We start from the raw sequence: 57,671 nt of genomic DNA, 5'->3' as shown, positions 1-57,671 counted from the left end.
TCTTCCTTTCTGTTATGCAACGCACTGAAAAGAATACCTTCACCCTTAAAAGCATAAAGATTACGCGGATGATCGTCTATCAGGTAATCCGAATGTATAATACTCTTATAGCCGCAGAAAACGATGTTTGTCCACGGAATAAACCTGAAGTGCCTGCCCAGCCAGTCAAACTTATCCTTAAACGAATTGGGAAACTCCATACAGGCTGTTGCAATATACAACTCATAAAAGCGGGACAACGCCGCTACTGTTTCGATCGCTCCCTCTTTTACTTCTATATCGGCAAAAAAGCCGGGCATATTCATAATCTTATTGAGCTTTCCTAACTGTTTTGGATGTAAAAGCTCTCTCAAAGGTGCCGCTTTAAGGTCTTGCTCCGTAAAATTGGTTGTGAAATCGTTCAGTACCACACTGACCAACTTTTCGTGCGTGTTGGCCAGCACGTCGTCCATATCCAGTGTGAGTCTAAGCATTTAAATCAACTTTCTGTGCGTATCAAAACCTTCAAGATAATCGTTCACACGTTTCAGAAACAAACCACCCAGTGAACCGTCTACAACCCTATGGTCGTAGGAATGAGATATAAACATCAGGCTTCTTATACCGAGCAAATCTCCCTGAGGTGTTTCAATCACAGCCGGCTTTTTCTTGATCGCCCCAAATGCCATAATTCCTACTTGTGGTTGCACAATAATAGGCGTCCCCATCAGATTGGCAAAAGCCCCAATGTTAGAAACAGTGTAAGTGCCTCCTGAAACATCATCTGCTTTAAGCTTATTCTCTCTTGCTTTTTTTGCAAGTTCATTAACCTTTCTCGCTAGTCCGGCCAAATCATACTGATCGGCATGGTGAATCACAGGGACGATCAGGTTACCGTCTGGCAAAGCCACGGCCATACCGATATTGATGTCTTTTTTCTTTACAATTTTATCGCCTTCTACGGATATGTTAATCAAGGGATAATCCCTGATCGCTTTTACAACCGCCTCAATCAGTATAGGTGTGAATGTAATGCTATCTCCCGACCTTTTGCGGTAATCATTTTTTACATCCTCACGCCATTTTACGATGGGGGTCATATCCGTTTCGATAAATGAAGTAACGTGTGCAGATATTTTTCTCGACTCGGTCATACGCTGAGAAATCATCTTGCGCATGCGATCCATTTCTACAATCTCATTTTCTCCACTTACTGAAACTGTTTTTATCGGAGCTGCAACGACATTACCCCGATTTTCCAGATAGCCAAGAATGTCATTTTTGGTTATTCTTCCCTCTACGCCTGTACCTTTAACCCCGGCAAGTTCATCCGATGAAATACCTTCTTCACGGGCTATACTAAGCACAAGCGGCGAATAGAATGTATTCCCTTCACCTACACTAGAAAGTACCGGCGCATTTCTGGTTTCCAGGGCATTGTCAAAATCCTTTTCCAGCGATGCTGCAACAGATTCTTCTGTTGGCTGTTCAGCATCCGCAGTCTTGGATACAGGCTCATCTGCCTTTCCTGGCTCTCCGGACGTTTCAATAAGTGCTACAGGACTACCAATGGGCACCACATCATCCTCTTTCACGAGCCATTGCTTCAAAACTCCGTCAATAGGGCATGGCACTTCCGTATCTACTTTATCAGTAGCAACTTCGAGTATGGAATCGTCCGCAGACACCTTATCACCTTCCTTTTTCAGGCGGTGTAGTACTGTACATTCCATGATACTCTCGCCCATTGGGGGCATCAGCATTTCAATTACTTTCATAAAATATGATCTGACCAAACGGACATAATCTTTGTCAGTTGGTGTAGTTAGTTTCGCAAATAAGAGATTTTAACTGAAATTTCCCTCGATATTTGTCTAAACAACCAATTGTCGTTAAATCTGCCCTGATTTTATTATAGCCTTTCTGAGCAAATTCAACGCATAGGTTGAGGTCATTTCTATATTGATACTCCTGATATTAGCAAGTTTCAATAGCTGAGTTACTGTCTCTGTCGGAGTGGCACATGCAATCCAGACCGTTCCAACCGGTTTTTCCGCGCTTCCACCATCAGGACCCGCAATGCCTGTTGTGGCAATGGCATAGGTTGTTCCCAAAGCTCGTCTGGCGCCTTCTGCCATTTCCTTTACAGTTTGTTCGCTCACTGCCCCATGCTCCGCTAATGTATCACCTGAAACGCCAAGGAGATTCATTTTCAACTCATTACTGTAGCTTACTACTGCTCCCTGAAAATAGGCAGAGGATCCCGGCAAACTTGTCAATCTGTGTGATACAAATCCACCTGTACAGCTTTCCGCAGTACCTACTGTAGCCTGCTGACTGATTAACAACGCAGCAATTACTGATTCCAGTTCATCCTGATCGTAACCAAAAATATACTCGTCGATAATGGGCCTTACCAAGTCTACCTGTTCAAGTAGTTGCGTGTTTAATACATCGGCATTGTCGCCGGTACCTGTCAACCGTAGTTTAACCTGTCCGAAATGAGGAAGATAGGCAAGCCTGATATGGTCTGGCAAGGCACTTTCCCAGGCAGCAATTTTCTCCGCCAGAAAAGATTCCCCGATACCAATTGTCCTTACAGACTTGTGTTGAATAACGTTAAGAACAAACCGCTGTTTGAGTCTGGGAAGTATCTCAAACTCCATCAGGCTCTTCATTTCATAAGGCACTCCGGGCAGTGAAACATAAACCACACCATCTTTCTCAAACCACATGCCAGGCGCTGTACCCCATTGGTTCGGGACATAAGTGCAATTATCCGGCAGAGCCGCCTGCTGAATATTCAGCTCGGTCATGGCACGACCTCTTTTCGCAAAAAATGCGGTAATAAGAGTTAATGCATCTTCATTGATTTTCAATGTACTTCCGAAATATTCGCAGAAGGCATATTTGGTAACATCGTCCTTGGTAGGTCCAAGTCCGCCCGTTACAATGACCACCTCAGCACGCTTGCCTGCGTCTGTAAACGCGGCAATAATATCCTTTTTATCGTCACCAACAGATGTCTTCCTAACTGTTCTGATTCCTATACCTGTAAGCTCAGAACCAATCCATTGTGTATTAGTATCTATAATTTGTCCGAAAAGTATTTCATCTCCGATTGTTAAGATCTCAGCCCTTATAATGGGATTCATAGAACAGAAACAGGTTGAAATTAGGCGTATATTTTCCCAAAAATAAGTAAAATTAATCGTTATTGATTACGTTTGAAAAGTGGATAGATATTAACAAACTTAAACAGGAATGATGCAAAAATGGATAATTCCCGCCATGTTACTGGTTTTCACAAGCTGCGCGTCGCAGGCTCAGTTCAAAACTAAACTTGGCAAAGTATTAGAAAAAGTACAATCGTCATCGGGTGTGCTAAGTGAAGGAGACATTGCCGCAGGCCTCAAAGAAGCTTTGAATCTGGGAGTAAGTAACGGATCTGCATCCGCCTCAAAGGTCGATGGTTTCTTTAAAAATGAACTCATTAAATTAGCCATTCCTCCCGAAGCTCAGAAAGTAGCAGAAACGCTCAGAAAAATGGGTCTTGGGAGTGAGGTCGATAAATTTACGCTATCCTTGAACCGGGCTGCTGAAGACGCAGCAAAAAAATCGAAACCCATATTTGTGAAGGCTGTCACCTCGATGACGATCACAGATGCTGTCAGTATTTTGAAAGGGCAGGACGATGCGGCTACCGTTTATCTCAAAAAGACAACCAATGACGAGTTGTTTAAAACTTTCTTCCCCGTTGTTGACAGTACTTTAAAAATTAACAAGGCAACACAATATTATTCCGATCTGGTGAATGTCTACAATCAGATTCCTTTGGTGAAGAAAGTGAATCCTAACCTGAAGGAATATGCTACTCAAAAAACCATTGATGGTTTGTACATTCTGATTGCTCAGGAGGAAAAGAAAATCAGAGAAGATCCTATGGCAAGGGTAAGTGATTTGCTCAAAAAGGTATTTAGTCAGGCCGGAAAATAGCCTCAATGAATGTCTGATGAACGTTTATTGCTTACTTTTGTGAAATTTTAAAATTCATATGAAAAATTCACAGATAAATTTCACCATAGAACTTGACGCACAGAGCATTCCTGAAAAGATTCACTGGGATGCTACTGACAATCCAAATGAAGGCATTAATGACACCCGCGCGATAGCTATTGCGGTTTGGGATCATTACCACAGAGGAACATTAAAAATCGACCTTTGGACCAAAGACATGGAAGTCTTTGAAATGAAAAGGTTCTATATCGAAATCATGAGTGGTATTGCAGACACTTTGCTTTCTGCTACGAATGACAGAGCAATGGGAGAAGCGATCGAAGGGCTTTGCGAAACGCTTAGCAAGAAGCTCGACGAGGAGATGAAGGCTGCTGCCAAATAAGACAAAACCCGGAACGCTAAATTCCGGGTTTCTTTTTTCTATTTCTTTAACTCTTCGAGCTCTTGCTTTTGTGCTTTGGTCAGAGACTTGACAACAAGGTCGTAAGAATCTTTCACCCACTCGAATAGCGAATCGCCGGGAATGCTGCCATTGATATACACAGTATTCCAATGTTTTTTGTTCATATGGAACCCCGGTCTTACATCGGGATATCTGGCGCGTAAATCTTCTGCCTTTTCAGGATCACATTTCACGTTCATTGTAAAATGCCCGCCGTCAAGTGGTGTCAGCAAAAATACTTTGCCCATTACCTTAAATACCAGCGTATCCGGACCAAACGGTAATTCCTCCGTAACACCGGGTAAAGTAAGACAGTAATCTCTGAGTGATTCCGGATTCATCTTGTAAAAGCCCTGATAATCATCACGATCAGACAGAAAAGAAACATCACTATTGAAATTCTGTTGATGCCGTGCATAACCCTCAGGTTAAACGAATTCGGAGCATTAGGATCAGGCTTCTTGAAAACCCTTATAAAGTAGCTGAATACGTCGCCCAACTGAAAATACTTTTTCATATTCTTTGTCTTTTAAAATCATTAATTCAAAACTTCCACCTCCGCAGGGTCTATCCACCTGCCATCTTCACGTATCAGTTCAATCAGCTCTTCAACGGCTTTAGACGAATGCACAGACCGCTTGATTACCTCCTGGCCACGGTACAACGCTATTTTATCCTTGCCCATACCCACATAGCCGTAGTCAGCATCAGCCATTTCGCCGGGACCATTCACAATACAGCCCATGATACCAATTTTAATACCTTTAAGGTGTTCTGTGTGTTTTCTGATCATTGCAGTGGTTTCCTGCAAATCAAATAACGTTCGGCCACAGGAAGGGCAGGAGATGTACTCCGTTTTTGACATACGGGTACGGGCCGCCTGGAGAATTCCGAAAGCCACGCTGTTGAATGTTGCAGCATATTTTAGCTTCTGTTCTTCACTTGATTCGAAAATGGGCGAAACAAGCACGCCATCACCGAATCCATCTACCAACAATCCACCTATATCTGTCGCCGCATAGAGTGTCAGTTCATCAGTCGAATAAGCCTGATAATTACGTTGAATCACCACGGGTATTTTGTAACCTTCCTCAGTCAGTCGGTAAAAGAACCTTCTCATTTCAGCCATAGCATGAGCGTTATCAGACGATAAAACCAACACAACGTTCCCCGCATCTTTTACGGAGCTGAGGAATGCTGAACTAAACTGATGTATATCTCCCTTTACAAAGTTCAGTTGGGCGGCATGTGTCAAAGTTTGATTCTCCTGCCAATCCGCTACTGAAAACAGGGGAAAACGATTAATCTTATCTTCCTGCTTATCCCAAACCTCCGCATCCAATATTTCTTTTAATCCATTGGGAAGCATAAATGGAATAGCTTTCTTACCGGAATAGAAAAAGTCTGCCCCCTGATCATTCATTGCCCATTTGTCAGGGACGGGCAGGAAGAAATGGCCGATACTTTTAAGATCGTCGTATTCTTTTACATCTATGTTGGAATAGTCCGCAATAACTCTTGGCACATTCAGGTGTCCCAGATTGTATACCTCGCTTGTATCTCTTCGGGAATACTGAAACGGATTAATCGGGCATTTTTCTAGCGGTTCAATATAAGCATGGGGACTCCTTTTGGTGTAACGGTCTATAAGCGCCCTGGCAACCGGAGCTTCCTTTTCCGGAGCTTCCGTTAATGAAACGCGCACAGTATCCCCTAATCCATCCTCCAACAATGTTCCGATGCCCACTGCTGATTTGATACGTCCGTCTTCTGCCTCGCCGGCTTCGGTAACACCCAGGTGCAGGGGATAAGGCTTTAATCCTTCCTGATCCAGACGCTGAACGAGCAAACGATACGCTTCCACCATCACCTGCGTATTGCTGGATTTCATGGATAAAGCAATATTATAGTAGTTCAGCTCTTCACAAATCCGGAGGAATTCAAGTGCAGATTCGACCATTCCCAGCGGTGTATCGCCGTAACGGCTCAGAATTCTATCTGAAAGCGAGCCATGGTTCGTTCCGATTCGCATCGCAGTTCCGTATTCCTTACAAATCTTAATTAAAGGAATAAACTTTTCACGAATACGTTCCAGCTCTGCAGCATAGGATGCATCCGTATAATCAATCACTTCAAAACGCTTCCGGTCGGCATAGTTGCCGGGATTAATCCTGACCTTCTCCACAATTCTGGCAGCCAGTTCCGCAGCATTAGGGGTGAAATGTATATCGGCTATAATAGGAACAGTTATGCCCACCTTACGCAATCCATTACGAATGTTTTCAAGATTTTGTGCTTCCTTCACACTCGGAGCCGTGATACGTACGTATTCGCAGCCTGAATCTACCATGCGTATCACTTCATCGATAGAACCTTGTGTATCCATGGTATCAACGGTGGTCATTGACTGCACCCTGATGGGGTAGTCCGATCCCATGGCAACATCACCAATGTTGATTGTGATGCTTTTCCGCCTTTTGTATTCCGTCAGTGACGGACAGTATAAATCTAGCTTTTCAGGAGCTGTAATTAATGTCATCTGCAGTGTTTATTCAATATTACTGTTGGGATTCTGACAAAGCCATCAACCGCCGTACAAAGTTGACAAATCTAAAACATAATACGAATTACAATGGTGCATTTCTTCTGTTTAATATTGATTTGAGTTTTAAAACACGACTTTCGCAATAACTGAGAAGCCTGAATGATTTTGTAAAAACATAAAAAAGCCTGAAATCCCACATGAATTTCAGGCTTTTTTGAGAGATAATGGAATTACCAGTTTCTTTTTTTATGACCTATTAGTCCGAAATAAAGAATAAACAGATACAATGGCAACATCAGCCAGTAGGCGTTCTGGGTGCTGCCTATGGAATCGGCAATACCTCCATAAACCAAAGGCATGATAGCTCCTCCCGAGATACCCATGATCAACAACGCTGAACCTATTTTTGTGAATTTACCCAAACCACTCAGAGCCAATGGCCAAAGTGCCGGCCAGATTACCGCATTCGCAAATCCAAGCACAGCGATGCATAATACTGATGTGAAACCTGTCGAGAAAATAGCTACCACAGTTACAACAACTCCGAGAATCGCAGAAAACATCAGATAAGCCTGCTGAGACACATATTTAGGGATCAGAATAATACCCAATACATAACCAAACATCATTCCTCCCAGCGTGTAAGTCCCGAATAACCTGGCTTCTTCTTCCGCGAACCCTAGCGAGACTCCGTAGTTGATGATGGTATCTCCTGCAATCACTTCAACACCTACATAGCAGAACAAGGCAAGTACTCCAAGTACAAGATTTGGAAATTGAAAAACACTTGTTTTCTCAACCACTACCGAGGCAGTCGCGGCAGGCGCTTCCTCTTCCTCGCTTACTTCAACCAATCCTTTTGAAAGGCGAATCAATAATGCCAGTCCAACCAAAACACCTGTCAAAACCAGATAGGGAACAACCACTTTATCCAGCTCATCTTTGGGATCTACACTACTGGCACCGGCAAGTAGCAAACTTCCTACAACCACCTGGCTGATAATGCCGGCAGTTTTGTTGGCAATTCCCATGATACTAATCCTTTGAGCTGCACTCTCGCGTGGGCCAAGTATGGTTACGTACGGATTGGATGCCGTTTGCAGAACCGTCAACCCTATGCCTATGGTAAACAGCCCGACTAAAAAGAGATTGTAGCTCGCCATTTCAGCAGCCGGGATAAAGATGAGCGTTCCTGCAGCCATCACAAGCAAACCTAACGACATCCCGTTTTTAAATCCGGTTTTTTTCAATACCATAGAAGAGGGTATTGCCATGAGTGTGTAGGAAATGAAGAAAGCAAAAGTTACCAGATAAGAACTCGTATTGTCAAGACTGAAAGCCTTTTTAAAGAAGGTAATGAGCGTTCCGTTTACCCACGTTACAAATCCCATTACAAAGAATAAAACACCGATAATAATAAGCGGAACCAAATAATTATTGTTCTTATTGCTCATTGACGCAGCAGTTAAAGGGTTATAGGTTTAAATGTTAGAAGAATTCAACGAACGCAATATACGCGAAATTCAAACATTTTTAATTTTTTTTATTAACTACCCAAAGATTTCGAACAAGGCTCTGTTTGGATAATTTTGGGTCGTTTTGAACATTTTTTATTTCTTTGACGTTGATACCGTGCAAGTAACTCCAAAGAGCATCCATCAGCGCTCGGCGGCTTTAAGTGTGTTGGACACATACTTTGTAACGACATTTAAGGCATTACTCATTTTAGTTGGAATAAATATGGCTCATAAAGCGGCGGTGTTCCGGAAGGAGCATTTTAATGCGGCGCATCGTCTTCATAACCCCACCTGGTCGGATGAGAAGAATGAAGCTGTATTTGGCAAGTGCAACAATCCTCACTTTCATGGTCACAACTATGAGCTGATCGTACAGGTAACAGGAGAAATTAATCCCGATACCGGCTATGTGGTTGATATGAAGGTGTTGAGCTCTCTCATCAAAGAGTTTGTACTGGATCGTTTCGATCATCGCAATCTGAATCTGGATGTTGAGGAGTTTTTCGAACTAAATCCCTCAGCTGAGAATATTGCAGTGGTTATTTACAATATCTTACGAAATAAAATTGATCAGGCGCTTGACCTGAAAATCAGACTATATGAAACAGAACGGAACTTTGTCGAATATCCCGTCAATTGATATGCTGGAAGCTGAGGAAGTGGGGGATAACCACCTGCTGACTTCCATAGAAACGCCTATGCGTCCTGATGCATTTGCGCTGGATGATGATACCAAAATCGAACTGATCGAAAAACATTTCCGCCACATCATGGAGATAATGGGGTTGGACCTAACAGATGATAGTCTGAAAGGTACTCCCAAAAGAGTGGCTAAAATGTATATCAAGGAGGTTTTCAGCGGACTGGATCCTAAAAATAAGCCTGCTGTAGCACTGTTTGAAAACAGATACAAGTACGACCAGATGCTGGTTGAAAAGGATATCACTGTTTTTTCAAATTGTGAGCACCACTTCGTACCCATTTATGGAAAGGCCCACGTTGCCTATATTTCAAGTGGCAAGGTGATCGGACTCTCCAAGCTAAACCGTATCGTGGAATATTACAGCAAAAGGCCACAGGTGCAGGAACGACTTACAGTTCAGATTGCCAACGAACTGAAAGAGGCTTTAAATACAGAAGACATTGCCGTTGTGATTGATGCCCGACATATGTGCGTACAATCACGCGGAGTAAGAGATTCCGGAAGTTCAACCGTCACTGCTTACTACGGCGGAAAATTTGAAGAAGAAACTACGAAGAAGGAGTTCCTTAGTTATTTGACTCTGGGGAGTTAACAGAGGAATTAAAAATGAAAAGTTAAGAATTAAGAGTTGCTTAATAAAAGAAAATGAGTCTGAAAGATCGAAGGGATCAATCAGACTCATTTTCTTTTACTCTTCATTTATAATTCTTAACTCTTCATTTTAGGTTAAACCGTCGGCCCAACTCTTTCTAACAGCGCTTTCGTTGCTTTGATACCGTCGTACTCAGAAAGTTTGCTTCCTTCGTACTCAATACCTGCAATACCACGGAATCCGCTTGTTTTTACAATTTTCAGGATTTTAGCATAATCTGTTTCGATGCAATTTCCTTTTTCATCAAAATCGTATGTTTTAGCACTTACACCTTTGGCAAAAGGCATCAACTCCTGAGTGCCCTGGTATCTGTCGTAAGACTCAGCACATCCTCCGTCCTTTCTGGTGATACAGAAGTTTCCAAAGTCTGGCAGGGTACCTACGTTTTTAAGATTTACCTGCTTCATCACTCCCGACAGCCATTGTCCGTTTGATGAAGAACCGCCATGATTTTCTACGATTACGTTTATTTTTGTTTTAGCTGCAAACTCACCCAACTTACCAAGACCTTCGATTGCCGCTTTCGCTACATCTTCGTTACTACCTCGACCAAAGGCATTCACACGTATGGTTTTACATCCGAGGTATTTTGCAGCTTCTACCCACTTATAATGGTTTTCTACAGCTTTATTACGGGCAGCCGCATCGGTATCTCCCAAGCCACCTTCTCCGTCAATCATGATCAAATGGTTAGATACACCATTATCTTTTGCCCTTTTAAGAAGTTCCGCCAGGTAGGTTTTGTCCTCAGCTTTGTCTTTGAAAAACTGGTTTACATATTCCACAATACTGATTCCAAACTCCTTTTTAGCCAGTTCCGGAAAATCAAGATTCGTTATTTTTTTGGCAAACAATTCCTTATGCAACGACCATTCAGCAAGAGAAATGTCGAACCATAATTTTTGGGGAGCAGCTGCTGCAAGTAAGTCAGTGATGGCAGTAGCTGCCAAAGCGGTAGCACCAGCTTTTTTCAGGAAATCCCTTCTAGAGAAATTCGTCATGGGTTAATAATTTAGAAATAATTGATACTCTTTTGAGTCGATTCTTGTGACGGCGTGAAGTTTCTCATTTTTTACCAATTTTGCAGCATTTCGTTCAAGATCTTTTGCTAAATCGTATATATAGCACAACAATCCACCATAAATACACGCGCAGTCAGAATAATCAATTATGACTATTCCTTATAGGTAGTTTTTTTTAACTACAACGCCATGGAATAAATCGCCTGCTCCGGCAAAAGATAGGGGTTAAGAGACGTTCCTAACGGTTATTTTTGGTTTCTTTGCAGTCTCCCGGGTAAGAGGAGATTGAGAAAACGGATGTTATGAATACAGAAAATAACTGGAAAACACTGACTACTAACACAGTATATGAAAACGCATGGCTGGAACTAAGTCATCGCGAAGTGATTACACCAGGCGGGTCAAATGGAATATATGGTCTGGTAAAATTCAAAAACCAGGCGATTGGAATACTTCCTATTGATAATGAAAACAATATATATCTGGTAGGCCAGTTTCGATATGCCATTGATGAATACTCCTGGGAAATACCGGAAGGAGGTGGAAAGCTTGATGGAGATCCTCTTGATGCAGCCAAACGGGAATTAAAAGAAGAAACCGGGCTCACTGCCGGTAAGTGGACCAAGCTTGCAAGAATACATACATCCAACTCTGCTACAAATGAGGAAGGATTTCTCTTTATAGCCGAAGATTTGGTGCAGGAAGATGCTGAACCAGAAGATACCGAAGTGTTGCAGGTTAAAAAAGTACCTCTTTCGGAGGCGGTAGAGATGGCTATGCGCTCAGAAATTACTGACTCCCTTTCAGTTTGTGCCATTTTAATGGCCGCCAGGCACAGAGGAATATAATTATGTTAGAAGCTTTATTGTATGGTATGGTCACGGGCGTCGCACTTTGCCTGACTTTCGGAACCGTCTTTTTTTCATTGGTTCAAAACAGCGTCGATAACGGTTTCAGAACGGGTGTAAAAATTGCATTCGGCGTTTTTATCAGCGATGTTATCTTCGTTTTCTGTGCCATTTTCGGAACTACATTCCTGCCGGATGTTTCCAATTTTAAGCAATGGATCGCAGGTGCCGGAATTATCTTTCTGCTTGTTCTAGGAATTAACAACTTTGTGAACGGGCAGCCTAATATTGCCTATCCGAAAACCAGGTTTGGTAATCTTCTTTATTATTTCACCACTGGCTTTCTGCTGAACGCACTCAACCCCGTCAATTTTATCACCTGGGTAACAATAGCCACGTATATCAGATCAAATCTGCATTTTCATATGGGACAGGTGGTGGCATTCTTTACTGCCAGTGTGATTGCCATATTTATTGTTGAATGCGCTATAGCTTTTTACGCCAACAAACTTAAGAGGCTATTTACCCCCAAAGTCGTTCTTATATTCAACAGGGTGACAGGCGCAGTGTTTATACTGATCGCCTGCCAGATTGCCTATCGAACGTTCTTTTAAGCAACCTAAAATAGTTGTTCCCCAAGCACAATCTTATCCCCTGAATCATCAATTCCGAAGATTTTGGGGATACGGATAAATTTCCCGTTGACACTTTTATGACTGTGCATAACTAGCAATAATTTTCCGTCCAGCGAACGGAACATCATTCCGTGTCCATGATTTGGAGGTGTAAAGGGAACCTTTTCCTGAATCCAGGGTCCATCCAGCGTCCCGCTTTTAGAGTAAGCCATGCCTTGGGTATATACATCATAAATCCAGCTTGTCCAGAGTATTCCCAATTTTCCTGTCTGCGTTTTGAATAGCCAGGGACCGTCGGTAACCTTGTTGGGAATATCCTTGTCATTTTTATCTTTTTCTTTGCTCCAGGGCGAATCACTGGCGAGAAACATTAGTTTCGGTTCTCCTTTTGTCCCGGAAAAATCGGGCAGGAGCTCTATCTTTTCAACTGTTCCGTCACCATTTTGCAGCCATTCGTGACAATATACCATGTAAGGTTTTCCATCCGTATCAGTCCATAAGGTAGCATCAAGTGTCAGCTTATTGGCTGGCAGATAGGTGGGTTGCTTCATCGGAACATAAGGGCCTTCGGGTTTATCGCTCACCAACACATGACAGGCTCTGCGTTCAAGATCTCCTTCCGCTTTAAGTTGCTTGTTGGTGAACGTAGCGAAGTAGTAATATTTACCCTTATACTCATGAATTTCGGCAGCCCAGATCATCGGTTTCGGGCCCATCCACGATTTTGGATCTGTTTGAGCGATGGATGACGGTCCGCTCCAGGTTTTCAGATCTTTACTTTTCCAGAGCATGCCTCCCGTTCCGGTCATGTAATAGGTGGCCGTCTTCTTATCAGTCAGAATAAAGGGATCGCTCAAACGAATGGAATCAATCGGGACGTTTGTCCGATAGGGCGGCGGTGTATTCTGAGCTCGGACTGCGCTCAGAAAAAAGAAAGACAGAACACCAAGTACAAAATGCTTTTTCATAAACAGAGTTAAGGGATTCATTAAAAAATAACATCTGCCATAAAACTAATCATGGCAGATATAAATAACCAATTGTTTATTTTGAACCTTAATGCTCTACTCCCGGCTTGTTCACAACTCCTTTCTTCTTACGGAATGCTGCAAACTGCATAGGGCTTCGCTGTGGACGAGCGTCACCAAGTAATACACCCCATTGCTTGAACATGTCGGTCCGATCGAAAATAACCTTCAATACTGCGATAATGGGCATAGAAAGGAACATACCCGATACGCCAGCCACGTTACCGCCAATAATCACTCCAAGAATCGCAAACAACGCATTGATTTTCACTTTTGAACCAACAATGCGCGGCATCAGTATGTTATTGTCGAGGAATTGCACGCCTGCAATCACCGCCAACACCGTAACGACGGGCCATAATTCGGTAGAGGAAGTGATCGTAATAAGTACACCGATAATGTTTCCCAGCAGTGCACCCACGTAAGGAATCAGATTCAGAAATGCGAAAATTACACCAATAAGTAGCGCATGTTTGATGCCAATGATCAGTAACGTACCTCCAAGTAGAACCGTCATGTAGGTAACCTGAATCAACAAACCGACAAGGTAACTTTTAATGATCACTTCCGACTCGTAAATAGCTTCTTTCACTTTGTCGTGGTGATCGGGCTGAAACCACATAAATATGAAGCGAAGTATGATGTCCTTGTAGAAAAGCATCAGGTAGATGTAGATCGGCAAGAGTCCTACAAAAACGAACAAGGAACTAAGCGTCACAGCAGCCCCACTTGCTCTCTTGCCGGCAAAACCGACCAGCTCATTGGTATTTTTATTAATAAAGTCGACCTGTTCCTTAGTAGAATAGTGGCTGATGGAAGAAACCCAGTCACTGAGAGCCATCAGGTGCGAATTTATATTGTTCTTGATCTGTGGAAAATCAGCTACGAGTAGGCTCACCTGGGATGAGAAAAACCAAACGATCCCAGCCAATATAATAGCCAAAAGTAAAATGGGCAGAACAATGGCCAGTACCTCCGGGAACTTGTGTTTTTTTAAGAAACGGAATACGGGCAGTAAAACGATGCTGATAAAAAAAGCCATGATAATTGGCATAATGATGTCATTTCCAATTACAAGTAAGGAGCCCAGCAGTACAAGTCCTAGCAGCTCAATAGAACGGCGGACGGTTAGCGGTAGATCTTTCATAGGTCAAAAATGTAAAAGTTGATATGGTTCAGATTGCTGTGGTATGAGTTGTACAAAAGTTAAAATGATGATACTTCATCTCACTGTAAGTCTATATACGCATATATCGTGCCAGCATCTGAAGCGTAGGAACGAAAGATATTTTGAAAAAAATATCAGTGTAATTATTTGCCGGCGGACTGCTCATTAACAATTACTTAATGTATCTGTTTGCCTGCAAAATATAGGAAAAAGTGTGTTGCGTATTCAAAAACCTTGATTGGAGTGTTGCAGGCGTTTAAATTTATTTTACTTTTGCATCAAGTTTGAGGAACGGCTCAGCTTTTAATGTCTATGGCCAGGTGGTGGAATTGGTAGACACGCTACTTTGAGGGGGTAGTGCCCTTACGGGTGTGGGAGTTCGAATCTCCTTTTGGTCACAAAAAAAGCGCGTTTAGATCGTCTAAACGTGCTTTTTTTATTTACGATTCTCCAAATAAGTCTCAGACTTCACGAATCTTCCGCAGTACCCTGACAGGAAAAACAAGGTTCCCCTTCACTGCATGTACAAATATCATTGGAAAAGCATCCTTTAGAGTACGGTAGAATTGTCGGCGTACAGAATAGTTTTCGATGACTTCAATACCACAAGATTCTGGAATCAAATACAACTGAAGGGTTTGACAGGCCGTTTCGTTCACTAAGTTATTGCAAATGTGCTGTGACAAAACTTTACCTTTACTTCGACTGGAAAACTATCAAAATTATGAGCACACTGAAAAATTTATACCGATCATCAACATTCAAAAGAGGCATTGTTCTGCCGAGTCTGGTCTTCATATTTTTGGTTACTTTCCTATCGAGCTTTCTTCCCGATATGACTAACAAGCTCCTCGATAGCGTCCAGAATTGGATTTTTGTCAATCTGAACTGGGTATATGTATGGTCGGTAACGCTATTTGTATTCTTTCTGATAGCGCTTGTTTTCAGCAAGTATGGCTCCATTGTGCTGGGTGACGATGATTCCGTTCCGGAACATTCTTTTTTCTCGTGGATATCAATGCTTTTTGCAGCAGGAATGGGTATAGGACTGATGTACTTTAGTGTATCGGAGCCCATATCGCATTTTTCAGATCCCGTTTTCAGTGAACTCAGTGAAACTCAAAGGGCAAAGAATGCCCAGCTTTTTACCTTCTTTCACTGGGGTGTGCACGCCTGGGCAATTTATGGTGTGGTTGGCCTTTCACTTGCCTATTTTACCTATCGATATAAACTTCCCCTTTCGCTTCGCAGTTGCTTTTATCCACTGCTTAAGAACAAAATAAATAGCCCGGCGGGAGATGCAATTGATGCATTTGCCTTATGCAGCACATTTTTCGGTATTACTACTACATTGGGTTTTGGTATCGTGCAGCTCAACGCTGGTCTTGTTAAAATAGGACTCTTTGACAGCAAGGAGTATGGTTATCAGGTTATGATAGTCTTCGTCATCATGACTATTTCTATCTTGTCAGCTTCATCGGGCGTAAACAAGGGAATAAAGTTTCTAAGTCAGCTCAACATTGTTGGTGCCGTTGTATTGATGCTGTTCATACTCATCATGGGACCCACCGTATTTTTACTGGGTTCATTCTCCGAAGGGATTGGCTATTACCTGAATGAGTTTTTCACGCTGACCTTCAATACACATGCTTACGAACCATCAACACAGCCGTGGTTTTACAACTGGACAATTCTATACTGGGCATGGTGGATTTCATGGTCACCGTATGTTGGATTATTTATTGCCAGCATTTCGAGAGGCAGAACAATCCGTGAGTTCGTATGTGCAGTGCTGCTCATCCCCACTGCGTTCAATTTCTTGTGGATGACTATTTTTGGAAACAGTGCCAGTTGGCTGGATAAGGGCATTGCTGCGGGTCAACTGAGCAGCATGATATCCAAAGCAGACGAACTGTTATTTACTTTTCTTGATTATTTTCCGATAGCAGGGATAAGCAGCGGACTTGCCATTTTCATTATTTTCATATTTTTTGTTACGTCTGCTGATTCAGGAATCTTGGTAATTAACAATATAGCGTCCAATAATGCAGAGAAATCACCTAAATGGCAATTGTCATTCTGGGGCATACTACTCGCATTGCTGGCTTTGGTACTATTGAATGCAGGAGGATTACAATCTCTTCAGACGATGACGCTGATTACTGCCCTTCCATTTGCAGTAATTATGGTTATGTTTTGTTACAGCCTGATCCAGGGGTTGATCGTTGACAACTATTATTACGCCAAAGGATTTTCGCCAGCTACACGTAACTGGTCAGGGGAACTTTGGAAAGAACGTCTCGGTAAGATACTTGCATCGAAAAATCAGGAGTATGTGGAACACTATATAAAGGATACCGTTAAACCGGCTTTGGAAGAACTGGCGATGGGATTTAATGACAGAGAGATACCTGCTATTGTGAGCAGCGAAGATAAACCCGTACAGGTTTCTCTAACAATCAAACATCAGTTAATCGAAGATTTCACCTATGGTGTCCGTAGCAAATCGAAAACAGTCTCTGACTTCCTTGTCGACGAAGGGAATATTCCCGGTGTGAAGAATAGTCAATCTTACATTCCAAAAACCTACTTTGGCGATAACCGGTTAGGCTATAACATAGAATATTTTACAAAAAACGAAATCATCGCCGATGTTTTGAAACAATACGAACGCTTTTTGGAATTATCTTCCGAGGTTAAAAACGAGATCTTTACAGACATTACCCTCAAACGAAAATAACAACGTCAACTGCACTTCCGGAAAAGTGAAACACTGATTTTCTCAACTAACAGCAAACCAATATGTATCACGTAAATTACCATCAGATCCTTGAAATGGAGAAATTCTTCAGGATTAATCTGATCAATAGCATAGTCGGATTTAAGTCTTTGAATCTGCTGGGCACAATCAGTGAAAATGGCGAGAGTAATCTCTGTCCTGTTAGCTCTGCTTTTCACCTGGGAGCCAATCCTCCGCTTATCGGAATTGTTATGCGCCCGGAAAGAGCTCACAATGATACTCTGAAAAACATAAAGTCTACCGGATTTTACACTTTGAATAACGTATTGCCCGATTGGTACAAAGCAGCTCACCAAGCGAGTGCCAGCTATCCTTCCGGTGTTTCGGAGTTTGCTGCTTGTGGTTTTAAAGAGCAATACTTAGATGAATTTCGAGCACCGTTCGTAAGTGAATCTACTGTTAAAATCGGGTTGGAAGTAGAGGAGTTGATGGATGTTAAATTAAACGGAACCACGATCGTGATCGGACGGGTAAGCCAGATAATAACTGAGGATACTTTGCTGGAAGATGACGGTACCATTAACCACACAAAAGCCAAAACAATGACCGTGGCAGGTTTGGACGCATACTTTCTACCTCAATTCCTGGAAAGATTACCTTATGCCAAACCATAGAAAGTCTATAGCCCGAACTGATAGAATGACTGTTCCAAGTACAATGACGAACAGCAGGTGTCCGATACCGAACAGCTGCTGTTCGGTAAGTTATTGAATAACAGCTCCACAGCCGGATGGCATGTAATTTGGATATGAAAGTATATTTCCGGCTCTAACATAACCGCCGGATCCTCTAAAACCAGCAATTGCATGCTTCACAACTACCTTAAAATAGCTTTTCGCAGCCTTTGGAAATACAAAACGAACTCTTTTGTCAGTATTGCCGGTCTGGCATTTGGAACCAGTTGCTTTTTGTTGCTTGCTACCTATATTATTCATGAATTTCGTTACGACAGTTTCTTTCAAAATAAAGACCGGATCGCACGAATTAACCTGTTCTACCAGTATGGCGAGGGTGAGGCTTCTCACATTGCGATGACGCCCACAGCGGTAGCTCCCACATTTACCCGTGAGTTCGAAGAAGTGGAGAAAGCGGCCCGTATCTATCCTTTCAGTGGAAATGGCTCTGTTGCTGTACGTTATGAAGAACAGACCTATAATGAAAACAAGGTCATTTTTGCAGACTCTACCTTCTTTCAGATATTCTCGTTTCCCTTTATTGAAGGTGATCCTGCATCGGCTTTGTCTCAGCCTAATTCAGTCGTAATTGATCAGACAACTGCCAAAAAGTACTTTAAAGATGGGAGGGCTGTAGGCAAAACGATCTCTATGGATGACCGCTACAACCTGCAGGTGACGGGTGTGATTGCCGATGTTCCTTCCTATTCACATATCAAATTTAACGTTGCAGGCAGTTACAGTACGCTGGCACGATCAAAGACTGAAGTTTTTAATTCTGCCAACGATTTTACATATGTTTTGTTACGACCTGCCGTTTCCCTGGCAAACTTTCAGGAGAAAGTAAATGCATTTGTAAAAAAGAACCTGAGCAATCCTTCTGATCCCGGCTCAAAGATAAGACTGGATGCAGAGAAGCTATCCGACATCCACCTGTACTCAACTGTGAGCAACCAAATGGAAGCTTCCGGTAATTACAAGTACATGTATATCCTTTCGGGGATTGCAGTACTTATCCTTATTATAGCATGTATCAATTTTGTTAATCTGGTAACCGCCCGCGCTGCTATCCGTGCCCGCGAAGTAGGCGTACGTAAAGTGATCGGAGCTGTAAGAGTACAGCTATTTATGCAACATCTCTTTGAAAGTTCTTTGGTTACAATTGCTTCAACTCTTCTCGCTTTAATTATCACTTTGCTCTGCCTTCCTGAATTAAGTGTACTAACGGGCAGTTCCTTAACTCTGTCGGTCTGGCCGGAGTTTACCTTTCCGTTGGGTTTGGTTTTGCTAGTCATTGTCATCACGTTGGTTTCAGGTATGTATCCAGCGGCTTTTTTATCGGGTTTTCAGCCTGCAAAAGTTCTGAAGGGAAATGCTTTTTCAGGCTCAGACAGGGGAAATTTGAGAAACATCCTGGTTGTGTTTCAATTTTCAATTTCAATGCTCTTTATTATAGCAACGCTGATTGCGAACCAACAGCTTGATTTTATTCAAAATAAAAATCTTGGTCTGAATCCAAAACAAATCATCGTTTTGGATATGAGCTCGGGCATTCCCCCAGCGAAGCTAGAGTCGATCAAAAGTGACCTTATGGGGCAATCCGGGGTGAAGTCAGTAAGTGCATCGTATAGCTCACCACTTGATATTCAAGGAGGGTACTCAATAAGTGCGCAAGATAAACCGAAGGATTTTTACATTGATATTACCGCAATTCCTGTTGAAAAGGATTTTGTACAGACTATGGACATGAAGCTTTTGCTTGGCGAAACTTTCAATAGCGTTGACATTGCACAAGCTACCCAGCAGAGCGAGGACTTAAGACGGTTTGCTTTTTTGCTCAATGAATCTGCTGTGAAAGCCCTCGGCTGGACATCTTCAGAAGCTATTGGCAAAGAGGTCAATATGAACGGAAGACAAGGTAGGGTGAAAGGCGTTTTGAAAGACTTTCATTTTCGCTCTATGCACGAGAAAATTGCACCTATCGCGATAATTCCTGAATATGATTATTTTGGAAAGATGTTAGTAAAAACCACTGGTGCAGATGCATCACAGGCCGTAACTATCCTTGAAAGAAGCTGGAAGAAAAATTTCCCGTTGCGACCATTTGAATATCATTTCCTTGATCAGGAGTTTGAACAAATGTACAGGGCTGAAAGCAGAATCACTCAGATTTTACGGGTATTTTCATTTGTCACAATTTTAATATCCTGCCTTGGTTTATTTGCACTCATTGCCTTCGTTTCACAACAGCGAACCAAAGAAATTGGTGTAAGAAAAGTATTGGGAGCATCCATCGGCAGCATTGTGATGTTACTTTCGAAAGATTTTGTCAAACTTATTCTTATTTCCGTTCTGATCGCATCGCCACTCGCCTGGTATGCCATGAAACACTGGCTGAACGACTTTGCCTACCACATTGAAATCGGTCCGTGGATTTTTGTCCTGGCGCTGATAATTGCCATTGTCATCACGTTCGCTACTATCAGTTTTCAGAGTATTAAGGCAGCATTAATGGATCCGGTAAAATCTTTAAAGATTGAGTAGTGAACAATTAATCAAAGTCAAAAGAACTCATCGTATGGACCGTTCCGGACTTTATTCGGGATTTTTTATTCGAAAACTGTAACAACTGAATCGTCTTTTGATTTGTGTTTCAAATTTCATCTATCAACTTCCTGTATTTGTCTACCTGACTTTCGAAGTTCCGGATACTTGTTTCGTAAATTAACTTGAGTGATTCCAGATCGTCAACATCCTTGTCGTAAGACGGGTCCGCTGGTGACTCAATATCCAATTCAGGCAACAGTTTCAATAACTTCTCCAATGATCTGGAATTTTCGACGGCGCGGTATTCATACCACTCCAGCATTTTTTTATAGCTGTTCTTCAATTTAGTATCTTTTCCCATGTCACATCAATAGTTAAATTTTACATTGATGTGGCAAATATAATGCCCGGAAAGTAGGCCTCTTTCAGGATATGCAGAAACCAACTTTTACCTCCCCTCCAAAATCCTCACAATCTCCGTATATCCTGAAGCCCTGGCATGCTGCAACGCTGTTTTTCCATCCTTATCAGGGATTGTCAAATCGGCACCAGCAGCTTTCAGAATGGCAATAATCTCCTGATATTTTTTGCTTCCGTTTCCCAGTACGACGGCTTCCATCAATGCAGTCCATCCCAGTCGGTTCACATGATTGATCGGGAATTTATTCGTATTGGAAAGCAATCTTACGGTTTCTACGTGGCCGCGTTCACATGCCGGAATGAGCGCAGTTCCGTTGTATCTATTGAAAACATCAAAGCGCGCACCATTTTTTAGAAACAGTTGTACAAGTTCGGTCTGCCCTGAAGCTCCGGCGTAAAGAAATGGACTGTCTTTGATATCATCCTGCAAATTGACATCCGCGCCGGAGCTTACCAACAACTTTGCCATAGCTACCCCGCCATTTCGTGTCGCGATCAGCAATAGAGAACGCCCTTCACCGTCCCTGGTATTCACATCCGTTCCTGCTTTCAGCAATTTTTCTACTAACTGCAAGTGGTTATCAGTCACAAGTCTGATAATTTCTTTATCCTGAAACATGTTCTTGTCTTCTTTTGCTACCAATGCCGGCGAGTTTACGATTCCTGTCAACAAAGCCAGCAATACAATTTTTCTGATCATTCTCTAGTTGCCTGATTCCTGGTCAATATACTTTCGTTCCATTATGAATCAGAGACTTCACAGGAGAAATCCGGGATACAGCTTCTGCTGAACAGCTCGCGTCAACAAGGACTGCATTGGCCGTATCGCCTGCTTTGGGCCATTGTTGCTTACCAGCATCATTCAGTGGGGTAGTTTTATGTGTCGCCAGTTTCAGACTTCTGGATAATAAAAACTCTGTTCCCAAACCGTATAATTGCGCCATCAGTTGTGCCTTTTGCAACACACTTCCTGTTCCCCAGGTATTCCAATGGTCTATAATGCTATCGTTACCCGTAGCCACATCGACACCATATTTCATTAGGGTCGGAATAGGCATGATCAGTCCACCAATCGGAATAGTTGAGACAATACCTATCCCAGCCTGCGCAAGCTTGTCTGCCACTTCTTCCTGCTTTTTAGTTTCCAGTTTCCCCAGTACAAAACAATGGCTAAGAAACGTTTTTCCTTTCAAAACCGGATTCTCATTCACACGATCTATCAGATATTCAACCGTTTTCAGACCTGATTCTCCGGATTCATGCAAATGAATATCGATTCCCTTGTTGTAATCCAGTGCAAGTTTTACCGTAAAATTCATGGATTTAGCAATATCCCCGTCCACCGTATACGGATCCACGCCACCGATAAAATCAATCCCCATCTGGGCAGCGTCCTTCATTAGTGCTGTCGAATCGGTATAATAGAGTCCATGCTGAGGGAAAGCAACCAGTTCCGCCCCAAAGGTTTGTTTTTTATTTTCAAGTGCCTTTTGGAGATTTTTAAGTGAATCGAGCTTCGAGGTCGGTTCAATATTAACATGACTCCTTGCGAAGCTGCTACCACAAGATTGTAGCAGTTCTATTAATTTCTCAGCTCTTTCTGTTGATGTCTTAAGAAGTTCCGGCAGCATTTTCTGTTCCAAAGCGATCATGCCTTTCACTCCGCCCTGCCGTTTGCGAACCGCCTTCCACGGACCGCCGTAGTAGGTCTTGTCTAAATGGATGTGCATGTCCTTAAATGCAGGCAACATCAGAAGCCCTTTCGCATCACTTACTTTGCTTTTGGGATCGTTGGGCAGAATCGCTTTGAACTTGCCATTCTCTATTTGAACAGTAAATAATTCTGTTTTGGTGGCAACCACCTCATCACCATCATATTCGAACCCAGTTTCCAGCCTCACATTTTTAATGGTTGACGCACCTGAAGCCGGTGTCGTTAAGCCATCTTCCAAAAGGAGATTCGAAGTCCCTTCCGCAAAACGCGGAGCAATACCTAATCCTAAAGTGGCTGCTGCTGAATTGCGTAGAAAGTCTTTTCTGGTTATGCTTCTTTCATTCATCACTCTGCACATTATATGTAAAACAACTCTTTATCCAGCTTCTCTGTAATTTGACTAAAGTCGGAAGGATTGTTGGCAAAATCCATATTATTGACGTCAATCTCTATCAGCCTTCCATGTTCGTAGGTTTTTGCAAAGTCCTCGTAATATTTATTGAGACTTTCCAAATATTCTACAGAAATGTCAGACTCAAAATCTCTTCCTCTTTTCCTGATCTGAGAAACAAGCTTGGGAATATCTGCTTTCAGATAAATCAGCAAATCGGGCTGCGACACGGTATTGATGATTGAATTAAACAGGAGCAGGTAAGTGTCATAATCACGTTGGGGCATCACACCGCTGTCGTACAGATTTCTGGCAAATATGAAAGCGTCTTCATAAATGGTTCTGTCCTGAATAATAGTGGCATAGGTGGTGGAGCGTATCTGCTGAACCTGAGCAAAACGGCTGTTCAAAAAGTAAATCTGGAGATTAAAAGCCCAGCGTTCCATGTCTTCATAAAAACTGGCCAGGTACGGATTTCCCTCGACTGCCTCGTACATTACATCCCATTTGTAATGAGCTCCCAGCATTTGAGTCAGGGTGGTTTTGCCTGCCCCTATGTTTCCGACAATTGCAATATGCATAAACAGTATATAAATAGTGAATGATCAATTTAACAGGGGAGGGGTTCGGCAAAAGTAGCAAATTACAACTTATGCTGTATGGTGATCAAAGTCACAATATGCTCAGTTTCTCAAAACTTGTAATATTCGTATATTTGCAACCTGTTAGAAAATCGCTCTGTTTATCAATGGAGTCAAAGTGTGTAAGAAGAACCGGGGTGAAGCCGCCCTGCATAATATAAAAGTAGATGAAACCATATAAAGTTATATTGTACTATTGCTATTCGCCTATTGAGGATACGGAAAAATACCGTGATGAGCACCACATTTTTTGTGTTGAAAATAACCTTTTGGGACGGATCATTATTGCGCCGGAAGGTTTGAACGGAACCGTTTCCGGTTCGCCTGAGGATTGCGAAAAGTACATGAATTACATACATGCTGATGCCCGTTTTGCGCATACGCAATTCAAGATTGAAGAACACGACAAACCTGCTTTTCAAAAGCTGCATGTACGTGTAAAGGATGAGATCGTAAATTCTGACCTTCCTGTGAATCCATTGGTAAGAACAGGAAAACATCTGGAACCTGCAGATTTCAAAGCGCTTTTGAATGATCCGGAAGTCGTTTTGGTAGATATGCGCTCCGACTACGAGCATGAAGTAGGCAAGTTCAAAGGTGCTATTACTTTTGACATGCACAACCTCCGCGAATTACCGGACCATGTTCATGAAATTGAACATTTAAAAGATAAAAAAATTGTTACCTATTGCACCGGAGGTATCAAATGTGAAAAGGCAAGTGCCTACCTGATCGAAAAGGGTTTTACAGATGTATATCAGCTTCATGGGGGTATCATCCGTTATGGTCTGGAAGAAGGCGGTGAGAATTTCGACGGGAAATGTTACGTTTTTGACAATCGTATTACTGTAGATGTTAATACCGTGAACCCGACAGTAATTTCAACATGCCACATCTGTCACGAACCATGCGACCGTATGGTCAATTGTGCCAATGCGGAATGTAACAACCACCTGCCGATCTGCCACAAATGTGCCGAGGAAATGGAAGGAGCATGTTCAGTTGAATGCAAGGCGCATCCCGGAAAACGCGTTTACGATGGCACAGGTTATTACGTTAGTCAGAGCAACCATTATCAACCGCTTCAGGGGCTGAAAAGCCAGAAAAGAAACATCAAACAGCAGAAACAGGCTGAACGGGAGTCAGCCTGACCCTATAGGTTCTTTTCCAATACGAAGTCATTCATCCAATACGGACCTACCGGGATATCTTCTTCACGGATAACCCGGTAATTCATTTTCTCATAAAAATAGCGCGCTCTGTTGTATCTGTTCACGTTTAGTAATAAAATCTGAGCGCCTTGCTCCCTCACATAATTCTCCACTTCTGTAATCAGGAATCGGCCTGCACCGGTCCCCTGACAAGATGGAAGTACGTAAATTTTGTGAAGTTTGTAAGCCGAACTGTTTAATTGCGAAACGGAGGCAAAGCCTGACGCAACACCATCGGCATACAATAGAATAAATTGGTGTTTATCAATTAAAATCGAATTACTAAGCGCTTCTTCAGAATAAAATTTTTCTGACATAAATTCGATTTGCTCCGGAGTAATGATCTCCCTGTAAGTCGGTTCCCAGGTTTTTTGATGAATGTCGATGATTACAGGAACATCTCCTACACTGGCAAGCTCTATTGTGAATGAAGGCATTTTAGTTAATTTTGGTAAATAAGAAAGCAGTAGATCACTACAGCTTCGGAAAAATATCTTTTCATTTAAAAATCCAACACTTGAATTTCTCCAACGGTTCGCAGGATCCTGAAGAATTCATCAAGAAATATGAAACCCCTAATCCTTGTTACAAACGACGACGGAATCACTTCCCTGGGAATCAGAACGCTCGTTGAAGCCATGCAAACCATCGGTGACGTTATTGTAGTAGCACCAAATAGTCCGCAATCCGGCATGGGCCACGCGATCACCATCGGCGAACCACTCCGACTATACGAGACCCATATTTTTGACAACGTGGTTGAGTACGAATGCTCGGGTACACCTGCAGACTGCGTCAAACTCGCTAAACATTATGTGCTGCAGGATCGCAAACCAGACCTTGTCGTAAGTGGCATCAATCATGGCAGCAACAGTTCCATCAGTGTTTTGTATTCAGGTACGATGTCGGCGGCTATAGAAGGAGCTATCGAAGGAATACCTGCCATTGGCTTTTCGCTCTGTGATTTCCGTGAGGATGCTGACTTCAGCCATGCTGTTGAATATATCAAAACAATCACATTGTCGGCGCTCCAAAATGGTATACCCAAAGGAGTTGCTCTGAATGTTAACATTCCAGCCAAAACAGAATTGCCCATCAAAGGGATTAAAGTATGCAGACAGGCAAATGCCAAATGGCAGGAAAAGTTTGACTACCGTGTTGATCCCAATGGCAGAGGCTATTTATGGATGGCGGGCGATTTTGTTAATTTTGATACTGAGAAAGACGATACCGATGTATGGGCGCTGGACAACAACTACATCTCAGTAGTTCCATGTCAATATGATCTTACAGAGTATGAGGCTTTAAAACAGCTTTCTACCTGGAATTTATAGTTCACGAATGAAAAACTAGTTATGGCTTTAGTAGGAAGTTTACTTAAAAAAGGAATTCTGTTCAGTAACATTGTTGCCAACAGAAAAAAAGCAAGCCTGCATCAACAACAGAAAAAGACTCTTGCTAAACTTTTGGGTAAAGCGCGTTACACCGAGTTTGGAGAAAAGTATAATTTCGACGAAGTGCTCTCGTCCATTCTATTCGGACAGCAAGGTGCATTTTATGAGGAATACAAGAAAACAGTTCCCATTTTCGATTACAATAAGATTTTCAACGAATGGTGGCACCGCTCACTTGACGGCGAGAAAGATATATGCTGGCCCGGCCAGATCAAGTATTATGCATTGAGTTCTGGGACGTCGGAGGCAGCTACAAAGCATATTCCGGTAACCAAAGCTATGTCCAAGGCTATACAGAAAACAAGTATCCGCCAGATACTTTCGCTTGGGCATTACAAGGATCTTCCCAATGATCTTTATGAAAAAGGATTTTTGATGCTGGGCGGAAGCACCAACCTCAGCAATCAGGACAAGCATTTTGAAGGAGATCTGAGTGGTATTACTGCCAAGCAGATTCCGTACTGGTTCAGACCTTATTATAAACCGGGCGAAAAAATAGCCGCGCAAAAGGATTGGGGAATTAAACTGGAGGAAATTACCAAGCAGGCACATGAATGGGATATTGGTTTCATAGTGGGTGTTCCGGCATGGATACAGCTCCTCATGGAGAAAATCATTGCCCATTATAATGTAAAAACAATCCATGATATCTGGCCCAATTTGCAGGTTTTCGCACATGGGGGCGTATCCTTTGAACCTTACCGTAAAGGTTTCGAAAAACTGCTTGCCAAGCCATTAATTTACATCAATACGTATCTGGCTTCTGAAGGTTTCATTGCTTACCAAACCCGTCCTGGTGCACAGGGCATGGAACTGGTTTGCGATAATGGCATTTTCTTTGAATTTATTCCTTTCAACGAAAAGAATTTTGATTCGGATGGAACATTAAAAAAGGATGCAGAGACTTTGATGGTGGATCAGGTTGAGGAAGGTAAGGAATATGCATTATTGCTCTCAACTTGCTCTGGTGCATGGCGTTATCTGATTGGTGATACGATCAGGTTTGTTGATAAGCAACGAGGCGAAATCCAGATTACCGGTCGTACAAAGCACTATCTTAGCTTGTGCGGCGAGCACCTTTCAGTCGACAATATGAATAAAGCCATCGACCTTGTTTCCAATGAAATGGGGCTGACGGTGAAAGAATTTACAGTATGCGGTATACCTCATGATTCGCTTTTCGCACATCATTGGTACGTTGGGGTGGAAGAGGAGCATGTTGATACTGAACTCCTTAAAAAGAAAATTGATGAACGTCTTTCTGAATTGAATGACGATTACGCGGTGGAACGAAGACATGCATTGAAAGATGTGTTTGTGACTGTGCTCCCTAACAAGGCATTTTACGGTTGGATGGAATCCAAAGGAAAAATGGGCGGACAGCACAAGTTTCCACGTGTATTCAAGAATTTTATGATTGATGACTGGAAAGCATATCTGAAGGCAAACGGATATGTGAAAGAAGATTAACGTGCTAGTCTTCAAGTATTAAATCAATATTCGGATGGTCCCCAAAGATATCGAGCACGATATGCCAAAGCAGGGGACCATCTTCTTTTTCAATCTCCTGTAATTTTTCTTCAAAAAGCTTCACATTGTAGGGATATCCGATTTCAATTTTCCTCTGATACAACTCAACGGTCTGCTCCCGACCGAGCGCCAACTTGCTTTGAGTAAAGTTTTTCCAGATCACAAGCACTTGCTCACCAGGTTCAAAAACACCAAATCCACCATATAAAATATCGTTAAGTGCATCCAGACTGTGTCCCATTTTCCAGTCCTGATCCTGCATAAACAGCCTGTTCATCTCTTCATAAAATCCAGCCAGATTAGAAAATGTGCTTCCTTCAATAACAATCGTTTTCTTCTTCATGGTGATATGGTGATTTCCCTCTTCGTTTTTTAACGACAGACCCCAGTCTAAAAATTCAAATTTTCATATTTATTTCAAAATACCTGTCGATTCTTAAAATGAATTCCTATTTTTGTAACGATCAATACAAAAACACTATGAGAGGACGGCCTGCCATTTTTGATAACGAAAAACTCCTGATGCTGGCGCAACAGGTTTTCTGGACAAAGGGATATACAGCCACATCCCTGAGCGATTTATTGGATGCTATGAGCATTGGTAGCGGGAGCTTTTACCATAGCTTTAAAGGTGGGAAAAAAGAAGTTTTCAGCAGAGCCATCCAGCAACGAAGAGCAGATTTTAATGCTTTTAAAATTGAGTTAAATAAAAATGAAACACCTGTCCGGCTGATTAAAGACTTTTTTCTGAGCATCGCTTCTGACAGTCAGGATATACACATGAAAGGGTGCATTATAGCCAATACAGTGGCGGAAATGACCCTGGTCGATCAGGATCTGGCTGATGAAGCCATTGAAATCTTAAAGGAAGTAGAACACATGTTTACCGAAACCATACGCAAAGCACAGCAGTCTGGTGAGCTGCAAAACACCACTGATGCGGCTTTGCTCGGAAGATATCTGATCACACTTTGGAACGGGCTGAATGTAACGCGGCGCATGTATCCTCATGGCGATCTGCTCAGAAAACAGATAGAAATGCAGCTTGAAATAATCAGCTAAATTTTTTTGACAATTTTTGTATTGATCATTACAAAATTAAAAGTAACATTATGGATTTAAAATTGAAAAACAAGACCGCTTTCATCAGCGGCTCGACACAGGGTATTGGTTTTGCTATCGCACTGCAATTGCTTCAGGAAGGAGTGAAGGTGATAATAAACGGACGCACTATTGAGAAGGTAAACAGCGCGGTTAACAAACTTAAGGATCTCGTTCCAAACGGTGATGTTTCAGGTATCGCAACTGATTTTTTTATTCCTGAAGAAGTGGATCTTTTGGAAAAGCAACTTCCTGAATTAGATATTCTGATTAATAATGTAGGAATATTTGAACAACAGAGCTTCATAGATATTACCAATGATGACTGGCGGAGGTTCTTCGAAATCAATGTAATGAGCGGTGTTCGCTTATCGCGGGTTGCACTCCCGAAAATGATTGCTAATAACCAGGGCAGAATACTTTTCATCAGCAGCGAGTCGGCCGTGAACGTACCTGAAAACATGATTCACTACGGGATGACCAAAACTGCAATGTTATCCATAGCGAATGGCTTGTCTAAACTTACCAAAGGCACGGAGGTAACAGTGAACACGGTACTCGGCGGTCCTACTTACTCAGACGGGGTTGCTGAAACCATTGAACAGATTGCCGCAGCGCAGCAAATGACTACTCATCAGTTGAAATCGGCGATAATCGAAGCCACCAACCCACACTCCCTGATCCAGAGGTTCATCGAACCGACAGAAATTGCAAACCTGGTTACGTATTTATGCAGCCCTTTGGCCATTGCGACTAATGGCTCGTCACTTCGTGCTGATGGAGGTGTTCTGAGAACGATCTAAACAAAAAACCTGCCTTGTATATGCCCGGACTTTCCGACGTATACAAGGCAGATTCACAATATTTCAAATTTAAATTGTAATCCGTCCTCCTGTAGCTGGCAGGGTAGCTCCTGATACATAACTGCTTTCATCAGAAGCAAGGAATACGTAAGCGGGAGCGATTTCCACCGGTTGTCCCGGTCGGCCCACCGGCGTGTTTTCGCCAAATATATCTGCATCTTCCCATTTCGTTGACGGAATTAATGGTGTCCATACCGGTCCGGGAGCCACAGCGTTAACGCGAATTCCCTTGCCTTGCTCCAGAAATATCTGACTCAGATTAGCCGTGTAATTTTGAATTGCAGCTTTTGTTGCCGCATATGGTAGCAGATCCGGTGAAGGATGATAGGCGTTCACAGAGGTGGTGTTGATAATAGAACTTCCAGGCTTCATGTGTGGTTCGGCAGCTTTTGTCAGGTAGAACATCGCATGAATATTCACTGCAAAAGTATGAGTCCATTCGTCAGATGGGATATCCTGAACCGTCTTGCGTGCCATTTGGAAAGCGGCATTATTGACCAGAATATCAATCTTTCCAAATTCCTTCACAGCTTCATCTATAATTTTTTTGCAGTGTGCCTCGCTGGTGATATCCCCCTTTACAACAACACATTTTTGCCCTGCATCTCTGACGTAGCCCGCAGTATCATTGGCATCTTCATCTTCCATATCGTCCAGATAGCTGATGAGCACATCCGCGCCTTCTCGTGCAAAGGCAATCGCTACAGCTTTACCAATTCCCGAATCTCCTCCGGTGATCACAGCACTTTTGCCTTTGAGCCTTCCGGATCCTTTATAACTCTCCTGTCCATGGTCTGCATGCGGCTGCATATCAGCTTCTGTTCCGGGAAATTTCTGCTTTTGTTTTGGAAAGGGCGGTTGCGGAAATTTGGTTTCGGGGTTTTCGGCATTGTTGTTTTTCTCCTCTTTCATGATTTCTGCATTGTGTGGTTGATATTTCCGGGACGCTCCCGAAAATCATTTGATCCACGCCATGGTAAAAAACCATTCCTGAAAGAAGTTGTCCTGGTACGAATGTTTCGAAAAGATCAGATCGGTCTATTAAGTCACAATCGTTCTGAACGTCAGATTAACCCTTGGCTCGCTCACTTTTTTCGCAGGAGGCAAACGGTGCAGCCAGTGAGTCTGTGTGGTACCTTTCATTACCAGCAAACTACCATGTTCCAGATACATATCTACCTTTTCCTTTGTTTGTTTATGCCTGAAAGCAAACTTCCTTTCAGCTCCAAAGCTGAGCGAACCAATAGCTCCGTCTTTTTTCAAGTCCTTCTCTCCATCGCTATGCCATGCCATTCCTTCATCACCATTGTGATATAAATTCAGCAGGCACGAATTGTACGTTTCACCGGACTCTCTTTCGATTAAAAGTTTCAGTTCTAATAAAGCATCTGTCCATGGCAAAGCATGTTTGGTCACATTGGAGTAGGAGTATTCGAACGGCTGTTCTCCGTACCAGGCTACTTTACGTTTGGTAATCAGTTTTTTACCAAATATGATTGCTTCGTCATTTCGCCACTCAATATCAGAAAGCAAAACTTTAAGATAATGATCTGACTGTTGCTGGTTCAATACTCTTCCGTAGTAATACACAATACCTCCCTCTGGTAACCAATTTCTTTCTTTGTCTATATCGCTCTCAAAAAGTTTCATACAGCTATATTAAATGTTTCACCATTTTCCCGTGAGATTAATTCCTTCTCAGCTCTCACACCTTCCCAACCCAGAATGGCAGCCTTACGGGTTCCTCCCCACATATACCCTCCCAACGCGCCGCTTGCTTGTATCACCCTGTGGCAGGGAATCAGAAATGCTACGGGATTACTACCAATCGCTGTACCAACAGCTCTGGAAGCGCCCGGACTCCCGATTTGAGAGGCGATGGTTCCGTACGTAGCCATTTTTCCGGAAGGAATTTTCAGCAGGCTTTCCCAAACTTTGATCTGAAAACTGGTGCCTTTTAAGTGCAATTTGATAGAAGGCATGTGGCCGGTCTCCTGATTGAAAAACACCAATGCCTGTTGTTGGAATTCATCCGTTTTTTCTTCCAGATTGGCATTGGGGAACCTGTCCTTCAGGTCTTCTAAACCAGCGATATTGTTCTCCATAAATGCAATATGACAAATGCCCTTGTCTGTAGATGCAAGTATTAGTTTCCCAAAGGGACTGTCCGCAAAGCTGTATTGAATCTTCAGGTTCCTTCCACCAGCCTTATATTCGGCGGGAGTCATTCCCTCAATTTTGATGAACAGATCGTGTAGCCTGCTCGTACTGGAAAGACCCGTATGCAGCGCAGTATCAAAAAGGGTAGTTTGAGGATATTCTCTGAGTACCTTTTTGGCATGTTCCAGACTAATATATTGCAAAAACTTCTTAGGACTCGTTCCTGCCCAGTCGGTGAACATTCTTTGGAAATGAGATGGACTCAAATGAACGCTTTCCGCTACCTGATCCAAATCAGGTTGTTCTTTGAAATTTTGCCTGATATAGTCGATCGCCTTAGTGATACGCATGTAATCGATGGATTCTTGCTCGCTCATAATTTCCTTGTTTTACTGAACAAAGGTGACAATTGTTTCGGGTATATGAAATCCGAATCGTGCTGTATTCGTGTACCGTAATTGCCAGATCAAGTTAATAATTCTTTACAAACGTTACCTCTGGTCTGAAAATTGAAGCATTCGGTTGACATCAACCAAAAAACAACGACAATGGATTTATCAAAGAACTTACTTGGCGGATTATTCGGTGCTGTGGTACTTAATCTGGTGCACGAGGCAGCAAGAAGGATATGGGTAGATGCTCCCCAAATTCAGGAAGTCGGGGAGGAGGCTGTAGTGAAAACTGCTCTGGCTACGGGTATTACCCCACCTACAGGCAACGCATTATATGGCACAACACTTTTTGCGGATCTGGCAGGAAATGCCTCCTACTTTAGCGTCATAGGTACAGGTGATCCTAAGGGCATATGGGCAAGAGGTGCGGCATATGGAATTGCAGCGGGAGTTGGCGCACTGGGTTTAACTAAACCACTTGGTCTTGACGACAGACCAATAAACAGAAATGTCCGTACTCAGATACTTACAGTAGCCTGGTATACAATTGGTGGAATTGCCGCAGCAGGGGCTATCAAGATTCTACAAAACAAGTGGAAATAGCTTGGTTTTAATAGCAATAGAATCAATTCAAAACCATCCAATTCAACTTAGTGGATGGTTTTGTCATTTACACTGTACGCAGATATAAACTTTCCAATTCATTGGCCGAAATATCAGACGACTTTACAACGGCCTGAAGATTACCCTGCTTCATAATTCCGATATGTGTGGCCACTTCCTTCGCTCTGAATATGTCGTGCGTAGCCATCAGAATGGCTGTACCATTTTTAGAAAGTGTACTGATAATTTCAGAAAAATCGTTTGATGCCTTGGGATCCAGACCGCTGGTCGGCTCATCCAGCAACAACACTTTGGCCTGTTTGGCAATGGCAATAGCAATTCCCACTTTTTGTCTCATCCCTTTGGAATAACCTGCCAGGCGCTGATCGAACGCCTGATGCTGCAGACCTGCCGAGGCGAGTAATTCACCCAACTGTTGTTTATTATAATCAAATCCTGCCAGGGCCGAAAAGTATTCCAGATTCTCCCTTCCCGTCAGATTCGGGTACAATAATACCGTTTCAGGGATATAAGCAAGGTGATTTTTTATTTCCTGAGGATAGTCTGCTACCGATATGCCGTTGATGTAAGCTTCTCCGCTACTTGGTTTCAGAAAACCCAGAAAAAGATTGATCGTAGTTGTTTTTCCAGCTCCATTCTGACCCAATAACGCGAATATTTCTCCTGCTTTTACTGAAAGATCCAAGTCATTGAGGGCAACATAGTCACCATATATTTTAGTTAGTTTCTTTGCTTCCAACATGATTTTCTAAGCCTGAATATGAATGAAGTTTCTTTTGAATAAAATAACCGAACAGCCAACCAGCAACAGCGTCCAGATCATAAATGATGTTACATTGCTACTTACATTTTCCTGAAAATAACCCGCTTGCTTGTACGCCGGATAGCTATGCCAGTTCAGGTCTTCTGTAAGTGTCTCTTCAAAAATGAAAGGGTAGAAGTATTCTCTCACATTCCTGTGATGGTGCTTTACTGAATTTAGGTAACGGACATGGCCGGCCAGATCGGTATTGGCCACTTTATTGAACAGTTGCTGAATGCCTATTACCGGATTTAAAATACCTGTGACCTGAGAAAGGCTTTGGCGTTCCTGAAGTTTGGCAAATAATATTTCAGATGAATTAGCCGATTCAAGATCTCCTGCAAACTGCATGGCGTAGTACCATCCCGACGAGTACCTGTCTTCGGGAATCGGGTATTTTTTATATTGAGGATAAAACGCATAGAATTTTTCCATGGTGGGTGCTTTCGGCAAATCCCATTTGGCATGATACCCTTCACGCTGATCAATCGCTGTCTGAACAGCTTCAGGAACAGGCACTTTACTATTTATTCCGATATTGGCTATGCCGGGATAAAGAATGCACAGAAAAATCCAGATACCAATAAGTGCAGTTGCGTTGAAGGAAGAACTTTTGTTCAGGGACACGACCAGGATCGAAATGCCAAACCAAAACAGCAGATACAAAAGCAACCCAACTCCCAATTGAAAAGTGGGGTATGACAAAGGAAGATGAAGTGTAATGATTCCGATTGTAAAAATTGACAATGCTGTTACAAGGACCGCAAAAAGGCGGATGGATATTTTCAGCAATATGGATTTTGCGATGGATGAATTACTTACCGACACCATCTTCCAGACACCGCTCTCCTGTTCGTCAGAGATAATATTGTAAGTAAATGCGATAATGAGCAAGGGGAACAGGAAAACGAACACAAAGGCCGCATCCAGATTTCCTACCAACAGGGTAAGCGGATTAGTCAGTTCTGAATCGTACAACTGTCCTTCAATGGCCAGCATTTTTACTTTCAGCGTAAATGGATTTACATCCCGCTGACCGATTGCAAACCTGGCCCATGGACTTGCAGGATTAGAGGTGTAAAAGAAAGGATAGTAAGCCGTACTGCCGGCAGGTTTTCCATGTCCATGTTCTACTACTTCGTCCAAATGTTTTTTCTGAACGTCGGCAATGGAGTTGATAGTCATCTCCTGATGGTTGATAAGCTGCGTTCCATAATAGAATCCGTACAATCCAAACAGCAGGATAGCAGCCACGCCCATCCATACAGTAGGTCCGGTCAGGAAGTTCTTAGCTTCCAGATACAGCATTTTACGTATGTTTTTCATAGTTGATATTCCTGTTTCGAAGAGATGTATTTTAATGCTCCCACACCAGCCACAATCCAAAATAACAGCGCACCAAGGCTGAGCAAAGAATTGAGCAAATTTGTTTGAACGGAAACAGGTTGGAAACGGAAGTCGGCTTGTTCCTGCCAGTTTTTACTACTCACTTTCTGATCGCGGTCGTTCTTAAATCTGATCTGGGTTAAATGTATTTCGTTAATCTTCTTTGTTTTGTCGAACCTGTATTTTTCTGTTTGTTTCTGAAACTCAGTGAAGGTTTCGAAGTCAGTTCCTGAAAGGTTCATTGAAATATTTCTGATGCCCAGATACGGATCTATCAGACTGAGCAAAGAAGAAACCCTGTTCTGGGATTTATAGGTATTGATCAGTTGATCGAAATGAGTAGAGAATATACCCGAACTGATATTTTCCCCTTCCTGCATCACCAGGGCGCCATAATTCACAGGTAACTGAGAGATAGAATCCACACCATATTTACGTAGAGTACTGGCCTTCAGTTGAGCAAAATGAGGATCGTCAGGATTATGACTATCGCCTTCTTTGCTGATAGCATCTTCGATGGCGCTTTCAAAAGCGATTTTATCTGGAGCGGTAAAGAGCCGGTTTCCAAGTGTCTGGGCACTTTTGGGAATCACTACGCAAAACAAAATCCAGAACAAAACCAGACTGATCAGCGCGTTTCCGGCAGATTTACTAATGGCCGAAATACCTGTAACAAAAACGGATATAACAAAAAGATATGCAGCATAAGTCAGCAAGACGAGTAGAGACCTGAGGAAGATATCACTTGTAAGTTCCCCCACGGATGCGCCTATACCAAACAGCAGGCTCAGTAAAATCAGCGGAAGAAACAATAGCCAGGCTACCAGGGTTAACCCCACGGTTTTACCAATAAGTATATCAAAATAGGAGGCTCTCTGACAAAGCAGAATTTTGAGAACACCGCTTTGTTTTAAACCTGCAACCGTATGAAAACCAATAAAAATAATGAACAGCGGTACGAGCATTTGTAACACCATAGCCATACTGAGCTCACCAAAACGGAGCATACCGTTGGAGAAACCTGCCTCACTCATATTGACCGTATTCTGCCTGTGCGCTTCCAGAAATACAGAATTACCTACATAACTATCGAGTCCGTAATCAAAAAAACTTAGCGGTGATTTTTCCCTGAAAACCAGATAACCATAATGAGCTACTCTGTGCGGATGTCTCTCAGGTTGGTTCATCCAATGTTTGGTCACCTCATTTTTCGCGGCAACTTGTTGTTTGTTAAATTGCTTAACGTAGCTCCAACCCGTGTAGACAGCCACCACACTGATTCCCACCAATATCAGGTATAAAATCCATGATACTCTTTCACGGAGAATGGTTTTGATTTCCTGTTTTGCAATAATTCTGATAAGCCCGGGCTGCATGTTCTTTTATAATGGTTCATGCCCGGTTCTGCTTCATTGCGTAACCGGACGACAGGTCGTGCGCATCATACCAATACGCAACTCGGTTGCAAAAAGAAACATAAACAAGTATTTATGCAACAATGTTGCGTATTAAATTTTGATAATATGCGCAATGCTTTGATGAGCAGACATTTAAAACGGGACAGAAAGCAGAATCCGACTTTCCAGGAACGGGGTTGAGTTGTGATCCTACTTCACTGCGGAAGGCTCGGTCACTTCTTTTCCAAGAACAACATCATTGAAAACAATCCCTTCAGCATTGGTGAAACTCATCGCCGTAGGGCAGGAATCTATCCTGACATTTGAAAAATGAATGTTACGCACTTTTTTAGTAGGATAACCCTGAATCACCAGCCCGGCATGAGTGGCCGCTTTAAATGTGAGGTTTTCAAAAAATACGTTGCGGATATCCGTTTCAAAACCTTTTCCTTCACCGTGATAGAATGATGTAATAAATATTGCATCCTCCACCTCGCCAAAGGTAACATCATTTACGTAAATATCTCTGATAAAACCGCCACGATCAGGATTCGATTTGAGATAAATGCCGCGCTTGCAGTAGCCACCATAAGTGCAGTTTTCGACGAAAACATTACGCACCCCAGCCGAAATTTCACTGCCGATCACCACACCATGCAGACCTTTGAAACGGCAATTTCGAATAATGATATTTTCAGAAGTAATCGCTGTTTTACGGCCTTCGTGATCTCTTCCTGCTTTCACAGCCACGTTGTCGTCAGCATTGTTAAAGTCAATATCTTCAATCAATACATTCCTGGAGTATTCAGGATCAAAGCCATCATTGTTTTTATTGAATGCGTCAAACTTTACTTTGCGCGCGGTGATATTTTCGGACTTCAGGAAATGTACGCACCAGAACGGGGAATTTGCAACGGTTACACCTTCGATCAGGATATTTTTACATTCGAAAAACTGAATAAGCTGCGGGCGCAGAAAGCTACCATCTCCGAATACACGATCTTTTACAGGAACACCTTCGTGGTTCATTTTGCGACTGAGTTCCTGTGCAGGTTTTTGCTTGTCATACCATTTGGCAAAACCTTCCTTTCCATTTCCATCGATAATACCTTCGCCTGTAATGGCAACGTTTTCAACGTGATAGGCATAAATTAACGGACTGTAACTATTGATAAAAGTCCCTTCCCAACTCGTGGGTACTACAGGCAGATAGTCGGAGGGGTTTGTTCCGAAAATGAGTTTGGCACCCCTCTGAATCTCCAGACTACTGTTACTCACCAGATGAATTGGTCCGTTGACAATGTACACACCGGCAGGAACTACAATTTTACCACCTTTCTTCTCCTTGCAAACCCGCAGCGCTTTATCGAACGCCGGTTTGGCATCTGTAGCAGAATCACCTACAGCACCGAAATCGGTAAGTATTAATGTATTTTTTGAAATTTTAGGAGGGACAATATTTTTGAGAATAGCATCTCTTTTTTCTGTTCTGGACATTTCTTTCTTTTGGGCAATTGAAGTATAAGCAAAAAGGCTTGAAAGACACAGCGCCAGAAGGATGGATGATTTCATCAGGTTAATAAGGTATGTTGTTTATACTACTTCAGGAATTGAGCTGCGTGCCGGTTTCGTGAAGTTATACGATCAAGACGCAGAGAAGTAATCCCTTACCCTGACGTGCAGCCTGCATTTTATCAAACTCAGCCAGGCTTAATCGGCATATAAAGGACAACAGCCGAAGAAATACATCTCCGGCTGTTGATTCTCAATCAATTTGAAGCTGGAAGCAACCAAGAAGTCAGCTCCAAATTCTTAATTCTTAACTCCTAATTCATAACTCTTTATTAAAACGGTTTCCCCGTCCCCTCAATCAACCACATTTTAGACCATTGGTCATTCGTGGCAGGGTTTAATCTGGAAACAGCCTCATTCGTATTCGCCTGGTTATAATTCAATTCGCTTTCTCCGAAGATCAGACGCAGCGGAATCTTTTGTCCCTGAGAACCATTGGCGATATTGCCGGTGATCGCCGGGAAACCAGTACGACGCCAGTCAAACCAGCTTTCCATCGTCATAAAAGAAGATGTCCATTTCTGATTCAATATTACTTCTGTTTTATTCGAGGCAACATTAAATTCGGCAGTGATTTTTGCCAGAAAATCAGCTTTTCTGAACGGAACTATTGCATGATTTACCGGATTATAAACCTTCTGATCGCCCTCTGCAATGCCATATTGTTCCAGTGAAGACGATACGCCGGCAAGGGTATAATCCAATGCTGAACCAGTGATCCAGCCACGAGCTGCACCTTCAGCCAAAAGAAAATTAACTTCGGCCGCCGATATAAAAATACCCTTTACCAACGGATTCGTGTTAGTTCTGAAAATGCTGCCCAGATAGGAAACAAATGGATTGGATGCTCCGCTGTTGTAAATCGTACTTTTCAATGCAATAGCCTGCGTTCTGTGACCAGCCACATTATTGTTGTAATTGTCGGGATTCGTGAGCGCAATTTTTAACCCTACATACAAAGAAGTATCAATATCCGATTGATAGGACTTGATGTAACGCTTTACATCGCCTGCATCGTTTTTAGCAATGACCACATCTGCGCCACGGTCTCTTACCAGCGTCTGCACTTCTACGGGGCGGAACCATACGGTAAGTCGCGGGTCCTGACGATCTTTGAGGAAATTAACGATAGTGGAAGCAGCCTTAATTCTGAAAAATTCAGAGTCTGTAGTCGTCAGCAATGGTCCCATAGCCCAGGAATCAATCGTATTCGTACCTGGAAATTTCACGGAAGCATCATCCGCACTGGCTTTGATCAAAGGGTATTTGCCAGGATTTGATACAATTTTGTTGAACTCTGCTGCAACATCAACACCTGCAGCTTTCATCTCAACACTTTTTTCCGACAAACGCATCAGGTACCTCAGATGAAGGGAATTGGCAAATTGTCTCCATTTCAGCACATTGCCACCGAATAAAACATCCGCACCAGTCATCACCGTTGAATTTACCTTGCCTGCTCTTTCCAGATAGGCATTGGCATCTTCCAAACTTTTCAGAATACCAGTAAAAACATCAATCTGTTTATCAAAAGCAGGTTGCAGATTATCGGTTCCTTTGAAAGCCTGACTGTAGGGTATATCACCCCAGGCCGATGTTTGAATACCGTACCAAAGTCCCTGCATGGTTTTGGCGGTTCCTTTGATAAAAAGTGAGTCAAGGTTTCCTGCTGCACGTTTTTCCAGATAGGTTGCATTGGAAAGTGGCAGATACAAACCGCGGTAATCAAAGGGCAGGGGAGCCCAGTTGAACTGATTGGTAATCGAGTATTCCAGGAAATCCCGCTGGGTGTATTGCATCGCCGCAGGCACCACACATTGCGTGACGTTACCTGTGAAAGCAATTTCTGCGAGTTCCGTTGCACTGCCTGAAAGGACAGACGTCAGTACATAGGCCGGATCCACCTTGTCGTCCGTCAGTGCATTGGGATTTTGATTAATTTCAGTGAGATCCTCACAACCTGCCAGCAGCATTCCCGTACATACGGCCAGGATAAGTTTATATTTTAATAACATAATCGATTCTTTTAGAACTGAATATTCAATTTTAAACCGGATGACATTGTCCAGGGATAGAAAGATGCCCTGTCAAATCCGATCAGATAGTTGCTTGAAGCAGTAAACTGATCATTGGTGTTCATCATCGTGGATTCAGGATCAATGTAGTTTTTAGCCTTTGTCCACAACATCAGGTTTCTTACAAACCATGACACCGATATACCACCTGAGGCAATCTTACGACTGATACTTTCAGGCAACTTATAGGCCACGGAAAGCTCTCTGAGTTTTACGAAAGATGCGTCATATATCCAGCTCTGTACGCCCCGGCTCCAATAACCCGATCCCGGATCCGCGATCAGGTCGCTTCTGAAATATTTGGTTCCTGAAGCTCCGAAGTTTTCAATGTATTCTCCGTTACTTCCGGCGATCACGCCAGGGAAAAATGCACCGTTAGCGATTGCTCCGCCATATTCAAATCCACCCAGTTCGGCATTCCTACCGCCGACATATGTCAATCCGTCTTTCGCATTGTACCTGCCGGGATTTCCTTTGATTTCAGCCGCCAGCCTGTCATTATCACCATTGAACGAATTATTGCTCAAAATACCGGTAAATGTGCCGGATCCGTCTCCCTTGTACCAGCTATCCTGCCTTCCATCACGGGTGAGCCTTTTCATACTTTCGGAGTAGTATTCTCCACCGTTACGCCAATCGAAGCTCGCTGAAATGGAGAATCTCTTCACGTTCAGGTTCGTCTGAAAACCGAGCGTAAAATCGGGCATTACGTTACCCAGCTTGATGTTCGAAGTTTCCTGTTGTACAAATCCATTCGCATTCAGCAATGGCCAGCCAGCATATTGTCCTTCTGTCACGCGCTTCACATCCGGTCCCCAGAGATCGCCCACATTACCACCGAGGGTAGTCTGACTATAGATATTGTTTCTTGACCAGAACTGATGATTGCTGACACCTTCGGGCAAGCCAGTCAGTTTACTTCTTTCTTTGGTAAAATTGAAAGTTGCGTCCCAGGTTACGTTTTTAGTTTGTACAGGTACGGCGCGTAGCGATATCTCCAGACCCTTATTCTGAACTATCCCCGCGTTCACGTTTGCTGAGGTAAACCCTGTTGACCCCGAAACGGAGATACCGGTAATCTGTTTTTTATCCTCCACCTCATAATAGGTAAAGTTCAATCCCAGCCTTTTTTTGAAGAAAGATACATCCATCCCAAGCTCCGACGAAATAATACTCTCGGGCATCAGGTTGCTGGTAGGCGTGGTGGATGGCAGCGAGTAGGTAGTATTGTTTCCCCAGGTTGATCTTGACAAAGACATAGCGAGTCGGTAGGGATCTGTATCCTTTCCAACCTTCGCCCAGCCTCCTCTCAGCTTCAACAATGAAATAGCCGACGGCAAAGGAATGAGATCGGATAGTACCGCACTTACTGAAACCGAGGGATAAAAATAGGAGCGGTTGTTGACAGGCAATGTGCTCGACCAGTCGTTTCTTCCTGTAAGCTCCACGAAGATGGCTTCCTTAAAGCCGATTGATGCCATTCCATGCAAACTGTTAATCCGCTTGTTTACTTTTGTTGCGCTGTACCCGACAGAGGAACGGTCGATATTGGCGGCGGTGTACAGACCCGGTAACACATAATTCTGCCCCGTTATGTTTGAAAAACTATTGTTCTGAAAAAACAGGTTGCCACCCGCAGATGCATCAATAGAAAACAAGCTGATCGTTTTCTTATAGTTCAATAGAAAGTCTGTGTTAATCTCCTGGAAATTCCTGGATAGAAATGCATACGCACCATTCGGAACCGATTTTTCGGATTTGGCTGAACGGTTATCTGTAATGTACGACTCATTGAATCCACCTACCCGTGTCATCAGACTCAAATCATCTGTAATGTTCCAATTCAGTCTGATATTACCATATGGTCTTACCTTTTTAAAAGTATTGATATTTTCATTTACTGTAAACCAGGGATTGTTGAAACCATTTGACCAGACCTTTTGCTGTACATCCTGCTGCGTCCAGTAATCTTTCAAGTCATGAATACTGATCCAGTTAGGCGTAAAGTACAGATCTTCATAAGGATAATTGTCATAAGACAAACCTCTGAAATTGCTGGAGCCAGAGTTGAGGTAATTGAAGTTGGCTGCGATATTCAATCTTTTAGTGAACTGATAAGAGGCAGAAAGTGAAATGGCATCCTTACGCAGATTACTCTCAGGATAAACTCCGGTAGCACGCGTATCTGACAAAGAAAGAGAAAAGCTTAATTTTTCGTCCGTTTTTGAAAGCGTGATGTCGTTGATAAAACTGTTGCCCACATTCACAAAATCCTTCACGTTATCAGGATGTGCTTGCAAAGGAGTCGCTTCACCGTTGGTGCCAAATCTGGCAACAGAAATTCCCATTTTTGGTCCCCACCAGAGGTTGCTCGACTGGTCAAAATTTCCGTTGGATCCGTTCGCAAAACCCTGCTGCAAAGGAACAAAGCGGTATGGCACACTGGCGGTGTAAGCCGAGTTGACACTTACTCCCAAACCTTTTTTCTGATTATTACCTGACTTGGTAGTGATCAATAAAACGCCACTTCCTGCACGGGACCCGTATAATGCAGCGGCACTTGGGCCTTTCAGGATATTCACGCTTTCGATATTGTCAGCGCTCAAATCCGACAATACGCTCACGTCCGTTCCGGTTGGAAGTCCGTCCACGACGATCAGGGGAGAGTTATTTCCCGACAGAGAGGTATAGCCACGGATCAAAATTAAAGGATCGCTGTTCAGATCAGGAGTAGTGTTGATCACCCTCACGCCCGGCACTTTACCTGTGATACTGTTTACAACATTATCCTGAGGAACTCTGGTCAGCTCGTCGCCTTTAATTTCACTGACCGCATAGCCAAGGGCTTTTGTTTTACGCTGCAAACCCAAAGCAGTAACAACCACTTCGTCCAGTGATTTTGTATCCTGCACGAGGCTTATGTTGACTTTACTGTCATTCACAATATTCACATCCTGAGGAAGATAACCTACAAAGGAAAAAGTGAGCACTACCGAACCATCCGGAATAGCAATAGAAAAGTTTCCGTTCTCATCTGTAGTAGTCCCTCTGTTGGTCCCTTTTACAAGAATGTTGACTCCCGGAAGTGTTTCCCTGTTTGCTGCATCACTTACAGAGCCGGATACGATGCGCTCCGTATTTTCAATTACGTGAGAGGAAAGTCCGGTTTCAGTTGCTTGCTGTAGTTTCCTTTTCAGGATAATTTGTCCGCCCACAATATCCCAGGCAATATTGGTCTTATCAAAAACGCTTTCCAAAACCGCAGAAAGTTTTTGATTTTGCACATTGAGCGACACCTTTTGTCGGGCGTTAATAACCCTCGCACTATATACAAAGCGGACATCAGCCGCTTTTTCAAGTTGCTGCAATACAAGATGAATAGGCTCTTTGTTCACATTTACGCTCACTCTGCGACCAAGCAGCTCCTGAGCCGACAACGGAATGGCCTGGGCGATGCCTGCCATCCAGAGCATCATTGCTATCTGAGGAAAAGTAATTTTCATGACACGCCACAGTAATGTGCTGTTTCGTCGTTTCAATTTCATAAATTTGAATGTTTGTTCTTCTGAGAAAGTAGGACACAATGATTCCGCTCCCGTATTTCGGGCATGTTGCCACATGTTGCGGATCCAAAGCCATTGACGGTACCAGCGTCAGTGGCTTTTTTGGTTTTATATGATGTTGAAATTTTTACATAGGCAACCTGTTTACAAATAGTTGATTAATAAATTGTCAGTTTCCGCATCCCTTGCCATGGATACGAATACTGCCATCTTCTACTGTGTAACTCGCCCCGATGCTCGTGCAGATCATATCCAGCCTTGTGAATAATTGCTGATCTGTAAGCCTGGCAGTAACAGTACAATTTTCTAATGCGGCCTCATCAAACAGAATATCAATCTGGTATGCCGTACTCAACTGAGCCAGGATCTCAGCAACAGGTTTATCCTGAAATTCCATTTTGCTATTCTCTTCGCGGGGATTGGTGATTTGAGGCAAGGCTACTATTGATTTTCTCAGCATACCGTCATTCCGGCTCGCCAATACGCGCTGGTTAGGTCCCAGAAAAACCTGATTTCCCGAGCGATTGGATTCCACTTTTACTTTGCCTGATTTTACATCTACCTCCGTTGCGTTGTCCGCTTCGCGTACGTTGAAACTTGTTCCCAATACCTGTATTTTCACCAATGCTGTTTGAATGGAGAAAGGTCTTAGGGAATCTTTTGCCACATCAAAAAATGCTTCACCTGTCAGTTTAACGTCTCTTTTATTTTCAGCAAAGCCAGTTTTGTATTGAATGGTGCTTCCGGAAGCAAGGCGTACAATACTGCCATCAGGCAATTTTAAGTGCATCGGTTCCTGTGTATTGTTCGACTGATTTACCCGGTCAGAGGCTAACTCCAGACCAAATACCTGTTCATTCTTACGTTGTGTGGCCAGCCACAACGTTCCCAATACAACAAACAGCGCAGCCACAGAAGCAGCAACAAAGTACCAGCGGCTGTACAGAGGTTTATGCTTCGGAACTTCCGGTTCATCATTTTTATATATCGTCTCGCTGATTTTCGACCACACATTCAGCTTTGCAATTTCTGATACTTCCTGATCAGAAATGTTCTTTTTACTGGCGGTATCCATCCAGTCCTTGTCAAGTATAGCCTGAATTTCATCCAGGTTATCCGTGTCAAAGTAGGTCTGTAAAACAGCCAGTTCCTGTTTCGAACAACTTCCTTCTCTCAGTTTTTTTAATAGTTCCCGGGTAATCATTGTGATCTGTTATATAGGGTAATACAGGAAACAAGGGTTTTACCTTGACTCCATATGCATTACCAAATTGTTAAGAAAAAAAAGGAAGCAGCAATAGCAGTAATTTACCGCGCATTAAGCGCAGTGCTTTCACCATCTGGCTTTCGACTGTACTTGTGGAAATCGACAAATCTCTGGCGATTTGTTCATAGGAAAGTCCTTCAATACGACTCTTTTCAAATATCTCACGTCGCTTGGGTGGCAGTTCGTTCAGGGCTGCTTTGTAGCGTTGGTGCAGCTCTTCTTCGAGCAACGACTGGTCAGAAGTTTCAGACAGGGCGATATCGGATTTGTCCTGATGCCAGGATTTATATGCCTTCTGGCGAACCAGTTCCTTTTTGTACCGATTGATGATCAATTGCCTTGCTATTGTCAGCAGTTGAGCTTCGGCAGAAATGTGTTTGGCAAAAGAATCCTGATTCAACCACAATTTAAGGAATACCTCCTGCGCCAGATCCGCGGCCTCATCCTCGTCGCCGGTGTGCTTGCGGGCAAAAAGGAAAATCCTTTTGAAATACTGGTCATAAAGAGTTTCAAAAGCCTGGCGCTGATGCGCATCTGCTGTCATATTTCTTTTGAGGTTTCTGAGGCGGCCTGTCAGGAATAACTTTACCAACAGTTAAAAAACCCGGCATGAGCAACATTAATACTGCTCTTAAATGATTTCTGACTACACAAAGTTATCACCCGAAACACAAATTAGTCTGCGTTAACAATTTGATAATAAACACATGACGGATTTTAAAACAAAATGGGAAATTTTGAAAACTGCAGGATTACTATTTCATATTTTCTTAACATACATTCTGCAGGATTTCATTTTCAAACCGCTTAACATTGCGAATTCATTCCGATTATTCCATGCGACCTCTATTCACTCTCCCCGGTATACTCTTGCTTACAGGCATCCTCGCTCCAGAGCCTTCGTTCAGTCAGGAACATAAATCCTATCCTGCTTCAAAATTCCCTGACCGGATTATTCTTGGTTACAAAGGAGCTCCTCATACCTCTCAGGCTATAAACTGGCGAACGGATTCTACTGTGTCAAAGGCCGTTGCTGCTATCCATGAAGCCGATCCCTCACCTGATTTCCAGAAAAGTGCACGTTTTGTTGAAGCAAAATCGCAACGTGTAGAGATAGAAGGCAAAACGGTACAATACCATGAAGTTGATTTCAAAGACCTGAAACCTGCCACGCAATATGTTTACAGAGTAGGGGATGGTACGCATTGGAGTGAGTGGATTCATTTCAAAACTGCCGCAGCAAGCAACGAGCCGGTTAGCTTTTTATACTTTGGAGATGCTCAGAATGACGTGCTTTCTTTATGGTCACGTGCTGTGAGGGGAGCCTACTCTACACTACCTAAGGCCAATCTGATCATCCATGCAGGTGATCTGATCAATAGAGCTAACAACGATTATGAATGGGGCGAATGGTTTGAAGCCGCGGGTTGGATCAATGGGATGATTCCGAGTCTTTCTTCGCCGGGTAACCACGAATATTTCAGGGATGAACAAAACAAAGGAAAGCTATCTCATCACTGGCGTCCTCAATTTGCCCTGCCGGAGAATGGTCCGGAAGGTTTGAGTGAGACCACTTATTACACAGATTATCAGGGTATACGATTTGTTTCACTCAATTCACAGGAAGCTATTAGTGACGAGGCAACATTGGAAAAACAAGCCAAATGGCTGGAAGATTTACTTGCCCAAAATCCAAACCGCTGGACGATAGTGATCCACCACCATCCGATTTATTCTACAGCGGCCGGTCGGGATAACAGTAAATGGCGCGACCGCATGGAACCCCTTTACAAAAAACACCATGTCGACATGGTTCTTCAGGGACACGACCATACTTATGCAAGAGGTATTAATATGCCGCTGGGTCAGTCGCGTAAGAAACCTGACGGGCCGATTTATGTGGTGTCTGTAAGTGGTCCTAAGATGTACGAACTCGGACTGGAAGACTGGATGGACAGAGCTGCTTCGAACACACAGCTGTACCAGGTATTAAACGTGGATGAAAACAAACTGTCGTATAAAGCCTATACAGTGAATGGTGATGTATATGACGCATTCGATCTTTTGAAGGATAAAAAGGGTTCGAATACGCTGGTTGAACTGTTTGGATCTGTAAAAATGAAGGAAAGACTGACTTTGCCGGAAGATCTGGAAAAGAAATTTAAAGGTGCTGAATTGAAGGAGTATAACGAACGTTTTCAGAAATATAAGCAGAGGAAGGGTATCAAGTGAAATGAGAAACAGGCTGCCTGTAAAGAACAAATATTTTTATCTTTTTGATATTCAGTCAAAAATGCTTCTATAGACGGGGCCGAAATATTCGTGCTCAAAAGGTCAGTTATTTCCTGAATTCCATTCTGCGGATATTTCTCGTACCGCTGCAAAAACAGGTTCCAGCCAATGTGATTCCTATTGTTATCTCTGAAAAATTGATTCATCCTTTCACTGTAAAGTCTGTAATTTTCGTCGATTGATCTATTTCTTGTGGCGGGATCTTTATCCGACCCGAATAAATCTGTATTTACATCTCTGAATCTTCCTCTTTCCAATCCTATTAATCGCCAGGTATCGGAAAGGGGAGAATTCAATGTTCTGCTTCCGATGAAGTTTTCAGGATTAACGAGTATCTCCACGTTTTCCGAGTCTGCGAATATCTCAAAACACTCATTATTCTTGCAAACTTCAACAGGACAAAATTCATCTATCTGAAATTCTATAAAAGACTCGTATCCCAAATCCGCATTTTGGTAAAGCTTACGCGGCTTAAATGGCTCTTTGACATAAAGTTGAATTGTGTCTTTTAACTGAGCGGCACTTGTATTGATCTGTAATTCCTGATAAACAAAAGTGATTCTCGTTTGTAATTGAGCACTCACTTTATTGGGTAAAAAACCTGAGAAAGATAGGAGTAGAAAGATAAAATATTTTTTGTAGGCAGGTCTGAAACATACAAAAAACTTCATTTCATAGGGTTTAATTTATCAAACCAACGACAAAACTCCGAATAATATTTCTGCAGGTGATTAAACATTATCACGAATCAATTTGTAAGCGTATTTTACCATCGGCTTTCGGCGGCTGGCAATCAGCTAAAAGTAGTTTCCGGCATAGGTTTGATAGCCGATAGCAAACATGCTGATGTAATTCTATTCGTGATAATGCCTATCATCCAAAATGAAAATGTCAGAATGACGAGTTTGTCACTCAAAACTTCCAAACTCGATAAATTCAATGACCTCACCATTCGGGCTGTATACCAAAGCATTATGCACGTGTAACGGAGGATTACCCAGGATGAGTCGGGATGGAGGGATACATACTGTTGCTCCCGCATAAAGTGCCGCTTCATATGCTTTTTCCACGTCAGTAACAGAAAGACAAAGATGTAGCAATGCAGTCTGAACAAAGGGTTCATGATCCAACCTTTGTCTTCCCTGGGCAGCAATGTCGGCTTTATTGTCAAAAATTTCAAGATAAGTCTGCCCATCCGGCGATTTGAGCATGGCTGCCCGGCGAAGATTAAACTGTTGTAACGCCCACTCATGATAAGGAGTGTAGCCCAATCCTTTTGTATAAAAATTCAATGTTTGGTCAAAATCAACAGCTCTGATTGCTATGTGATGAAGACCTGTAACGTAACTTTGTTGTGGTTCCATTTGTAGTGTTTTAGACAAATGTACCGCCGGAACAGATCCGTACCGACAACATACAAAATTGTAAGTTTTGAGAAAACCTTCGTCCACAAACTCGGAAAACGAGCAGGCACTTCATAATTATTGTGATGCAGCCTACACCTTATCGCTCATTAGCGGAAGATGGAAACTGAGCATCCTTACAAGCATCCAGAATGGTGCACATAGATTCTCTCTTTTGAAGTCAGCTGTACCTCTGGTAACAGAACGGATACTGGCCATGCAATTGCTTGATCTTGAAAAATCAGAACTGATTGTCAAATTCAAAAATCCTGATCATGGACGATCAGCAACTTATAGATTATCCGGGAAAGGATTGTCGCTAATGCCGTTGATTGAGCGTTTGGCGATTTGGGGAATTGAAAACAAGAAAGATTCTTAGAATAGCGTAGTCAGATTATTGTTGAAACTGAAAAATCCCTCTCCAGCCAAAAATCACAGGCAGATTGCAGTGTAGCTTTCATGAGTTGTAAGTCTGGTTGTTTGTGCAAAACAGCATCGGCTCCTGCCTCATAGCATTGTTGAACACCTTCATTGGAGATATCTCCACTCATCACAACAATCGGAATTTGCTGAACTTTTTCACCTGGTAGTGATCTTGAATGCCTGATGGTCTTTAACAACTGCACTCCATTCATTCCCGGCATATTAAGATCCAGAATTATCAGGGAAGGAAAATCCGACGCCTCTCTTGTATGAAGTACCTTCAAATGGTGATAAAGCGCCTTAGGATTCTCAAAAAATTTAACAGAATATTGCTTTCTGAGGGATTTCAAAAGTTTGAAAAATATGAATTGAAAATCAGGGTCGTCGTCCACTAAAAATATTTCTTTTCCCATATGATAAATCTGACTGATTGAAATAAACTGTGGTACATTGTAGAAAATTAGCATAAGACATCCCCACAAAACCCTGATCATTGTGCATGCTCTCCACAAATACCACTGCGGAGATCAGCGGAGAAAACCATACCAGAGAAAATTGGGTGTTGTACGTAACTTTGATGTAAATGGTACACGACAGACGGATTTCAAAGATACCTGACCGAAATATATAAGTCTGCAGATATTGAACACAAAGACATATATTCTAAACACAATTAGCTTGTATTCTAAGACATATGGAGAAAAATAACATCCAGCCCGAAACTACTTACAACCGTCCTACACCTTTTGCACAGACTTATTTCCATGGAACGAAAGGCGATTTAAAAATTGGAGAGCTGATCGAAGTGGGTTATAATTCGAACTACGGACAAAGAAAAAGTGCCCGATTCATTTTTCTGAGTGCCACATTGGATGCTGCCATCTGGGGAGCTGAACTTGCATGGGGAGAAGGTAAGCAAAGGATTTACCTGGTAGAACCCACTGGTCCGATCGAAGACGATCCCGATCTGACTGACAAAAAATTCCCAGGAAACCCGACAAAATCTTATCGGTCTACACATCCATTCCGGATAGTTGGAGAAGTGGCCAGCTGGCAGGGACATGCCGAAGAACAGGTCAATCAAATGAAAGAAAATCTAAAAAAACTCTCGGAACAGGGCATCAATTCGTTGAATGATTAGGTACAGCAAGTTATGAAACCATTAAAAATCGGGGCTAATTGCGGTGTTGAAAATCTCGACCGGACAACCAGGTTCTACAAAAATTTGATTTCAAACACAGTCAAAATCCACTTTCTGCATAAGTGGGGATAGTATCTGCACTCCGCACCAGCTCTTCTTTGATTTTAAGTGCAACGGGATTAGAGGTTACCTTGTAGCCCGGAGTGTTATAGCAAATGCGGTACTGGACTTCAACCAAACCATCTATCATGAAGTCAATGTCCAATTCCAGGAATCGTTTTGGTGCAAGAGTCTTTTTCCAATAACTATTTCCACACTCTGATGCCATATGCGTTTGAAGTATCTTCCATTCACCGTCGACTAAAATCTCAGTCGTGATGGAAGATACCGTCGCATCTGCGCGGTAAATAATGGTTTTTCCAGACGTATTATTTATCAGATAAGCCCTCAAAAACCGGTTACCGTTAGGCATCTCGAAGAATCGATCATTTTCAGGTATCACGAGCTGCAACTGCGTTCCCGTACTTTTCAGATTTGCCGGCAACTGCTTGTCAGATTTTTCACTCCGAACCCATGCCGAAGCATACCGATCATAATTCTCCCGAAACTGAGCTTTTGTGATGAGCGGAACCAGCGAACCAAATAGCAGGCTAAATACAGCTCTACGCATAAAGTTTTTTTTACATATATATAATTTATTTATATATAAGGTTACACTTATTTCTGCATAAGCAGTTCAGAAATAAATTTTTAAAATTAAACATATAATACACCAATGACGTTACAGGCTGCTTTACTTAAAAAATCAATTGGGCCAGACATCACTGCCTGGCCCGATTCAATCTGACTCTAAATTATTAAAAAAACAAATTACCAGCCTGGTGTTTGTTTGTACGTCCCGTTAGAGCGTGATATTTCATCCGGACTCATTGGCCATGCCATGTGTTTGGCAGGGTCGAACGTACGGGCTGGCCATATTTGCTGCACCGTATATGCAGATGCCGGATCAGTTTTATTTGCGTGAATTCGGCCATGAAGTGGCGCATTGATCTTGGCAAAATCCCCCCATCTTTTCAGATCCTGCAGGCGGTCTGTCCATTCGCAAGCCAATTCCACACGACGCTCATGCTTCAGATCAGCAATGGTAGGAGAGGCCACAGGAGCCAGTCCCACACGTGCTCTGATTTCATTCAATGGCACGGCAGCTTCTGCATTTTTTCCCTGCATAATAAGCGCTTCCGCTTTGAAGAGCAGAATTTCAGCATATCTCATCAACGACAGATTCAATTTCGTTGTCGGATAATCACCGTTCTGGTTGATCATGTTATTGGTGCTTGCATCTTCATTAGTACCGTAGCTGTAAGGCTCCATGTACTTGTTGATTTGGAAGCCCGACAAACTGTTCGTCGAAAAGTAGCTGCGCTCTTTACCGAAGTAAGTAAACTTATCACCGAATTTAAGAATTGTCACCTCGCGGCGCGGATCATTGGCTTCATACTCCTGGTACAACTCTTCCGTAGGCTGGAAATATCCCCAGCCATTGAATACGCCCCAGCCCTTGTTCTCCAATATTACACCCACAAACTCCGAACCTCCCTGCACACCAGACGTCACCGACCACAAGTATTCGCTTCCAAAATTATTCTCAATATTAAAAACGCCCTGATAATTGGCTCTGCTGCTACCTTTTCCTGTCACCAGCGCACGTCCGCCTTCCGTCTTGATTTTGTCTGCCAGCTCCGGAATCAGCGCCCACTTACTCGCGTCGTGTTGTGCCCAGTATGCATAGGTTTTTACCATATAACCCCACGCCGCTGCCTTGTGAGCACGTCCCTGATCGGCCGCACCATAAGTTTGAAACAAGGGAAGAAGGTCAGCCGCTTTCTGAAGATCCGAGATAATCTGCGCATAATTATCTGTCACGGAAGGTAGTTGTGGTGGAATTCTTGTACCATAATCTGCATTTTCGGGACCGTCGAAAGGAACACCCTGGTTTTTATGTCCCCATAGATAAGCAATCCAGAAATGTGCAAAACCACGAACAAAATAAGCTTCACCCAAGGCAGTATTTTTAACACTTTCAGATACACCGGTTGCGTTAGGAATGCCTTCAATTACCTGATTGGCTTTATTGATCATCCAATACACATCATTCCAGCCACCTGTCATTCCGCCTTCGCGACCTGTAACATTGAAGTTCTTAATGTTATCACTTTCCGCTCTCACACGCCCCGTCACCAGATCATCACTCGCATTCTGCATCCAAAAGAGATTTCGACCCCAGGTTGACTCGTAGCGCATGGGCACGTACATGCTTGTTACTGCCTTTTTTACATCATCATCACTTTTCCAGAAAAATGCGGTGGTTGGTTCGCCATTGGGCTTGGTATCCACCCAATTTTCATCGCAGCTTGTGGCAAATGCCATTAAGGCTACAAGTGATAATTTATATATATTATTGATTTTCATTGTCTTGATAAATTTAACTTCCAATTAGAATTTAAGTCTGAGACCTGCTGAGTAAGTACGCGCTACAGGAAACTGTCCGCCGTCGAGGCCAATTCCACCTACTTCCGGATCCATTCCGGAATATTTAGTGAAAGTCAGCAGGTTATCTCCACTCACATACACTCTCAAATTTTCAATTCCTTTCAGCTTTTTGAAAGTGTAACCGATCATCAGGTTTTTCACACGCAGGTAGTTTCCGTTTTCCAGATACCAGTCGGAGTTGGTCGCAAAGTTCCTGTTAGGATCGTTGGCCTGAATCCTTGGAATATCAGAACCTGTATTCGTTTCCGACCAGGCATCCAGGATTTTATCCCAACGGTTGTAGCCTTGCTCAGCACCATTTAAGGTAGATTGCTTGAAAGCATGGAAAAGCTTAACACCGCCAACACCCTGCATAAACAAACTCGCATCAAAGTTTTTCCAGCTTACATTCGCTGTAAATCCATAAGTGATTTTTGGAAACGCACTTCCCATAAACACTCTGTCAGCGTCGTCTATTTTACCATCACCATTTTCGTCAATAAATTTCAAATCACCTGCCTTGGCATTAGGTTGAATACGGCCGCCATTTGCTGACGTGTAAGCTTCGGCTTCCGCATTGCTCTGGAAAATTCCGTCACTTTTAATCAGCCAGTAAGAATAATAGGGCTGACCTACCACAGAGCGATATGGATTCAAAATACCTCTCCAGGCATCGTTATGTGACCAGAATGAGTTCGGATTCTCATCTATATACTCAACGCGGTTTTTAAGCGTCGCAAGGTTTCCGCTGATTTCGTAGCTCACATCATTGATACGGTCGCGCCATGAAGTAGAAACCTCCCAGCCTGTATTCCGGATTCTACCCTGATTGATAAACGGAGCAGAATAACCGAATGTATTTGGCCAGCCAGTATCCTGTTGTTTGATCAGATCATAAGTGAGTTTGTCGAAATAATCGACAGTAAATGAAAGTCTTTCTTTTAGTACACTCAAATCCAGACCGATGTCTGTCTGCTGCGAAGTTTCCCAGGATAATTCGGGATTGAAGCGGCTGTTAATATATAAGCCGGTACTGAAAGGAGCATCAGCTCCAATCTGATAGGTGTTGTTGGAATTGAGACGTGCATAACCATAGTGTCTTGCGATTGAACCTATGTTTCCTATACGTCCCCAGCTGGCGCGCACTTTAAGCAAATCTATCGCCGACACATTCAGGAATGGTTCGGAACTGATTTTCCAGGCTCCGGTAACGGCCGGAAACCCTTTTCCACGGTTGCCCGGCGCAAGGCGACCGGCAATGTCATAACGGTAGCTTCCTGTCACAAAATAGCGATCTGCCCAGCTGTACGACAAACGACCCACGTAGGAGGCATTTTTATCTACCCATTCATGATCCTCCGGACGGTTCTGATCGAATATCGTCGCATTGATAAAAAACTGAGCCCATTCTGCTTCATTCTCAAATCCTTTTGCACCCGCTTTAAAACCTCTTTCTCCGTTTTCCTGTGCTGTGCTGGAAAGCATAGCGCCGATACTGCTCTTACCCAACACTTTATTGTAGTTCAAAGTGTTTTCCCAAATCCAGTGATACTTTCTGTTCGTGTTGTATTCCAGATTATTCTGGTTATTGGGTTTACCCGGTTCCGTTCTCCTCGGATCGAACTTTTTATACTGGGTGTTTTCCTGACGGTACGTAAATCGGGAGAAAAATGTCAGGTCGGGGATAATGTCCGAATACGTTAATTCTGAAACAGACTGAATCTGATGTGATTTGTCATAAGCATCGTTACGTAACAGCGTTCCAAGCGGACTGATCGCATCTCCATGGATACCCAGGTATCGGCTGTCGCGCGGACCCACACCACCAAAACTTCCGTCTGCGTAGTAGGCATCTGCAGAGCGCGGCATGTAAATCGCTGACAATATCGCTCCGCTGTAACCACTGGACGTTTCGGTACCACGCTTATCATTATTGTTCCAGAAAACATCCTGACGGAACTTCAGATGTTTATTAAACTGATAATTCGCATTCAGTCTCAGCGACAAATTCTGGTTATATGTGTTCAGCAGCGTACCTTCTTCCTTTTCATAACGCCCCTGTATCAATGTCGAAAATTTATCCGTTCCCGAATTGATACTTACATTATGGCGCTGTACCAATCCAGTTCGGAATATTTCATTAATCCAGTTGGTGCGTGTAACCTGGGCATAAGGATTTTTGCTTGCATTCCAGCCGTCGAGCGGATTAAGCCCCGCATTGGTATAGGCCAGATTAGAAACCATGGCTTCATCCTGTGCATTCAACGACTGGGGAAGACGCCACGCCTGCTTCAAACCTGCAAAACCGCTGTATTCGATACTTGGCTTGCCCTGGGATGCCTGACGTGTTGTGATCAGAATAACACCGGCAGAACCGGAAAACGCACCATAGATTGCTGCCGAAGCCGCATCTTTCAATACCGTCATAGATTCTACATCGGACGGGTTGAACGGCGCCCCAGGTACCCCATCTACCACATACAGAACACTTTCACCACTGCGTGAACCCATACCGCGGATGGTTACAGAAGGTGTACTGTTGGGATGCCCTCCGTTGCTTACCGCCGTCACACCCGGAACCTTACCTTGTATCATGCTTTCAACGTTCAAGACCGGGCGGTTTTTGATCTGCGCCATATCTGGTACGGTGGAAACGGCAGCAGAAAGGTCACTTTTTCTGGCAGTTCCGTATCCGATTACCACCACTTCGTCCAGCGATTTGGCATCGGCTTTAAGTACAATGTCAATGTTTGTCTGATTGCCAATCAGGATTTCCTGAGATTGATAACCAACAAAGGAGAAAATAAGAGCGGCTTCCTGTCCGTCGTCTATCGTTACGCTGAAGTGCCCGTCAACATCTGTGACAGAACCACGTTGAGAACCTTTGACCACAATGCTCACGCCCGGCAAAGATTCGCCTTTCTCATCCCGGACAGTACCCTGAATATCCCTTACTGCCCGATTGAGAGATAATTCTTTGGCAGACGCCAAAGTGTCGGTTTGCCCGATGAGCAAGGCCGTTGCCATCATCACCGACGATACGGCAATTTTTGGTTTAAAAATGCCTGTAAAACCTGAAGTCATAACTTTTGATATAAGTGAAAAATAATAGGAGCCTTTTCAGGAAATTAATCCCAAAACAATAGCAAAGATGGAGTGGGAGCAGCCTTCAAAAAAGGCGGCAGAGCATTGATAATAATTAGTTAAAAATGGAAAAAGGACAGATGCTTTAACCAGCATATTGACTGTTAACATTTTCTTCATACACGTAAGTGAAGATTAACTTTTTGGTAAAATACGCCTATGTAGTTTTGTCGAAACTTTCAACGATATCTTTATGAAATACAATTTACTACTAGGTGCTTCTACTTTGCTGGCAGCAGCAGTAATCAGCTGTACCGACCACGATATTTCGGGCGGCTATCCTGAAAAAGCAGAAGCGTCAAATCCAGCAATTTTGACCGACGCAAATGGCGTAAAAGTATACAATGGTGGCTTTGGGTCTGCATTGGTACAGGATCCGGTTGACAAGAAGGTGTTTTACCTGCTAACTGACAGAGGACCTAATATCGACGGAACTATCGCTAATTCCAAGGTCTTTGCTCAACCTGATTTTGTTCCTCAAATTGGCAAATTTCGCCTTGTCGGAAATCAACTGATCTTAGAAAAAACCATTTTCCTCAAAAATGAAAATGGTGTTAATCTGAATGGCCTTCCTAATCCTATTGGACAGGGATTTACGGGAGAACTCGCCCTGGATGTGCTGGGCAATACACTGGCCAACAGTGCTGACGGACTCGACAGCGAAGGAATGGCAATGGCACCGGATGGCAGCTTTTGGGTAAGTGATGAGTACGGTCCGCATCTTGTACATTTTGATGCAAACGGGAAGACCCTGGAAAGAATTAATCCGTTTGGCACAGGAGCAGGTGGTAGAAAAATCCCCGCGGTATTCGCGCTTAGAAGAGCTAACCGTGGTATGGAAGGACTCACCATCACACCGGATGGCAAAACGCTGGTAGGAATTATGCAGTTTCCTCTGTATAATCCAAGCTCATCAGCCATGAGCGGTTCATTGGTAACGCGTATTCTGGCGTACGATATTGCATCAGGAAACAGCAAACAATATGTGTACCTGATCGACAGAGCCAATTTGCAGGCTAACAGTGAAATTGTTGCGATCAACAACACACAATTCCTCGTACTGGAGCGTGATGGTGAATATGCAACCAATGCGAATAAAGCTACTGTCATCAAGAAAATTTATAAAATAGATATCTCGGCTGCAACTGATATTTCTGACCCTGCCAATAGCACAAATGGAAAACTGTATGGCGGACTTACTGTTGAGCAATTAAAAAATGCTGCTACGCTTCAGCTGAATGGTATCACTCCCGTAACCAAAACTTTGGCAGCGGATTTGATGACGGATATCTCCACTTTATACGGACATGACAAAGCAGAAGGCCTGGCTATTATTGACGCCAACACGATTGCTATATCCAATGATGATGACTTCGGAGTAAGCGGTACAGGAGTATATGCATCCAAAATTCTTCCTGCCACAAACACGGTGGACAAGAATACGATTTACTTTGTAAAGTTAAAAAAACCACTTTGGTAGGACTAATTATTAGATAATAGAAATCTGGTGACTAATTGATAAAGAGGGTGTCTCAAATCAAATTGAGTCACCCTCTTTCATTTACTTAAACTTCTTTGAGGATTTGGTGTTTAAAAAGC

52 protein-coding genes and 1 tRNA gene (1 of these 53 running past the window's edge) are annotated in these 57,671 nt (G+C 42.9%); 20 read left to right on the top strand and 33 right to left on the bottom strand.

What is annotated here, in order from left to right:
• From DSL64_RS17000 to DSL64_RS16990, 3 genes are all read right to left on the bottom strand, one after another.
• Positions 1-473 carry the 5' portion of a 5' nucleotidase, NT5C type gene (locus DSL64_RS17000; RefSeq protein WP_229217119.1) on the bottom strand. It extends 61 nt beyond the left edge of the window, so the window shows 473 of its 534 coding nt (coding positions 1-473); the start codon lies at positions 471-473; its stop codon lies off the left edge, out of view.
• Complete coding sequence (locus tag DSL64_RS16995) at positions 474-1,757, bottom strand: dihydrolipoamide acetyltransferase family protein (protein ID WP_115832117.1); 1,284 nt, start codon at positions 1,755-1,757, stop codon at positions 474-476.
• 114 nt (positions 1,758-1,871) lie between these two features.
• Positions 1,872-3,134 (bottom strand): competence/damage-inducible protein A, encoded by a 1,263-nt coding sequence (locus DSL64_RS16990; RefSeq protein WP_115832116.1) that lies wholly within the window; start codon positions 3,132-3,134, stop codon positions 1,872-1,874.
• Between the two features lie 109 nt (positions 3,135-3,243).
• Between DSL64_RS16990 and DSL64_RS16985 the strand changes: the two genes are divergently transcribed.
• Positions 3,244-3,975 carry a DUF4197 domain-containing protein gene (locus DSL64_RS16985; RefSeq protein ID WP_115832115.1) on the top strand — a complete coding sequence of 244 codons (732 nt, stop codon included), beginning with the start codon at positions 3,244-3,246 and terminating at the stop codon, positions 3,973-3,975.
• Between the two features lie 58 nt (positions 3,976-4,033).
• On the top strand, positions 4,034-4,378 hold the full coding sequence (gene gldC, locus DSL64_RS16980; protein ID WP_115832114.1) for a gliding motility protein GldC: 345 nt from the start codon (positions 4,034-4,036) through the stop codon (positions 4,376-4,378).
• A gap of 38 nt (positions 4,379-4,416) precedes the next feature.
• Here gldC and DSL64_RS16975 read toward each other — a convergent pair whose 3' ends face one another.
• The 4 genes from DSL64_RS16975 to DSL64_RS16960 form a co-directional block, all read right to left on the bottom strand.
• On the bottom strand, positions 4,417-4,779 hold the full coding sequence (locus DSL64_RS16975; protein ID WP_115832113.1) for an MmcQ/YjbR family DNA-binding protein: 363 nt from the start codon (positions 4,777-4,779) through the stop codon (positions 4,417-4,419).
• Complete coding sequence (locus DSL64_RS16970) at positions 4,776-4,955, bottom strand: DUF6728 family protein (RefSeq protein ID WP_115832112.1); 180 nt, start codon at positions 4,953-4,955, stop codon at positions 4,776-4,778. The genes DSL64_RS16975 and DSL64_RS16970 overlap by 4 nt, the downstream gene beginning before the upstream one ends.
• 21 nt (positions 4,956-4,976) lie before the next feature.
• Entirely contained in the window at positions 4,977-6,977 is a 2,001-nt protein-coding gene (ispG, locus tag DSL64_RS16965; protein ID WP_115832111.1) for a (E)-4-hydroxy-3-methylbut-2-enyl-diphosphate synthase, read from the bottom strand.
• 236 nt (positions 6,978-7,213) lie between these two features.
• Positions 7,214-8,437 carry a sugar MFS transporter gene (locus tag DSL64_RS16960; RefSeq protein WP_115832110.1) on the bottom strand — a complete coding sequence of 408 codons (1,224 nt, stop codon included), beginning with the start codon at positions 8,435-8,437 and terminating at the stop codon, positions 7,214-7,216.
• A gap of 286 nt (positions 8,438-8,723) precedes the next feature.
• Here DSL64_RS16960 and DSL64_RS16955 point away from each other — a divergent pair, with 286 nt between their 5' ends.
• The gene (locus DSL64_RS16955) at positions 8,724-9,140 is read left to right on the top strand and encodes a 6-pyruvoyl trahydropterin synthase family protein (protein ID WP_115832109.1); all 417 of its coding nucleotides are present in this window, start codon (positions 8,724-8,726) and stop codon (positions 9,138-9,140) included.
• Positions 9,100-9,795: a GTP cyclohydrolase I FolE gene (gene folE, locus DSL64_RS16950; RefSeq protein ID WP_115832108.1), complete on the top strand. Its 696-nt coding sequence runs from the start codon at positions 9,100-9,102 to the stop codon at positions 9,793-9,795. Before DSL64_RS16955 ends, folE begins: the two co-directional genes overlap by 41 nt.
• A 134-nt stretch (positions 9,796-9,929) precedes the next feature.
• On the opposite strand, the gene DSL64_RS16945 is transcribed toward folE, so the two are convergent.
• The gene (locus DSL64_RS16945) at positions 9,930-10,856 is read right to left on the bottom strand and encodes a sugar phosphate isomerase/epimerase family protein (RefSeq protein ID WP_115832107.1); all 927 of its coding nucleotides are present in this window, start codon (positions 10,854-10,856) and stop codon (positions 9,930-9,932) included.
• 323 nt (positions 10,857-11,179) lie between these two features.
• On the opposite strand from DSL64_RS16945, the gene DSL64_RS16940 reads away from it, so the two are divergent.
• Complete coding sequence (locus tag DSL64_RS16940; protein ID WP_115832106.1) at positions 11,180-11,725, top strand: NUDIX domain-containing protein; 546 nt, start codon at positions 11,180-11,182, stop codon at positions 11,723-11,725.
• Positions 11,726-11,727: 2 nt separating this feature from the next.
• Entirely contained in the window at positions 11,728-12,339 is a 612-nt protein-coding gene (locus DSL64_RS16935; RefSeq protein ID WP_115832105.1) for a LysE family translocator, read from the top strand.
• Between the two features lie 5 nt (positions 12,340-12,344).
• On the opposite strand, the gene DSL64_RS16930 is transcribed toward DSL64_RS16935, so the two are convergent.
• Both DSL64_RS16930 and DSL64_RS16925 read right to left on the bottom strand, forming a co-directional pair.
• Complete coding sequence (locus tag DSL64_RS16930) at positions 12,345-13,328, bottom strand: glycoside hydrolase family 43 protein (protein WP_115832104.1); 984 nt, start codon at positions 13,326-13,328, stop codon at positions 12,345-12,347.
• Positions 13,329-13,416: 88 nt separating this feature from the next.
• On the bottom strand, positions 13,417-14,535 hold the full coding sequence (locus DSL64_RS16925; protein ID WP_115832103.1) for an AI-2E family transporter: 1,119 nt from the start codon (positions 14,533-14,535) through the stop codon (positions 13,417-13,419).
• Between the two features lie 335 nt (positions 14,536-14,870).
• On the opposite strand from DSL64_RS16925, the gene DSL64_RS16920 reads away from it, so the two are divergent.
• From DSL64_RS16920 to DSL64_RS16905, 4 genes are all read left to right on the top strand, one after another.
• A tRNA-Leu gene (locus DSL64_RS16920) sits at positions 14,871-14,954 on the top strand.
• Positions 14,955-15,280: 326 nt separating this feature from the next.
• The gene (locus DSL64_RS16915) at positions 15,281-17,296 is read left to right on the top strand and encodes a BCCT family transporter (RefSeq protein WP_115832190.1); all 2,016 of its coding nucleotides are present in this window, start codon (positions 15,281-15,283) and stop codon (positions 17,294-17,296) included.
• 62 nt (positions 17,297-17,358) lie between these two features.
• Positions 17,359-17,970 (top strand): flavin reductase family protein, encoded by a 612-nt coding sequence (locus tag DSL64_RS16910; RefSeq protein ID WP_115832102.1) that lies wholly within the window; start codon positions 17,359-17,361, stop codon positions 17,968-17,970.
• Positions 17,971-18,162: 192 nt separating this feature from the next.
• Positions 18,163-20,574, top strand: a complete 2,412-nt coding sequence (locus tag DSL64_RS16905; protein WP_115832101.1) for an ABC transporter permease — start codon at positions 18,163-18,165, stop codon at positions 20,572-20,574.
• A 109-nt stretch (positions 20,575-20,683) separates the two neighbouring features.
• Here DSL64_RS16905 and DSL64_RS16900 read toward each other — a convergent pair whose 3' ends face one another.
• From DSL64_RS16900 to DSL64_RS16885, 4 genes are all read right to left on the bottom strand, one after another.
• Entirely contained in the window at positions 20,684-20,938 is a 255-nt protein-coding gene (locus DSL64_RS16900; RefSeq protein ID WP_115832100.1) for a hypothetical protein, read from the bottom strand.
• An 87-nt stretch (positions 20,939-21,025) separates the two neighbouring features.
• Positions 21,026-21,697 carry an ankyrin repeat domain-containing protein gene (locus tag DSL64_RS16895; RefSeq protein WP_199539414.1) on the bottom strand — a complete coding sequence of 224 codons (672 nt, stop codon included), beginning with the start codon at positions 21,695-21,697 and terminating at the stop codon, positions 21,026-21,028.
• Positions 21,698-21,719: 22 nt separating this feature from the next.
• Positions 21,720-23,057, bottom strand: coding sequence for an amidohydrolase family protein (locus tag DSL64_RS16890; protein WP_115832188.1), 1,338 nt, complete (start codon positions 23,055-23,057; stop codon positions 21,720-21,722).
• Positions 23,058-23,068: 11 nt separating this feature from the next.
• Complete coding sequence (locus DSL64_RS16885; RefSeq protein WP_115832099.1) at positions 23,069-23,683, bottom strand: deoxynucleoside kinase; 615 nt, start codon at positions 23,681-23,683, stop codon at positions 23,069-23,071.
• A gap of 227 nt (positions 23,684-23,910) precedes the next feature.
• Here DSL64_RS16885 and trhO point away from each other — a divergent pair, with 227 nt between their 5' ends.
• Positions 23,911-24,894 carry an oxygen-dependent tRNA uridine(34) hydroxylase TrhO gene (gene trhO / locus DSL64_RS16880; RefSeq protein WP_115832098.1) on the top strand — a complete coding sequence of 328 codons (984 nt, stop codon included), beginning with the start codon at positions 23,911-23,913 and terminating at the stop codon, positions 24,892-24,894.
• Between the two features lie 2 nt (positions 24,895-24,896).
• Here trhO and DSL64_RS16875 read toward each other — a convergent pair whose 3' ends face one another.
• Positions 24,897-25,391: a GNAT family N-acetyltransferase gene (locus DSL64_RS16875; protein ID WP_115832097.1), complete on the bottom strand. Its 495-nt coding sequence runs from the start codon at positions 25,389-25,391 to the stop codon at positions 24,897-24,899.
• A 129-nt stretch (positions 25,392-25,520) separates the two neighbouring features.
• On the opposite strand from DSL64_RS16875, the gene surE reads away from it, so the two are divergent.
• The gene (gene surE / locus DSL64_RS16870; RefSeq protein WP_115832096.1) at positions 25,521-26,288 is read left to right on the top strand and encodes a 5'/3'-nucleotidase SurE; all 768 of its coding nucleotides are present in this window, start codon (positions 25,521-25,523) and stop codon (positions 26,286-26,288) included.
• 21 nt (positions 26,289-26,309) lie between these two features.
• Positions 26,310-27,878: a GH3 family acyl-acid amido synthetase gene (locus DSL64_RS16865; protein WP_115832095.1), complete on the top strand. Its 1,569-nt coding sequence runs from the start codon at positions 26,310-26,312 to the stop codon at positions 27,876-27,878.
• 4 nt (positions 27,879-27,882) lie between these two features.
• On the opposite strand, the gene DSL64_RS16860 is transcribed toward DSL64_RS16865, so the two are convergent.
• Positions 27,883-28,281: a barstar family protein gene (locus DSL64_RS16860; RefSeq protein WP_115832094.1), complete on the bottom strand. Its 399-nt coding sequence runs from the start codon at positions 28,279-28,281 to the stop codon at positions 27,883-27,885.
• A gap of 137 nt (positions 28,282-28,418) precedes the next feature.
• On the opposite strand from DSL64_RS16860, the gene DSL64_RS16855 reads away from it, so the two are divergent.
• Both DSL64_RS16855 and DSL64_RS16850 read left to right on the top strand, forming a co-directional pair.
• A complete protein-coding gene (locus DSL64_RS16855) occupies positions 28,419-29,000 on the top strand; it encodes a TetR/AcrR family transcriptional regulator (RefSeq protein ID WP_115832093.1) in 582 nt (193 codons plus the stop codon).
• 50 nt (positions 29,001-29,050) lie between these two features.
• Complete coding sequence (locus tag DSL64_RS16850) at positions 29,051-29,842, top strand: SDR family NAD(P)-dependent oxidoreductase (RefSeq protein WP_115832092.1); 792 nt, start codon at positions 29,051-29,053, stop codon at positions 29,840-29,842.
• Between the two features lie 69 nt (positions 29,843-29,911).
• Here DSL64_RS16850 and DSL64_RS16845 read toward each other — a convergent pair whose 3' ends face one another.
• The 3 genes from DSL64_RS16845 to DSL64_RS16835 all read right to left on the bottom strand — a co-directional run bounded on the left by DSL64_RS16845 (position 29,912) and on the right by DSL64_RS16835 (position 32,439).
• Positions 29,912-30,814, bottom strand: a complete 903-nt coding sequence (locus tag DSL64_RS16845; protein ID WP_115832091.1) for an SDR family oxidoreductase — start codon at positions 30,812-30,814, stop codon at positions 29,912-29,914.
• Between the two features lie 129 nt (positions 30,815-30,943).
• Entirely contained in the window at positions 30,944-31,552 is a 609-nt protein-coding gene (locus DSL64_RS16840; protein WP_115832090.1) for an alpha-ketoglutarate-dependent dioxygenase AlkB family protein, read from the bottom strand.
• Positions 31,549-32,439 (bottom strand): methylated-DNA--[protein]-cysteine S-methyltransferase, encoded by an 891-nt coding sequence (locus DSL64_RS16835; RefSeq protein ID WP_115832089.1) that lies wholly within the window; start codon positions 32,437-32,439, stop codon positions 31,549-31,551. The genes DSL64_RS16840 and DSL64_RS16835 overlap by 4 nt, the downstream gene beginning before the upstream one ends.
• Before the next feature lie 171 nt (positions 32,440-32,610).
• Here DSL64_RS16835 and DSL64_RS16830 point away from each other — a divergent pair, with 171 nt between their 5' ends.
• Complete coding sequence (locus tag DSL64_RS16830; protein ID WP_115832088.1) at positions 32,611-33,057, top strand: hypothetical protein; 447 nt, start codon at positions 32,611-32,613, stop codon at positions 33,055-33,057.
• Positions 33,058-33,124: 67 nt separating this feature from the next.
• On the opposite strand, the gene DSL64_RS16825 is transcribed toward DSL64_RS16830, so the two are convergent.
• From DSL64_RS16825 to DSL64_RS16790, 8 genes are all read right to left on the bottom strand, one after another.
• Positions 33,125-33,820, bottom strand: coding sequence for an ABC transporter ATP-binding protein (locus tag DSL64_RS16825; protein ID WP_115832087.1), 696 nt, complete (start codon positions 33,818-33,820; stop codon positions 33,125-33,127).
• Positions 33,821-33,826: 6 nt separating this feature from the next.
• Positions 33,827-35,206 carry an ABC transporter permease gene (locus tag DSL64_RS16820; protein ID WP_115832086.1) on the bottom strand — a complete coding sequence of 460 codons (1,380 nt, stop codon included), beginning with the start codon at positions 35,204-35,206 and terminating at the stop codon, positions 33,827-33,829.
• Positions 35,203-36,642, bottom strand: a complete 1,440-nt coding sequence (locus tag DSL64_RS16815) for an ABC transporter permease (RefSeq protein ID WP_115832085.1) — start codon at positions 36,640-36,642, stop codon at positions 35,203-35,205. Before DSL64_RS16815 ends, DSL64_RS16820 begins: the two co-directional genes overlap by 4 nt.
• Positions 36,643-36,873: 231 nt before the next feature.
• Positions 36,874-38,235, bottom strand: a complete 1,362-nt coding sequence (locus DSL64_RS16810) for a glycoside hydrolase family 28 protein (RefSeq protein ID WP_115832084.1) — start codon at positions 38,233-38,235, stop codon at positions 36,874-36,876.
• 272 nt (positions 38,236-38,507) lie between these two features.
• The gene (locus tag DSL64_RS16805) at positions 38,508-40,250 is read right to left on the bottom strand and encodes a SusD/RagB family nutrient-binding outer membrane lipoprotein (RefSeq protein ID WP_115832083.1); all 1,743 of its coding nucleotides are present in this window, start codon (positions 40,248-40,250) and stop codon (positions 38,508-38,510) included.
• A gap of 11 nt (positions 40,251-40,261) precedes the next feature.
• The gene (locus DSL64_RS16800; protein ID WP_158547939.1) at positions 40,262-43,855 is read right to left on the bottom strand and encodes a SusC/RagA family TonB-linked outer membrane protein; all 3,594 of its coding nucleotides are present in this window, start codon (positions 43,853-43,855) and stop codon (positions 40,262-40,264) included.
• A gap of 187 nt (positions 43,856-44,042) precedes the next feature.
• On the bottom strand, positions 44,043-45,077 hold the full coding sequence (locus tag DSL64_RS16795; RefSeq protein ID WP_115832081.1) for a FecR family protein: 1,035 nt from the start codon (positions 45,075-45,077) through the stop codon (positions 44,043-44,045).
• 70 nt (positions 45,078-45,147) lie between these two features.
• Entirely contained in the window at positions 45,148-45,732 is a 585-nt protein-coding gene (locus tag DSL64_RS16790) for an RNA polymerase sigma-70 factor (RefSeq protein ID WP_115832080.1), read from the bottom strand.
• Positions 45,733-45,977: 245 nt separating this feature from the next.
• Here DSL64_RS16790 and DSL64_RS16785 point away from each other — a divergent pair, with 245 nt between their 5' ends.
• The gene (locus DSL64_RS16785; RefSeq protein WP_115832079.1) at positions 45,978-47,372 is read left to right on the top strand and encodes a purple acid phosphatase family protein; all 1,395 of its coding nucleotides are present in this window, start codon (positions 45,978-45,980) and stop codon (positions 47,370-47,372) included.
• Here the strand turns inward: DSL64_RS16785 and DSL64_RS16780 are convergent.
• Positions 47,339-48,103: a hypothetical protein gene (locus tag DSL64_RS16780; RefSeq protein ID WP_115832078.1), complete on the bottom strand. Its 765-nt coding sequence runs from the start codon at positions 48,101-48,103 to the stop codon at positions 47,339-47,341. The two genes, DSL64_RS16785 and DSL64_RS16780, sit on opposite strands and share 34 nt — an antisense overlap.
• 237 nt (positions 48,104-48,340) lie before the next feature.
• Positions 48,341-48,796: a VOC family protein gene (locus tag DSL64_RS16775; RefSeq protein WP_115832077.1), complete on the bottom strand. Its 456-nt coding sequence runs from the start codon at positions 48,794-48,796 to the stop codon at positions 48,341-48,343.
• A 67-nt stretch (positions 48,797-48,863) separates the two neighbouring features.
• Between DSL64_RS16775 and DSL64_RS16770 the strand changes: the two genes are divergently transcribed.
• Positions 48,864-49,214, top strand: coding sequence for a winged helix-turn-helix transcriptional regulator (locus tag DSL64_RS16770; RefSeq protein ID WP_115832076.1), 351 nt, complete (start codon positions 48,864-48,866; stop codon positions 49,212-49,214).
• A gap of 10 nt (positions 49,215-49,224) precedes the next feature.
• On the opposite strand, the gene DSL64_RS16765 is transcribed toward DSL64_RS16770, so the two are convergent.
• A complete protein-coding gene (locus tag DSL64_RS16765) occupies positions 49,225-49,671 on the bottom strand; it encodes a response regulator (protein ID WP_158547938.1) in 447 nt (148 codons plus the stop codon).
• Positions 49,672-49,952: 281 nt separating this feature from the next.
• Here DSL64_RS16765 and arr point away from each other — a divergent pair, with 281 nt between their 5' ends.
• Complete coding sequence (arr, locus tag DSL64_RS16760; protein ID WP_115832074.1) at positions 49,953-50,399, top strand: NAD(+)--rifampin ADP-ribosyltransferase; 447 nt, start codon at positions 49,953-49,955, stop codon at positions 50,397-50,399.
• 100 nt (positions 50,400-50,499) lie between these two features.
• Here arr and DSL64_RS16755 read toward each other — a convergent pair whose 3' ends face one another.
• From DSL64_RS16755 to DSL64_RS16745, 3 genes are all read right to left on the bottom strand, one after another.
• The gene (locus tag DSL64_RS16755; protein ID WP_115832073.1) at positions 50,500-51,069 is read right to left on the bottom strand and encodes a hypothetical protein; all 570 of its coding nucleotides are present in this window, start codon (positions 51,067-51,069) and stop codon (positions 50,500-50,502) included.
• A 200-nt stretch (positions 51,070-51,269) separates the two neighbouring features.
• Positions 51,270-52,868: a RagB/SusD family nutrient uptake outer membrane protein gene (locus tag DSL64_RS16750; RefSeq protein ID WP_115832072.1), complete on the bottom strand. Its 1,599-nt coding sequence runs from the start codon at positions 52,866-52,868 to the stop codon at positions 51,270-51,272.
• 24 nt (positions 52,869-52,892) lie between these two features.
• Positions 52,893-56,012 carry a SusC/RagA family TonB-linked outer membrane protein gene (locus tag DSL64_RS16745; RefSeq protein ID WP_115832071.1) on the bottom strand — a complete coding sequence of 1,040 codons (3,120 nt, stop codon included), beginning with the start codon at positions 56,010-56,012 and terminating at the stop codon, positions 52,893-52,895.
• Between the two features lie 253 nt (positions 56,013-56,265).
• Between DSL64_RS16745 and DSL64_RS16740 the strand changes: the two genes are divergently transcribed.
• On the top strand, positions 56,266-57,552 hold the full coding sequence (locus DSL64_RS16740; protein WP_115832070.1) for an esterase-like activity of phytase family protein: 1,287 nt from the start codon (positions 56,266-56,268) through the stop codon (positions 57,550-57,552).
• Positions 57,553-57,671 lie beyond the last annotated feature (119 nt).

Source organism: Dyadobacter luteus (genome assembly GCF_003383615.1).
Lineage (GTDB): Bacteria > Bacteroidota > Bacteroidia > Cytophagales > Spirosomataceae > Dyadobacter > Dyadobacter luteus.
The sequence above is the reverse complement of the archived record's forward strand: the minus strand, read 5'-3'. Positions and strand labels throughout refer to the sequence as shown.

Bases quoted from the DNA above. Each gene is read 5' to 3' on its own strand.
- DSL64_RS16795 (WP_115832081.1), bottom strand. From the start codon at position 45,077: ATGATTACCCGGGAACTATTAAAAAAACTGAGAGAAGGAAGTTGTTCG.
- DSL64_RS16860 (WP_115832094.1), bottom strand. From the start codon at position 28,281: ATGAAGAAGAAAACGATTGTTATTGAAGGAAGCACATTTTCTAATCTG.
- DSL64_RS16820 (WP_115832086.1), bottom strand. From the start codon at position 35,206: ATGAAAAACATACGTAAAATGCTGTATCTGGAAGCTAAGAACTTCCTG.
- DSL64_RS16745 (WP_115832071.1), bottom strand. From the start codon at position 56,012: ATGACTTCAGGTTTTACAGGCATTTTTAAACCAAAAATTGCCGTATCG.
- folE (WP_115832108.1), top strand. From the start codon at position 9,100: ATGAAACAGAACGGAACTTTGTCGAATATCCCGTCAATTGATATGCTG.
- DSL64_RS16890 (WP_115832188.1), bottom strand. From the start codon at position 23,057: ATGAATGAAAGAAGCATAACCAGAAAAGACTTTCTACGCAATTCAGCA.
- DSL64_RS16850 (WP_115832092.1), top strand. From the start codon at position 29,051: ATGGATTTAAAATTGAAAAACAAGACCGCTTTCATCAGCGGCTCGACA.
- DSL64_RS16960 (WP_115832110.1), bottom strand. From the start codon at position 8,437: ATGAGCAATAAGAACAATAATTATTTGGTTCCGCTTATTATTATCGGT.
- DSL64_RS16985 (WP_115832115.1), top strand. From the start codon at position 3,244: ATGATGCAAAAATGGATAATTCCCGCCATGTTACTGGTTTTCACAAGC.
- gldC (WP_115832114.1), top strand. From the start codon at position 4,034: ATGAAAAATTCACAGATAAATTTCACCATAGAACTTGACGCACAGAGC.
- DSL64_RS16990 (WP_115832116.1), bottom strand. From the start codon at position 3,134: ATGAATCCCATTATAAGGGCTGAGATCTTAACAATCGGAGATGAAATA.
- DSL64_RS16885 (WP_115832099.1), bottom strand. From the start codon at position 23,683: ATGCATATTGCAATTGTCGGAAACATAGGGGCAGGCAAAACCACCCTG.
- DSL64_RS16905 (WP_115832101.1), top strand. From the start codon at position 18,163: ATGCTTCACAACTACCTTAAAATAGCTTTTCGCAGCCTTTGGAAATAC.
- DSL64_RS16925 (WP_115832103.1), bottom strand. From the start codon at position 14,535: ATGAAAGATCTACCGCTAACCGTCCGCCGTTCTATTGAGCTGCTAGGA.
- DSL64_RS16900 (WP_115832100.1), bottom strand. From the start codon at position 20,938: ATGGGAAAAGATACTAAATTGAAGAACAGCTATAAAAAAATGCTGGAG.
- DSL64_RS16780 (WP_115832078.1), bottom strand. From the start codon at position 48,103: ATGAAGTTTTTTGTATGTTTCAGACCTGCCTACAAAAAATATTTTATC.
- DSL64_RS16845 (WP_115832091.1), bottom strand. From the start codon at position 30,814: ATGAAAGAGGAGAAAAACAACAATGCCGAAAACCCCGAAACCAAATTT.
- arr (WP_115832074.1), top strand. From the start codon at position 49,953: ATGGAGAAAAATAACATCCAGCCCGAAACTACTTACAACCGTCCTACA.
- DSL64_RS16775 (WP_115832077.1), bottom strand. From the start codon at position 48,796: ATGGAACCACAACAAAGTTACGTTACAGGTCTTCATCACATAGCAATC.
- DSL64_RS16975 (WP_115832113.1), bottom strand. From the start codon at position 4,779: ATGAATCCGGAATCACTCAGAGATTACTGTCTTACTTTACCCGGTGTT.
- surE (WP_115832096.1), top strand. From the start codon at position 25,521: ATGAAACCCCTAATCCTTGTTACAAACGACGACGGAATCACTTCCCTG.
- DSL64_RS16915 (WP_115832190.1), top strand. From the start codon at position 15,281: ATGAGCACACTGAAAAATTTATACCGATCATCAACATTCAAAAGAGGC.
- DSL64_RS16930 (WP_115832104.1), bottom strand. From the start codon at position 13,328: ATGAAAAAGCATTTTGTACTTGGTGTTCTGTCTTTCTTTTTTCTGAGC.
- ispG (WP_115832111.1), bottom strand. From the start codon at position 6,977: ATGACATTAATTACAGCTCCTGAAAAGCTAGATTTATACTGTCCGTCA.
- DSL64_RS16835 (WP_115832089.1), bottom strand. From the start codon at position 32,439: ATGAGCGAGCAAGAATCCATCGATTACATGCGTATCACTAAGGCGATC.
- DSL64_RS16755 (WP_115832073.1), bottom strand. From the start codon at position 51,069: ATGCGTAGAGCTGTATTTAGCCTGCTATTTGGTTCGCTGGTTCCGCTC.
- trhO (WP_115832098.1), top strand. From the start codon at position 23,911: ATGAAACCATATAAAGTTATATTGTACTATTGCTATTCGCCTATTGAG.
- DSL64_RS16935 (WP_115832105.1), top strand. From the start codon at position 11,728: ATGTTAGAAGCTTTATTGTATGGTATGGTCACGGGCGTCGCACTTTGC.
- DSL64_RS16765 (WP_158547938.1), bottom strand. From the start codon at position 49,671: ATGGGAAAAGAAATATTTTTAGTGGACGACGACCCTGATTTTCAATTC.
- DSL64_RS16945 (WP_115832107.1), bottom strand. From the start codon at position 10,856: ATGACGAATTTCTCTAGAAGGGATTTCCTGAAAAAAGCTGGTGCTACC.
- DSL64_RS16740 (WP_115832070.1), top strand. From the start codon at position 56,266: ATGAAATACAATTTACTACTAGGTGCTTCTACTTTGCTGGCAGCAGCA.
- DSL64_RS16815 (WP_115832085.1), bottom strand. From the start codon at position 36,642: ATGCAGCCCGGGCTTATCAGAATTATTGCAAAACAGGAAATCAAAACC.
- DSL64_RS16785 (WP_115832079.1), top strand. From the start codon at position 45,978: ATGCGACCTCTATTCACTCTCCCCGGTATACTCTTGCTTACAGGCATC.
- DSL64_RS16940 (WP_115832106.1), top strand. From the start codon at position 11,180: ATGAATACAGAAAATAACTGGAAAACACTGACTACTAACACAGTATAT.
- DSL64_RS16830 (WP_115832088.1), top strand. From the start codon at position 32,611: ATGGATTTATCAAAGAACTTACTTGGCGGATTATTCGGTGCTGTGGTA.
- DSL64_RS16970 (WP_115832112.1), bottom strand. From the start codon at position 4,955: ATGAAAAAGTATTTTCAGTTGGGCGACGTATTCAGCTACTTTATAAGG.
- DSL64_RS16895 (WP_199539414.1), bottom strand. From the start codon at position 21,697: ATGATCAGAAAAATTGTATTGCTGGCTTTGTTGACAGGAATCGTAAAC.
- DSL64_RS16995 (WP_115832117.1), bottom strand. From the start codon at position 1,757: ATGAAAGTAATTGAAATGCTGATGCCCCCAATGGGCGAGAGTATCATG.
- DSL64_RS16865 (WP_115832095.1), top strand. From the start codon at position 26,310: ATGGCTTTAGTAGGAAGTTTACTTAAAAAAGGAATTCTGTTCAGTAAC.
- DSL64_RS16910 (WP_115832102.1), top strand. From the start codon at position 17,359: ATGTATCACGTAAATTACCATCAGATCCTTGAAATGGAGAAATTCTTC.
- DSL64_RS16825 (WP_115832087.1), bottom strand. From the start codon at position 33,820: ATGTTGGAAGCAAAGAAACTAACTAAAATATATGGTGACTATGTTGCC.
- DSL64_RS16840 (WP_115832090.1), bottom strand. From the start codon at position 31,552: ATGAAACTTTTTGAGAGCGATATAGACAAAGAAAGAAATTGGTTACCA.
- DSL64_RS16750 (WP_115832072.1), bottom strand. From the start codon at position 52,868: ATGAAAATCAATAATATATATAAATTATCACTTGTAGCCTTAATGGCA.
- DSL64_RS16800 (WP_158547939.1), bottom strand. From the start codon at position 43,855: ATGAAATTGAAACGACGAAACAGCACATTACTGTGGCGTGTCATGAAA.
- DSL64_RS16875 (WP_115832097.1), bottom strand. From the start codon at position 25,391: ATGCCTTCATTCACAATAGAGCTTGCCAGTGTAGGAGATGTTCCTGTA.
- DSL64_RS16855 (WP_115832093.1), top strand. From the start codon at position 28,419: ATGAGAGGACGGCCTGCCATTTTTGATAACGAAAAACTCCTGATGCTG.
- DSL64_RS16805 (WP_115832083.1), bottom strand. From the start codon at position 40,250: ATGTTATTAAAATATAAACTTATCCTGGCCGTATGTACGGGAATGCTG.
- DSL64_RS16955 (WP_115832109.1), top strand. From the start codon at position 8,724: ATGGCTCATAAAGCGGCGGTGTTCCGGAAGGAGCATTTTAATGCGGCG.
- DSL64_RS16810 (WP_115832084.1), bottom strand. From the start codon at position 38,235: ATGAAATCATCCATCCTTCTGGCGCTGTGTCTTTCAAGCCTTTTTGCT.